The organism is Chitinophaga rhizophila (genome assembly GCF_019492185.1).
Lineage (GTDB): Bacteria > Bacteroidota > Bacteroidia > Chitinophagales > Chitinophagaceae > Chitinophaga > Chitinophaga rhizophila.
Genome location: NZ_JAICCF010000002.1, coordinates 980416 through 1038086, shown reverse-complemented (window position 1 = coordinate 1038086; position 57671 = coordinate 980416). Strand labels below are relative to the sequence as shown.

The 57671-nt window shown below is 45.3% G+C and carries 43 protein-coding genes, 1 tRNA gene and 1 pseudogene (2 of these 45 only partly in view); 26 read left to right on the top strand and 19 right to left on the bottom strand.

Annotated features, from left to right (window positions below; all coding sequences use genetic code 11):
• Positions 1 to 732 carry the 5' portion of an allantoinase AllB gene (gene allB / locus K1Y79_RS13190; RefSeq protein ID WP_220250528.1) on the bottom strand. 615 nt of this gene lie to the left of the window's left edge, so 732 of the gene's 1347 nt are visible here — the first part of the coding sequence; its start codon is at positions 730 to 732; its stop codon lies off the left edge, out of view.
• 77 nt (positions 733 to 809) lie between these two features.
• Here allB and pucL point away from each other — a divergent pair, with 77 nt between their 5' ends.
• Positions 810 to 1655, top strand: a complete 846-nt coding sequence (gene pucL, locus K1Y79_RS13185) for a factor-independent urate hydroxylase (protein ID WP_220250527.1) — start codon at positions 810 to 812, stop codon at positions 1653 to 1655.
• Here pucL and K1Y79_RS13180 read toward each other — a convergent pair.
• The 4 genes from K1Y79_RS13180 to K1Y79_RS13165 form a co-directional block, all read right to left on the bottom strand.
• Positions 1606 to 2619 (bottom strand): XdhC family protein, encoded by a 1014-nt coding sequence (locus K1Y79_RS13180; RefSeq protein ID WP_220250526.1) that lies wholly within the window; start codon positions 2617 to 2619, stop codon positions 1606 to 1608. The two genes, pucL and K1Y79_RS13180, sit on opposite strands and share 50 nt — an antisense overlap.
• On the bottom strand, positions 2582 to 4891 hold the full coding sequence (locus K1Y79_RS13175) for a molybdopterin cofactor-binding domain-containing protein (RefSeq protein ID WP_220250525.1): 2310 nt from the start codon (positions 4889 to 4891) through the stop codon (positions 2582 to 2584). Before K1Y79_RS13175 ends, K1Y79_RS13180 begins: the two co-directional genes overlap by 38 nt.
• A gap of 6 nt (positions 4892 to 4897) precedes the next feature.
• Entirely contained in the window at positions 4898 to 6313 is a 1416-nt protein-coding gene (locus tag K1Y79_RS13170) for an FAD binding domain-containing protein (protein ID WP_317197483.1), read from the bottom strand.
• A 1094-nt stretch (positions 6314 to 7407) separates the two neighbouring features.
• The gene (locus tag K1Y79_RS13165; protein WP_236059588.1) at positions 7408 to 7908 is read right to left on the bottom strand and encodes a GNAT family N-acetyltransferase; all 501 of its coding nucleotides are present in this window, start codon (positions 7906 to 7908) and stop codon (positions 7408 to 7410) included.
• Positions 7909 to 8004: 96 nt separating this feature from the next.
• Here K1Y79_RS13165 and K1Y79_RS13160 point away from each other — a divergent pair, with 96 nt between their 5' ends.
• From K1Y79_RS13160 to K1Y79_RS13150, 3 genes are read left to right on the top strand one after another with little or no spacing between them, the layout of a single operon-like run.
• Complete coding sequence (locus K1Y79_RS13160; protein WP_220250524.1) at positions 8005 to 8574, top strand: RNA polymerase sigma-70 factor; 570 nt, start codon at positions 8005 to 8007, stop codon at positions 8572 to 8574.
• 6 nt (positions 8575 to 8580) lie between these two features.
• Positions 8581 to 9588, top strand: a complete 1008-nt coding sequence (locus tag K1Y79_RS13155) for a FecR domain-containing protein (RefSeq protein ID WP_220250523.1) — start codon at positions 8581 to 8583, stop codon at positions 9586 to 9588.
• Between the two features lie 24 nt (positions 9589 to 9612).
• Positions 9613 to 10989 carry a hypothetical protein gene (locus tag K1Y79_RS13150; RefSeq protein ID WP_220250521.1) on the top strand — a complete coding sequence of 459 codons (1377 nt, stop codon included), beginning with the start codon at positions 9613 to 9615 and terminating at the stop codon, positions 10987 to 10989.
• Between the two features lie 53 nt (positions 10990 to 11042).
• Here K1Y79_RS13150 and K1Y79_RS13145 read toward each other — a convergent pair whose 3' ends face one another.
• Positions 11043 to 11945: a LysR family transcriptional regulator gene (locus tag K1Y79_RS13145; protein ID WP_220250520.1), complete on the bottom strand. Its 903-nt coding sequence runs from the start codon at positions 11943 to 11945 to the stop codon at positions 11043 to 11045.
• A 101-nt stretch (positions 11946 to 12046) separates the two neighbouring features.
• Between K1Y79_RS13145 and K1Y79_RS13140 the strand changes: the two genes are divergently transcribed.
• The 3 genes from K1Y79_RS13140 (at position 12047) to K1Y79_RS13130 (ending at position 14198) form a co-directional block, all read left to right on the top strand.
• A complete protein-coding gene (locus K1Y79_RS13140; RefSeq protein WP_220250519.1) occupies positions 12047 to 12646 on the top strand; it encodes an NAD(P)H-dependent oxidoreductase in 600 nt (199 codons plus the stop codon).
• 12 nt (positions 12647 to 12658) lie between these two features.
• Positions 12659 to 13660 carry an aldo/keto reductase gene (locus K1Y79_RS13135; RefSeq protein WP_220250518.1) on the top strand — a complete coding sequence of 334 codons (1002 nt, stop codon included), beginning with the start codon at positions 12659 to 12661 and terminating at the stop codon, positions 13658 to 13660.
• A 130-nt stretch (positions 13661 to 13790) separates the two neighbouring features.
• Positions 13791 to 14198 carry a DUF6157 family protein gene (locus K1Y79_RS13130; protein ID WP_220250517.1) on the top strand — a complete coding sequence of 136 codons (408 nt, stop codon included), beginning with the start codon at positions 13791 to 13793 and terminating at the stop codon, positions 14196 to 14198.
• A gap of 177 nt (positions 14199 to 14375) precedes the next feature.
• Here the strand turns inward: K1Y79_RS13130 and K1Y79_RS13125 are convergent, their stop codons facing one another.
• The 6 genes from K1Y79_RS13125 to K1Y79_RS13105 form a co-directional block, all read right to left on the bottom strand.
• Positions 14376 to 14699 carry a hypothetical protein gene (locus K1Y79_RS13125; RefSeq protein ID WP_220250516.1) on the bottom strand — a complete coding sequence of 108 codons (324 nt, stop codon included), beginning with the start codon at positions 14697 to 14699 and terminating at the stop codon, positions 14376 to 14378.
• A gap of 180 nt (positions 14700 to 14879) precedes the next feature.
• Positions 14880 to 15344, bottom strand: coding sequence for a VOC family protein (locus K1Y79_RS13120; protein ID WP_220250515.1), 465 nt, complete (start codon positions 15342 to 15344; stop codon positions 14880 to 14882).
• 64 nt (positions 15345 to 15408) lie between these two features.
• On the bottom strand, positions 15409 to 16224 hold the full coding sequence (locus K1Y79_RS13115) for an AraC family transcriptional regulator (RefSeq protein WP_220250514.1): 816 nt from the start codon (positions 16222 to 16224) through the stop codon (positions 15409 to 15411).
• Positions 16225 to 16474: 250 nt separating this feature from the next.
• On the bottom strand, positions 16475 to 17755 hold the full coding sequence (locus K1Y79_RS13110; RefSeq protein WP_220250513.1) for a TCR/Tet family MFS transporter: 1281 nt from the start codon (positions 17753 to 17755) through the stop codon (positions 16475 to 16477).
• A 379-nt stretch (positions 17756 to 18134) separates the two neighbouring features.
• Positions 18135 to 18257, bottom strand: a complete 123-nt coding sequence (locus tag K1Y79_RS29280) for a hypothetical protein (protein ID WP_262903169.1) — start codon at positions 18255 to 18257, stop codon at positions 18135 to 18137.
• A gap of 50 nt (positions 18258 to 18307) precedes the next feature.
• A complete protein-coding gene (locus K1Y79_RS13105; RefSeq protein WP_220250512.1) occupies positions 18308 to 19279 on the bottom strand; it encodes an SAM-dependent methyltransferase in 972 nt (323 codons plus the stop codon).
• Between the two features lie 239 nt (positions 19280 to 19518).
• Between K1Y79_RS13105 and K1Y79_RS13100 the strand changes: the two genes are divergently transcribed.
• A complete protein-coding gene (locus K1Y79_RS13100; protein ID WP_220250511.1) occupies positions 19519 to 21300 on the top strand; it encodes a hypothetical protein in 1782 nt (593 codons plus the stop codon).
• Positions 21301 to 21588: 288 nt separating this feature from the next.
• Here the strand turns inward: K1Y79_RS13100 and K1Y79_RS13095 are convergent, their stop codons facing one another.
• Together K1Y79_RS13095 and K1Y79_RS13090 are read right to left on the bottom strand one after the other, a co-directional pair.
• A complete protein-coding gene (locus tag K1Y79_RS13095; protein ID WP_220250510.1) occupies positions 21589 to 22407 on the bottom strand; it encodes a CPBP family intramembrane glutamic endopeptidase in 819 nt (272 codons plus the stop codon).
• Positions 22408 to 22531: 124 nt separating this feature from the next.
• Positions 22532 to 23107 (bottom strand): Crp/Fnr family transcriptional regulator, encoded by a 576-nt coding sequence (locus K1Y79_RS13090; RefSeq protein ID WP_220250509.1) that lies wholly within the window; start codon positions 23105 to 23107, stop codon positions 22532 to 22534.
• A gap of 501 nt (positions 23108 to 23608) precedes the next feature.
• Between K1Y79_RS13090 and K1Y79_RS29540 the strand changes: the two are divergent.
• Together K1Y79_RS29540 and K1Y79_RS13080 are read left to right on the top strand one after the other, a co-directional pair.
• Positions 23609 to 24169: pseudogene (locus tag K1Y79_RS29540) on the top strand (DUF1016 N-terminal domain-containing protein); the annotation flags it as partial.
• Complete coding sequence (locus tag K1Y79_RS13080) at positions 24158 to 24742, top strand: PDDEXK nuclease domain-containing protein (protein ID WP_394370769.1); 585 nt, start codon at positions 24158 to 24160, stop codon at positions 24740 to 24742. The pseudogene K1Y79_RS29540 and the gene K1Y79_RS13080, both read left to right, overlap by 12 nt.
• 84 nt (positions 24743 to 24826) lie before the next feature.
• Here the strand turns inward: K1Y79_RS13080 and K1Y79_RS13075 are convergent.
• Positions 24827 to 24900: transfer RNA gene (locus K1Y79_RS13075), tRNA-Asp, on the bottom strand.
• A 263-nt stretch (positions 24901 to 25163) separates the two neighbouring features.
• On the opposite strand from K1Y79_RS13075, the gene K1Y79_RS13070 reads away from it, so the two are divergent.
• From K1Y79_RS13070 to K1Y79_RS13040, 7 genes are all read left to right on the top strand, one after another.
• Positions 25164 to 25745: an RNA polymerase sigma factor gene (locus tag K1Y79_RS13070; protein ID WP_220250505.1), complete on the top strand. Its 582-nt coding sequence runs from the start codon at positions 25164 to 25166 to the stop codon at positions 25743 to 25745.
• An 81-nt stretch (positions 25746 to 25826) separates the two neighbouring features.
• Complete coding sequence (locus K1Y79_RS13065; protein WP_220250504.1) at positions 25827 to 27014, top strand: FecR domain-containing protein; 1188 nt, start codon at positions 25827 to 25829, stop codon at positions 27012 to 27014.
• Between the two features lie 287 nt (positions 27015 to 27301).
• Positions 27302 to 30652, top strand: a complete 3351-nt coding sequence (locus K1Y79_RS13060) for a TonB-dependent receptor (RefSeq protein ID WP_220250502.1) — start codon at positions 27302 to 27304, stop codon at positions 30650 to 30652.
• 20 nt (positions 30653 to 30672) lie between these two features.
• Positions 30673 to 32223 carry a RagB/SusD family nutrient uptake outer membrane protein gene (locus K1Y79_RS13055; RefSeq protein WP_220250500.1) on the top strand — a complete coding sequence of 517 codons (1551 nt, stop codon included), beginning with the start codon at positions 30673 to 30675 and terminating at the stop codon, positions 32221 to 32223.
• A 39-nt stretch (positions 32224 to 32262) separates the two neighbouring features.
• Positions 32263 to 33126, top strand: a complete 864-nt coding sequence (locus K1Y79_RS13050; RefSeq protein WP_220250498.1) for a hypothetical protein — start codon at positions 32263 to 32265, stop codon at positions 33124 to 33126.
• A 142-nt stretch (positions 33127 to 33268) separates the two neighbouring features.
• Positions 33269 to 34120, top strand: a complete 852-nt coding sequence (locus K1Y79_RS13045) for a glycoside hydrolase family 16 protein (RefSeq protein ID WP_220250497.1) — start codon at positions 33269 to 33271, stop codon at positions 34118 to 34120.
• Positions 34117 to 35577 carry a glycoside hydrolase family 30 protein gene (locus K1Y79_RS13040; RefSeq protein ID WP_220250495.1) on the top strand — a complete coding sequence of 487 codons (1461 nt, stop codon included), beginning with the start codon at positions 34117 to 34119 and terminating at the stop codon, positions 35575 to 35577. The genes K1Y79_RS13045 and K1Y79_RS13040 overlap by 4 nt, the downstream gene beginning before the upstream one ends.
• A gap of 186 nt (positions 35578 to 35763) precedes the next feature.
• On the opposite strand, the gene K1Y79_RS13035 is transcribed toward K1Y79_RS13040, so the two are convergent.
• The 4 genes from K1Y79_RS13035 to K1Y79_RS13020 form a co-directional block, all read right to left on the bottom strand.
• The gene (locus K1Y79_RS13035) at positions 35764 to 37395 is read right to left on the bottom strand and encodes a RagB/SusD family nutrient uptake outer membrane protein (protein ID WP_220250493.1); all 1632 of its coding nucleotides are present in this window, start codon (positions 37393 to 37395) and stop codon (positions 35764 to 35766) included.
• 26 nt (positions 37396 to 37421) lie between these two features.
• On the bottom strand, positions 37422 to 40718 hold the full coding sequence (locus K1Y79_RS13030) for a SusC/RagA family TonB-linked outer membrane protein (RefSeq protein WP_220250491.1): 3297 nt from the start codon (positions 40716 to 40718) through the stop codon (positions 37422 to 37424).
• Between the two features lie 262 nt (positions 40719 to 40980).
• Positions 40981 to 42165 carry a FecR family protein gene (locus K1Y79_RS13025; RefSeq protein ID WP_220250490.1) on the bottom strand — a complete coding sequence of 395 codons (1185 nt, stop codon included), beginning with the start codon at positions 42163 to 42165 and terminating at the stop codon, positions 40981 to 40983.
• A gap of 723 nt (positions 42166 to 42888) precedes the next feature.
• Positions 42889 to 43530 carry an RNA polymerase sigma factor gene (locus tag K1Y79_RS13020; RefSeq protein ID WP_220250488.1) on the bottom strand — a complete coding sequence of 214 codons (642 nt, stop codon included), beginning with the start codon at positions 43528 to 43530 and terminating at the stop codon, positions 42889 to 42891.
• 591 nt (positions 43531 to 44121) lie between these two features.
• On the opposite strand from K1Y79_RS13020, the gene K1Y79_RS13015 reads away from it, so the two are divergent.
• The 9 genes from K1Y79_RS13015 to K1Y79_RS12975 all read left to right on the top strand — a co-directional run.
• Positions 44122 to 45093 carry a glycoside hydrolase family 43 protein gene (locus K1Y79_RS13015; RefSeq protein WP_220250487.1) on the top strand — a complete coding sequence of 324 codons (972 nt, stop codon included), beginning with the start codon at positions 44122 to 44124 and terminating at the stop codon, positions 45091 to 45093.
• A gap of 852 nt (positions 45094 to 45945) precedes the next feature.
• Complete coding sequence (locus K1Y79_RS13010; protein WP_220250484.1) at positions 45946 to 49056, top strand: SusC/RagA family TonB-linked outer membrane protein; 3111 nt, start codon at positions 45946 to 45948, stop codon at positions 49054 to 49056.
• A gap of 5 nt (positions 49057 to 49061) precedes the next feature.
• Positions 49062 to 50651 (top strand): SusD/RagB family nutrient-binding outer membrane lipoprotein, encoded by a 1590-nt coding sequence (locus K1Y79_RS13005; protein ID WP_220250482.1) that lies wholly within the window; start codon positions 49062 to 49064, stop codon positions 50649 to 50651.
• Positions 50652 to 50739: 88 nt separating this feature from the next.
• The gene (locus tag K1Y79_RS13000) at positions 50740 to 54066 is read left to right on the top strand and encodes a VCBS repeat-containing protein (protein ID WP_220250480.1); all 3327 of its coding nucleotides are present in this window, start codon (positions 50740 to 50742) and stop codon (positions 54064 to 54066) included.
• A gap of 3 nt (positions 54067 to 54069) precedes the next feature.
• Complete coding sequence (locus tag K1Y79_RS12995) at positions 54070 to 55398, top strand: vanadium-dependent haloperoxidase (protein ID WP_220250479.1); 1329 nt, start codon at positions 54070 to 54072, stop codon at positions 55396 to 55398.
• 77 nt (positions 55399 to 55475) lie between these two features.
• Positions 55476 to 56021 carry a hypothetical protein gene (locus K1Y79_RS12990; protein ID WP_220250477.1) on the top strand — a complete coding sequence of 182 codons (546 nt, stop codon included), beginning with the start codon at positions 55476 to 55478 and terminating at the stop codon, positions 56019 to 56021.
• A gap of 51 nt (positions 56022 to 56072) precedes the next feature.
• Positions 56073 to 56663 (top strand): HPP family protein, encoded by a 591-nt coding sequence (locus K1Y79_RS12985; RefSeq protein WP_236059587.1) that lies wholly within the window; start codon positions 56073 to 56075, stop codon positions 56661 to 56663.
• Positions 56650 to 56904, top strand: a complete 255-nt coding sequence (locus tag K1Y79_RS12980) for a hypothetical protein (protein WP_220250476.1) — start codon at positions 56650 to 56652, stop codon at positions 56902 to 56904. The genes K1Y79_RS12985 and K1Y79_RS12980 overlap by 14 nt, the downstream gene beginning before the upstream one ends.
• A gap of 75 nt (positions 56905 to 56979) precedes the next feature.
• Positions 56980 to 57671 carry the 5' portion of a hypothetical protein gene (locus tag K1Y79_RS12975; protein ID WP_220250474.1) on the top strand. Its footprint extends 70 nt past the window's final position, so the window shows 692 of its 762 coding nt (coding positions 1-692); the start codon lies at positions 56980 to 56982; its stop codon lies beyond the right edge, outside the window.

Here is a 57671-nt window from a genome sequence, read left to right as displayed (position 1 = left end):
GATCTGGTCTGCTGCTGCGGCGGCAGAGAGATGAACAATATGTACCCGGCACTGATATAGCTCACTCAGGTGAATCAGCAGCGCTATAGCTGCCTGCTCCCATAACGGCGGACGTGAAGCCATGTATTGCCGGTAAGAACGCTTATTATCCTGCCCAGGCTGTTGTATCTCCGGTGTAAGCTCGCAATGTACAAGTAATGGCAGCTGATGACGGGCAATAACAGGCATGGCCATTTCCAGGTCAGCCGCTGTGACGTTGGGAAATTCCTCAATGCCTGAATGTGTCAGAAATGCCTTAAAACCCAGTACGCCCTTTTGCACTAGTCCCTCTATCTCATGACTATTACCCGGCACAATACCGCCCCAGTATCCACAGTTGCAATGCAATTGCGCCGCCGCTGCCTGCAGCTTCTCTTCAAAGGCTTTCACGGTAGTAGTGACCGGAGATGCATTTAATGGCATATCTACCAGCGTAGTAATGCCGCCTGCTACCGCTGCCCTGGTAGCTGTTGCAAATCCTTCCCAGTCTGCTCTGCCGGGTTCGTTAATATGTACATGCGGATCTATAATACCAGGCATCAATACCCTGTCTCCAATATCGGTAACAGCTATGCTGCCGTCGGGAACACTATCAGTGACTGAAAAGATGACGCCATCTCTCACCACAACAACACCGGGCTGCAAGCCACCGGGTGTGAGTATATTATTTCCTTTTATAACGAGGTCAGACATATATGGGGCTTCTAAGTAAAAATAGGCAATTAATTCTTTATATTAGGGTATGTTACCACCAAATAAAATGCCTCAAAATGAAAATCAGATTAGGAGAAAATAGCTATGGTAAGAACGCGGTACAGCTGTCAAAAATTATACGTCATCCCGCTTACCACGAGTTCAGACAAATAACTGTTAATGTATCACTCAAAGGCGACTTTGAAGAAGCCCACACAAATGGTGATAATAGTAAAATATTACCCACAGATACACAGAAGAATACGGTATATGCGCTGGCAAAAGACCACTTCAAAACCTCTATAGAAGATTTTGCCCTTTACCTTGCCAACCACTTCCTCAGTACGCAGGAACAGGTAACTACAGCAACTGTTGAGATCCTGGAACACCCATTCCAACGCATGCTGCTGGATGGTAACGAACATCCTCATGCCTATATCAGCGGGGGATCGGAAAAACGCACTACTATTGTGACCAAAGACGCGGTCAATGTCAGCATCACGTCAGGTATTGCCGACCTGCTGATCCTCAAGACAACAGATTCTGCTTTTGAAAAATATATCAAAGACAGATACACTACTCTCAAAGAGACCAACGACAGGATCCTTGCCACTAAATGTATAGCCAGATGGACATTTGACAAGCTACCGGCTGACTATACCGCCCAATACAACAGTATCCGGGATGTGCTGCTGCGCACCTTCGCAGGGCACAAAAGCTTTTCAGTGCAACAAACCCTCTTCGCTATGGGACAGGCAGTGCTGGAAACGCATGCGGGCGTCAGGGAAATATACCTGGAGATGCCTAATAAGCACCACATCCCGTTCAACCTGGAGCAGTTTAATATCCAGCATGAAAACGAAATATTCATCGCTACTGATGAGCCTTATGGTCTGATCGCCGCGACAATAACGAGGGAGTAGGCTGATGCCTTACCTGCACCAGCTGCGCTGCAATACTAACTGCTATCTCTTCCGGCGTCTGACTGCCGATCTCTATACCAACGGGTGCATACAGCCGACTCAGTAATGAATCATGAATGCCTTCTTCCTGATAGGCTTCAAACATCTTATCTATTTTAGCTGCACTGCCCAGTACTCCGCAATACCTGAATGATTTGCGGAGTAAAGCCCGCAGGGCAATATCATCTGTGCGGTACCCCATCGTCATGATCACCACGTAATGATGCTCTCCCGAAGGGATCATTATTTCCAGTTGACTGTAATCTCTCACAATTGTCTTTTCATGGGCCGCAGTATTCTGTTGAAGCGTATGTAATTGTGGTCTGTCTTCAAAAATATGCACATAGAAATCAAGTTTGCGCGCCACCTCTGACAGGGCGAGTGAGCAATGCCCGCCGCCAACAATATACAGGTATTCCTGGTATCCGATCTTCTCTTTGTAGTACCAGTCCAGTTCTGACTGCAAATGGTATTCACAGTCAGGCCTGCCTTTTATGTCTGGTGTAAATTGCAGTCCCATAGGAGACAATTCCAGTATACCCTGTTGATGCTGCGAAAGGCAGGCAATGATCTTATTCACCGGCGTAATACTGTCGGGCGTCAGCTTATACAGTAATATAGCCTGATCTCCAGAGCAGATCATACCGCTTTGCTGCCTGGCAGCGGCTTTGTCATGATATTGCTGATGAATGGAATACGAGGTTGCGAAATGCCCCAGTTGTTCCCTGGCCATCTCGACAAACTTATGTTCCATGATACCTCCGCCGATAGATCCTGCTATTTCTCCGGCTTGATTGACTGCCATAAAAAAACCTCTTCTGCCAGGGCTGCTGCCGTGGCTATCCAGTACATAGAGGAGCATGACAGGTACATTCTGCCGCAGGCTCTTACTGATCAATTCCCAGGTGACTAACTGTTTCTGCATGTGGATGATTCGTTTCCGGATTGGTTGTAGAATATAAAGCCATCAATACCTTCTCTGGTGTCATAGGAGTAACGAAAGGAATATCAGCATTCGGGTGGAATGCGCGTACAGCATTCTGTAAAGCAAACCAGGCACCTATACCATACATAAGCGGAGGCTCGCCCACAGCCTTTGATCGGAAGACTGCCAGGTTATCACGGTCAGTCTGTAAGGCTTCAATCGCTATCGTTGCAGGCGCTGCATAGATGTCAGGTACCTTGTAGGTAGATAATGCATTCGAGCGGAGCTTACCGTCCCTGTCATACAGCACTTCCTCCATGGTCATCCAGCCAATACCCTGCACAATGCCGCCTTCTATCTGGCCACGATCAATATCTGTATTCATACTATTGCCAAAATCATGTACCACCTTCACCGCGTCAATGGTATATGTTCCTCGGATACAATCTACTGTTGCTTCAAGCATGGCAGTGCCATACACATGATACGCGAAAGGATGCCCCTTTTCATTCACTGCGTCGTAGTGTATCTGCGGAGTAGCATAATGCCCGTGTTCAGACAGGCAGATGCGTTTCGCAAACGCGGTTGTTACCAGCTGATACCAATCCCAGGCAGACGGCAGCCCGTTAACAAGTACATGTCCGTTTACCAGTGTGATATCTGCAGGTGTAACCGCAAATGTTACCGCTGCCAGTTGCTTCAATCGTTCAACTATGGCAGTACAGGCAATGAGCGTAGCTTTGCCATTCAGATCAGCAGTAGCGCTGGCCGCAGAGGGAGATGTGTTAGCGATAGTATTGGTGCTTGTATGATGAAGTCTGACCTTATCCGCAGGAATAGAAAATACCTGTGCAGCTACCTGCAATATCTTTGTGTTTACGCCTTGTCCCATTTCAACAGCACCCGTACTGATACCCACGCTGCCATCTGAATACACATGTACCAGCGACCGCGCATTATTCATCAGGGTATTGGTAAATGATATGCCAAAGCACACCGGCATCAGTGCTATCCCCTTTTTGAACAGGCTGTTATTTTCATTGAACTGCTTCACCTTACGCTGTTGTTCTGTAATGTCAAACCGTTCTTCCAGTTTCTCCCAGCAAAGTGGCGCTTCGCTTTCAGCAATCTGTCCGTATGGAAATGGTTGTCCGCTGCGAATCAGGTTCCTGCGTTGTATCAGTGCCGCATCTACCTGTAATACGTGTGCTGCTTTGGCGATGGCCGCCTCTATTACAAACATGCCCTGTGGACCGCCAAAGCCTCTGAAGGCAGTATTAGGAGGCAGGTTTGTACGGCAACTCCAGCCTGTTGCAGTAACATGTGGGATGTAGTAGGAGTTAGTACAGTGAAATAAGGTTCTTGCCAGTACCGCTGGCGAAAGATCTGCGGAAGCGCCTGCATTCTGAAAGAAGGATGCTTCATAAGCGAGTATCTTCAGGTCTTTGTCCAGACCAATTTTAAAGTCGGCCGCATAGGGGTGACGTTTGCCGGTCATAGCCATATCTTCCATCCTGTGTAAAGCGTACTTGACAGGCTTGTTCAGCCGCCATGCCGCCAGTGCACACAGCGCAGCCCAGGTGTTAGCCTGATCTTCCTTGCCGCCAAAGCCGCCGCCCAACCTCGTTACAATCACCTCAAACCGGTGCATGGGCTGCCCGATAATTCCGGATACTGCACGCTGTACAGCGGTTGGTCCCTGGGTAGATGAATAGATGCGCAGACTGTTATTTTCCTGTGGGATGGCGTAAGCGCCCTGCGTTTCAATGTACAGGTGCTCCTGTCCGTTAATGTCTGCATTGCCCGTAATGACGTACGCACACTGTTCCCATGCGCTGTCTGTATTGCCCAGCCGAAAGGTGCGTGGAGGGACAATCAGTTCACCTTTTGCCTGCGCTTCACGCGGATCAGTGATGACAGGTAAGGACGTTATTTTCACCCGGATCTTTTTAACCGCAGCTCTTGCTGCTTCTCGTGACCGGGCAACTACAAATGCGATAGGCATACCACAGAAATGGACGTGCGTATCTGCCAGCAAAGGTTCATCTTTGATAATGCCACCTATCTCATTATGACCGGGAATGTCTGCCGCAGTAAAGATGCGCACTACCTCCGGAAGCTGCAGGGCGTCATCCAGTATCAACTCGCTGATCACGCCATGTGCACACGGCGAACCGAAGGCTGCACCGTACAATGTACCGTTTATTACCGGCACATCATCCAGATACACAGAGGTACCGCTTACATGAGTGATGGAATCGATATTTTTCATACTGGATTATAATAACAGTTCCACCTGCAAGGAGGGGAACAGGGTAATAAAATGTGCTTTTATCAGTTGTTGCAGCAGTAGTCGTTTATATTCCGCAGTACCACGGGCATCACTGATAGGCGTGATTTCGAGTTGCGCAACGGCACATGCCTGTTTGATCATAGCGGTACCTGGTGCCTGACCTTTTAGAAATGCAGCAGTTTCTGTAAGTAACATCGGTACCGGACCAACTCCACCAGCGGCAATACGCACATTGCCTATCAGATTGCCTGCCATTGTGATACTGATTGCACTGTTAACGCTTGCTATATCCAGATGCTGGCGTTTGCTGACTTTCTCAAAATGGAACCCCGTATCAGGACCGGGCAGTTCAAACCAGCATCGGGTAATGTATTCTTCCGGCCGTTTACGCAGTTTCTTATAACCAGTGTACAATTCGCGGAGCGGCAATGTCCGGGTTGATTGTCCGTCACTTAGTTCAAGCGTGGTATCAAGCGCCAGAAAAAAGATGGTCATATCTCCGATGGGAGAGGCGTTCACGAAATTGCCTGCAATGGTCGCCATATTCCTGATGGGAGTGGAAGAGACGAGTTGCAGATAATTATCCAGTGCCGGAAAGTGTTTTCGCATGATGGCTGATTCCAGCAGATCACTGACGGTAACCGACGCACCGAGTATACAACGGCCTTCTTCCTGTGTAATGCCTTTCAGTAGCTCCTGGCCGAGCAAGAAACGTATAGGATGTTCCTGTATGGCCTCCGGTTGTTGTACATACAGGTCGGTGCCTCCTGCTACAAAACGGGGTTTACTCTCTGCCGGTGGATTCAGTTCGCCGTTAAGGGTCATAATAAGGCATTTAAGCCTGTCTTTTATCCCCGAGAAGTAGTTGGGTAGCATTTGACGTTCTACGGCAAATAAGGCCGGTTCCTGCTCGTTTTTGTCAGTGAGCAGGGTAGCCACTTGCGCCGCCGCCTTTTCGATGGATTTATAGCCGGTGCAGCGGCAGATGTTTCCATCAATAGCTGCGATGGCCCCTTCAGTGCTGGCCGGTGTCCGGTCCAGGCAATATCCGGCCAGCGACATCACGAGTCCGGGTGTGCAGAATCCACATTGCGTCGCACAGTTATCGACCATTGCCTGCTGCACCGGATTCAATGCCGGCAGCATATTGATTCCTTCTATCGTTACAATATGTTTCCCATGTGCATTGCCCAGGGGCATGAGGCAGGAAGTCATAGTCCGGTATACCAGTACGTCCTGTTTCAGTTCTCCTGTTAATACCGTACAAGCGCCACAATCTCCTTCATTACATCCAGTTTTGGTACCCATCAGGTGCTGCTGATACCTGATAAAATCAAGTAACGGCATACCCGGAGACAGCGAGGTAGCAATATTGTTGTTATTCAGGATAAATTTCAGCACGGGCAACAAGGGGTATTTACTGGAAGTTAACGAAAAAAATCTGGATTTTAAAATTAAGAATCCCGTGTGACGGAGGTTTGTATTCTATTGAATATCAAGATGTTTTCGCAGTACTTGCTGGGTTTTTGCACTTAAGTAATCATAGCAGAGATATCTTCCTGATAAATTGCCTGTTTGTTGTTGACGCCTAATGTGCTGGTTATTTTTGTTTGTTGCGTTAATGTTATTATGGTTGCGGTTGTAGTAAGCCTGTACATACTTTTAAGTGATGGTCAGACTGAAGTGATGTGCGCGAAAGTGATTGACCGTGAGTGAGTTGGTTATGGTAAATGTCTAAAATGTGATCACTTATGATGGTGGGTGCGGGATCGGAAGGTGTAGAGTTTACGAAGCGACGGCCAAGAGCAGAAGAGGGAAAGATGAATCTGCGGATAAGGTGGTAAAGAGAAACGGTCAGGCGATGGAGAAGGGTATAACAAGGGTAGAACAAGCGACGGCGAAGCGACGAACAAGAGCAGAAGAGGGAAAGATGAATCTGCGGATAATGCGGTAAAAAGAAATAGTCAGGCGATGGAGAAGGGTATACCAAGGGTAGAACAAGCGACGGCGAAGCGACGAACAAAAGTAGAAGAGGGAAAGATGGATCTGCGGATAATTCGGTAAAAAGAAACGGTCAGGCGATGGAGAAGGGTATAACAAGGGTAGAACAAGCGACGGCGAAGTGACGAACAAGAGTAGAAGAGGGAAAGATGAATCTGCGGATAAGGTGGTAAAAAGAAATAGTCAGGCGATGGAGAAGGGTATAACAAGGGTAGAACAAGCGACGGCCAAGCGACGAACAAGAGCAAAAGAGGGAAAGATGAATCTGCGGATAAGGTGTTAAAAAGAAATGGTCAGGCGATGGAGAAGGGTAGAACAAGCGACGGCCAAGCGACGACCAAGCGACGGCCAAGAGGTGGACTTGATCACTCACCTTAATTATGCAAGTTATATTGAATGTGCCGTTGCCCCGGCCGTATACATTGATTCACCAACAAATATATGCGGCCAGGCACCGGAGATAATATGGACAAAACCAGATGGACGGTTGTTTATCAGAGTGGTTTCAGCATCCACACGGTACAGGCAAAATGCCCGGAATTACCCAATGGCTTATCCAGGTAACGGAAACCTGCCTTTTCATAGATACTGATCGCCTTTGTAAAATCAGGAAATGATTCCAAATATAACTCTTTATACCCGAGTTCGCGCGCACCCTCAAAAGTTCTCTCCATCAATGTTTTACCTATCCCTTTGCCTCTTGCAGCACTGCTAAGATAATACTTCACTAGTTCAGCGCAGGCAGGCGGCAACCCTGCTGTAGGGAAGAGCCCGCATCCGCCCAATATCACACCGTCCTCTTCTGCGATGTAATAGGCGCTTCCTGGCTGTTGGAAAAGCTCATACAAGTGGTCTGTCTCCGGGTCAGCGTAAACAGTGCCTGTCTTCGGTATCGTCTCAAATTCATCAAACGTAGCGCGGATGATAGCGGCTAAAGCGGCATTATCTGCCGGCGTAATAGTTCTGATTGTTACTGGCATGGTATATCTGCTCATGAATGATTGAACAGATGGCAAAAATAGGACTTAAAAATATTTTTAGGTAAATAGTAAGGGTTTAACGTCGCTGGCGTGTCTAATATATAACCGGTCATGCAAAAGTTGTACACATTGAATAAACTGATCAACCCCTCTGGTGAGAAGGACGTTTATAAGCAGTGCTTTCAGGATAATTTTGAACGCCTGCACCGCTATGCCTTTACACTTTTACAGGATAACGAGGAAGCCAGGGATGTGGTACAGCAGGCATTTGTAAAGTTATGGCAGAAAAGGGAAGAGGTCAGTCTGGAGGTGGCAGGTAGGGCTTATTTGTATACAACTGTCCAGCGGGACTGCCTGAATATCTTCCGGAACAAAAAAGTGAAACGTAGTTATGCGAATGCTGTGTTGGCTACTCATAAGGAAGACTACGTCGAAGAACGCGCTGAAAACAGGGAAATTAACAACCGGATACATGCAGCAATAGACGCATTACCTCCCAGATGCAGAGAAGTGTTTTGTAAAAGTCGCTTTGAGGAAAAGAAATATGCAGAGATAGCAGAAGAACTTAACATATCAGTTAAAACAGTAGAAGTACAGATGGGAAAAGCCTTGAAAATAATGAGAGAGCAACTTGCTGACCTCATTACAATTACTGTAATCATTATTGCATACTTCAAATAGCGCTGCATGAGTATACATCAGAACATTGAAATAGATATTACAATGCTAACCAGGTACCTTGCCGGTGAAGCGACGCCGGAAGAAGCTATGGCAGTAGATGACTGGCTGGCGGATGATACAAACAGTAAAGAGTTTGCACGTTTGCAGCAGGCATGGCAACTGTTGCCGGGTAATCGGGTACATCATGCGCCTTCCCCCGATGTAGTATGGAAAGACTTATCCGGGGCATTAGAAGAAGATAGTAAACCTGTTAACGGACGTAGCCTCCTGATCAGGTATGCTATGGCTGCGGTCATCTCAGGTGTATTGCTCACCGCCGGTCTGTTCGCCTACGTTCATATTACCACGGAAAAAGATCCTGTATGGCAACAAGCGCTTACAGACGGCACGTCCTCAGGTGTACGCAAGGGGCAGTTGGCAGATAGTTCTGCTGTTGTTATCAACAGGAATAGTAGTCTTCAGTACGCTGCTGACTATGGTCAGCACGACCGGAAAGTGTTGTTGCAGGGGGAAGGATACTTTGATGTGATTGCTGACAAGGGCAAACCGTTCATTGTGCAGGCAGGTATGTTGAAGATAATGGTACTGGGTACATCGTTCAATGTGAAGGAAGATAGCCTCAGTAACAGGACTATTGTAACCGTAGCAACAGGTAAAGTGAAGTTGTATACGGCCGAAAGAGAACTGGTTGTCAGCGCCGGACAAACAGGCGTATACGACCAGGTGACGGGTACGCTGACTGGTATATCAACGCTTGACCAGAATAGTTTTAGTTATGTTACGCGGGACTTTTTCTTCCAGGATATGCCTTTGCCCGAGATCTGCCGGCATCTTGAAAATGCATTTGCTGTAAAGATCATATTGGATAATGCTCAGTTATCACAATGTAGCATGTCCGCCCACTTTAAAGACAGGGATGTTACCTATATCATGGATATCATTGCAGCCACACTGGATGTTACCTATACGATGCAGGATAATACCATTCACATTAACGGAAACGGCTGTAATTAGCCACTTAACCTATAATTCTGTACTATGTTTAAAAAGGCAATTTATTTTCCATTCCTGATAGGAATGGCACAGCTGCCTGTTGTCACAAAAGCTCAGCTGAATAAAGAGAAAGGAGCGAAACACATTGTTGTTAACGCAACCTCCATCCGTGTAGCAGATCTGCTTGGCCTGCTATCCAGGGAAACAGATCTTGAATTTTCATTTAACTCTAAGAAGCTGAGCCCATCCCGGGTTATAACTGTTACACGTCATGACCAGACACTGTCTGCCTGGCTGATGGAATTGGAAAAGACTACCGGTATACATGTCCGGGTGAAAGACGATCATATCATATTGCAGGATACACCCCCGGCAGCACATGCAACCGCTACGAGGAATACTACGGCCAAGACTACCGCAGTAGCAAACAATGCTCCTGCAAAGAAAAATAGTATTGCTCCTGATAAATCGGGTCAGGGTACTTCAGTAATGACAGCTGTTCCAAAACAGGAGCGTGTTACTCCAGCGCCGGTAATAAATAGGCAAGCAGCTGCCGCAGCACAGACAACTAAGTCGCAACTTAATGGAGACAAGCATATTGCAGATACGCAGCTACAACGGGAAGAACAGGTGCGTAACACTGCTGCGGATCACGCTGCTATTGCGAGTGGCAGCAACTCAACACCTACGGGGCATTCCGTTGTTGCTGAGGATGCTGTGACTGCATCTGTACCAAGTGCTTACCTTTCCGGTACAGCGCAGGATGTACCTGCCAGGGAGGAAATCAGGTTATTGCCTGCGCACGAGTTAGCCACTCCTGACAGGCAGATAGACCTTACAAACAGCAAGTCTGTTAACGAGGTAAAAGCTATTGTTACAGCTGACACAGTGAAGCCTGGTAATGATAACACGGGCGTAACAGCGCGTCCATTACGTGCGCTGACGAAGATGGAGTTCGGTTTGCTAGGCGCAGGTATTGCATACGAGCTACCGGTCGGACAGAAGTTTGTGATTGAATTTGCTTCAGGTATCGGGGGAGGCTATGATGTGTGGAATGGCGGTGTGAGCTATGAATTGAGTCCGCTGAGTCCCAGTATCTACCTGTCAGTCAATCCCCGGTACTACTACAACCGTGATAAGCGTGCAAGGAAAAACCGGACAGACTTTCTGAATGCCGGTAACTACTGGGGCGTACGCTTTAAGTATACAAGTCCTTCTATCGGCGATTATGGCGCAGCAAGAGATGCCCTACTAATGAATGTACATTGGGGTATGCAGCGGTCTATTGGTGGCAAGTGGATACTGAATGGTCATGCAGGGTTAGGACTCGGTTGGGATCTGCCCTCATTTGAAGATCCGCAGATCTATCCGGCATTAGAGTTTAAGATTTCTTACGTGCTGAATAAGAAACGTAATTTGTAACAGCGGAGCAACGGCCTGCATGATATACACCATGCAGGCCGTTGAGTTGTATACTATACCGGTAACATTACTTTCCTGAAGAGTGTTTTAATCAGGCTGATTTCTTCCGCGTAGCGCGTCTTTTTTCTGGTGCCAAAGTATAGGGTGTTTTTGAGTTTGGTTTTTCCTTCCCATAATAATTTGACTTCTCCGGCTTCAATTTCTTTCCTGCATAGAAAGTCAGGAATGACAGCCACACCCTTTCCGCTTCTTAAGCAGCGCACGATGGAGTTAAGATTTGGGACAATGTAATTAGGCCGGAAGTCAGGATGATGGTTAAAGTTCAACTTCCAGAAGCGGAACAGATGCTCCATATCTCCGGTAGTACCATACCATTTTTCCTGTTTCAGCCAGTTCTCCAGCGCATTCAGGTCTTTGCCTTTCGCAAGTTTATTGAATGCCTTGGTGTCCACTTCATTACCCGCAACAAGTACAATTGTTTCAGAAGAAAATGCCTCATGTTCTATGTTGCCGGAAGCACCCTTTTGCGGAGTGATAATAAGATCCAGTATGCCTTTGTCGAGGTTGTCCAGCATATCAGGGTAATCTCCGAAGCGGATGATCACATTAAAGGGAAGCGTAGAGATGTATTGTTCCAGAGTTATCTGAAATGTTTCAAAGCACATACCTACACTGATGGTAGGCGTATGTATTTCTGTGCTTTTCTGAAAATTCTTCTCAGCATCTTCCAGTTTGTTTAATGGCTCAATGATGAAATTGTAAAAGACCTTTCCTTTCTCTGTCGGTACCATTTTTCTGCCTGTTCTTTCAAATAGTTTGTACCCAACATAGTTCTCTAATGAACTTAAGTGCAGGCTGACGCCTGGTTGTGAAATAAACAGGCTCTCGGCAGCTCCGGTCAGCGTACCTGTCTTATAAATCGCTTTAAATGTTCTGTACCATTCCAGGTTAACCATAGTATCAGGTATTATATTTCTGATACAAAGGTATGATTTAACTTGTTTTAATAATACTGTGTGTCGCGGTACTTTTGTATCGTCAAAAGAAAAACAAGTATATGACAAAGGTATTTATCATCAATGGTGGACAACAGTTCGGCCATTCCGGCGGCAGATTTAATGAGACTGTATCAGCAGCTACTTCGGCATTTTTCAGTAACAAGCCGGAGTTTGAGGTGAAGACCACCAATATTAATGACGCATACGATCCGAAAGAGGAAGTAGAGAAGTATACGTGGGCGGACGTTATTATTTATCATACGCCCATCTGGTGGTTTCAGCTGCCACATGGCTTCAAAGCATATATAGACAAAGTCTTCACCGAAGGCCATGGTAAAGGAATATATCACAGTGATGGCCGCTCATCTGCCAACCCGGCAATTAATTATGGAACAGGTGGCATGCTGCATGGCAGGAAGTATATGGTGACCACTTCGTGGAATGCCCCTAAAGAGGCATTCACACTACCAGGAGAGTTCTTTCAGCAAACTAGTGTGGATGAGGGTATATTATTCGGTTTTCATCGCATGAATGCTTTCATCGGCCTAAAACCATTACCTGGTATGCATTTCCATGATATTGAAAAGAATGCGGACATTCCAAGAGACCTGGCTGCATACCATGCACATCTTGCGGATGTATTTTCTAACCAGAATTAAGATGAATATAAGATGGAATACAGGAAATTAGGTAAGTCTGAATTGCAATTATCAGCTATCACATATGGGGCATTTGCCATAGGTGGAAATATGTGGGGAGGTAATGAGGAACAGGATTCAATTGCAGCTGTACATGCTGCCATTGACCATGGAATGACTTCTATTGATACAGCTCCCTTTTATGGTTTTGGTAGGAGTGAAGAACTGATAGGTGCAGCAATCAAAGGAAAAGATAGAAGTAAGATACAGCTGCTTACAAAGTTCGGCCTTGTATGGGACGGAAGTAACCAGGGTAAAGGTGAGTACTTCTTTGATGCAAATGACGGTGGCAGGAATATACCCGTGTATAAATATGCATCTAAAGCTAATATCATCAAGGAATTGGAACAAAGCCTGTCAAGGCTGGGTACAGATTATGTAGATCTGTTACAGCTGCACTGGCCGGATGCAACAACCCCTATCGACGAAACAATGGAAGCATTGGATACGCTGATCAGTCAGGGAAAGATCAGAGCGGCCGGCGTAAGTAACTATGATCTTGCACAGATGAAAACTGCTGGTAAGCGTATACAGCTGGCTTCCAATCAACTATCCTATAGTATGCTGAACAGAGGTATAGAGGAAGATATTATACCTTATGCGCTGGAGCATCATATTGGAATTATAGCTTATAGTCCGCTGGAAAGGGGCCTCCTTACAGGCAAGTATTTTAAAGATGCTGCCTTGAAAGCCGACGACCACCGGAATGGTTACTTCGGACAGTTTTCAGCGGATAAGGTCGAGGCTTTCCTGGATCGCATTACCCCATTAGCGGAAAGTAAAAATGCCTCTCTGGGACAGCTTGTGCTGAGATGGACCACACTGCAACCGGGCATTACAGTTGTACTTGCCGGTGCTAGAAATGCAGCGCAGGTAATTCAGAACGCCCGTTCAATGGACATAGAACTATCTGAGCAGGATATCAGATTCATACATACAGCCCTGGAAGAAGTATACAATGGAATGAATGCATAGTATAGATGAGGTAGAAAAAACTAATATATTATTTATGCTAATAGTTTCTGATCCTGGTAACAAAAGTTACCAGGATTTTTTATATTTTACGTATAGTAATATCAAAGGGACCTGTTAAACTGTTTATGAAATGAAGACCACCAATTACTATAATACCTTTATTGAAGTGGCTGATGACTGCCCCGTTACCAAAGCGGAAATACCCCCGGTCAGAGGAGAGAAAACCATTGCCAACATCGAGTTTGAACTGTTAATCGATAACCCATATGAGTTTACCTCTGACGATGTTCTTTTCCATGTACACGCAGCAAAGCGTCAGCTGAAGAGTAAAGAGTTTGAATTGGAGAGAGAGAAGTTTTTCTCCAAGGGACAAGCGTGTTTTCGTTCTTCTCCGCTAACCAAACGTTACGGCTGGGGGGCGCATTTTGATGGCGACGGGATGATGGCTATCTATGCAGTTGAATCAGACGAATATCAGCAGTTTACAAAGGACAAAGGTTTGAAACAGGTAAAGGCCATGCGCTCTAAAAAGGCCTGAGCAGTAATATAGCTTTTTTTGCAATAGATAGAGGCGGCCCCTGGAAGAGCAGCTTCCTGTTGTTGCCGGTATGGGGTTGAACAGTGAGCACTTATAATTTAATAAACTTGAACTTCTTTATTTCGCCTCCCGGACTTATTTCCACCAGCATAAATTATACACCCCGTGGCAATCGGCTTATTGGAATGTTAATCGTTGTTTGTCCGGCAGGTATATTATACTGTTGAATGGAATATTATTCGCAGAAATAAACAAACCTCCGTTTACCCCTCCGGCTCCAAGGCCCTTGGGCAGATGGCTCTTTTTAGGGTCATCCGGGTGAAAGAAGCTATTACCAATATGCACGCCGTCATGCTCATTACTCAAATAAATAGTATCTATGCTTTTGCCGCCCTCCTTGGTGAAATATACCTCCGCAAACTGGGTCCGGGTATCCGGGTCTATGTAGGCGGTATTAATAACTACCCGGTTGGCAAGTGCCTCATAAACATTGTAGGTCATAACAAATGTTTTCATGCACTGGTCTGGTGTAACAAAATGCCGTAAAACAGCCTTGTTGTCCATATTAACTACATACAGTCCATTATCTCCCATTTCGTTTGCCGCAACTACTATCGAGAATGAGGTTGCGGCAAACAATGCTTCTCAATAGGCAAGAAAAAAGGGGCCGTAGCCCCATTGTTATTTTTCAGTATTCTGGTAGTGCACGATATCTATACCAACACCATTGGGATCCTGGATTGCAAAATGCCTGTCTCCCCATGGCTCATTCCGAATCTCTATCTGAATCGGAATATTCTTCTTCCTGATAGCTTCATAGATGCTATCAACATCGTCTACTTCAATAGTGAGGTACATACCTTGTCCTGGGAAAGCCTTATGAAACAGCGGCTGTTGTGAAGGATGATCTGGCAACAGGAAACTGAGTTCAGTACTTTTGTCCGGTGTATGGAGCAACAGATAAAACTCATTTTCAAAGGTTACTCCAAAGCCCAGTACTTCTGTATAAAAGGCTTTGCTTTCAGCTATTTTGCTGGTGATAATGCCTGCATTCAGTTTCATACTATGTTTCATTTTATTGGTTTTTTGTGCGTATATGCCTGATGTCAGTAACAGGGCAGTGAATAATGTGAGTATGTGTTTCATAATATCCGATTTACTACTGTAAAATTCGGCAATCAGTTGCTGGATACATTGTAAAAATCGGACATTATCTCCCGAACGCTTTAGAAGGCGTAACACCATACAGATTCCTGAACTCCTTGATGAAATGCGCCTGATCATAATATCCACTGTCAAAAAACAGTTTGTTCTGCCGGAGGCTTTGGGCGGAAGGCTTTGCCTTTAATATATGTTGGAAGCGTACCACTTTACTGAATGTCTTCGGTGTATCACCAATATAAAATTCAAACAACCTCCGTAGTTGCCGTGTACTGATACCAGTATTCAGATCCTTTTCAATATCGACTACGCCACAATGTTGAAGAATCAACGCAATAGCCTCGTATAACCTGGGATCATCATCTATCTCAGCCTGAGCGACAATCTGTATAAAATACTTGTCAAATATGGCAGCAATATCCGCAGGTAGTAAAGTACTATCCAAATGCGCTGTAATGAACGCAGAAGTTTGTGGTAATACTGTACCGAGATGTTCAAATCGGTTACTGAGTGTCGCTGCATCCACTTTAAACAACTGGGGAAACATAGTAGGCAGAAACCGCACGCCCACATAATTGAAGTTATTCTCTAACATAAACTCGGTATACTTCTTACAGAAGCCCATGATATAATTCTCTTTCGGGTTATCAAGCTCAAAGAAGATATCAATACAGCCATCTGCTACCACCCGGTAGTTAAACTGAGCGGAGAGAGGGGCTATGGTTTTTAATTGCCAATAGCAGTATATAAAAGGCTGCAAACTGATATGAGGAAGAAATTCCTGGTAGGTGACATGGTCAGCCGATTGCCTGATGGTCGGTTGAATAGGGGTGTAAAGGCGACGTATATGGGTGAATGGTTCCAATGATTCATATTTGTGTAAAAGTAACTTTTGATCAGGAACGGCTAATAGAAAGACAACAGCTTATCTATGGCCTTTCCAAAGTAAAGATAATTTATGAAAAGTCATTCCTTGCAAAAGGGATACGTAAACCTTGACGGCGGATTAGTGGATAATTACTATATAGGCAGAAGACTTCATTATAAGAATCAATATAAACAAGAAAGGATGGAATAATTGTTCCATCCTCCTTTATCAGTAGCGTTATCCTTTATCAATGCATAGGTGCATCTTTATAATCTCCTGCGCCGGCAATCACATTTCTTAACATAGGATTCACCTTTTTCTCTCTCGATAAAACCTTATTCGTAATGATTACACTTGCTAACATACATACCGCTCCAATGAGGAAGTGAATGCCCGGAAAGTGAAAGGGAGCCTTATCTGTTGTAAAATAAGAGAAGGTGCCGTTCATAATAAGCGGACCGATGATAGTAGTAAGACTCATCAGGCTGGTCAGCGCACCCTGTAGTTCTCCCTGTTGATTAGGAGGAACATGACCTGATATGACTGACTGCAAAGAAGGTCCGCAGATACCCCCGAGGCAATAAGGAATCAGGAAAGCAAACATCATCCAGCTCTCTGTTGCAAAGGCAAACAACACAAGACCCAGCGTATATAGTGATAATCCCAAGTAGATACTCTTTTCATTACCAATCTTAGGAATCACTACCCTGGTCAGACCAGCCTGAACTGCCCCCACCAGTACGCCCACTATTGCCAGAGAGATGCCTACCATCTTCTCAGACCACTGGAAGCGATAAATGGTGAAAAAGTTCCAGTTGCCCTGCACTGATTGCGCTCCCAGGTAGATCAGGAAGAAGGCCACTGCCAGTCCGCCGATTTCCGGATGCCTGGTCAGGAACTTCAATGACCCCATAGGATTGGCGCGCGCCCACTCAAAAGGGCGACGGTTTTCCTTCTTCAGAGATTCTGGCAGCAGGAAGAAGCCGTAAAGGCAGTTCAGCAAACATAGGGCTGCGGCAGCATAAAAGGGTGCCCTGATACCCCATGTAGCCAGTAATGCACCAAGAGCAGGCCCCAGTACGAAGCCTAAACCAAAGGCAGCACCGATCATCCCGAAGTTTTTAGCCCTGGCTGTCTCGTCTTCACTCACGTCAGCAATGTATGCTGTCGCTGTTGTGAAACTAGCGCCGGTGACGCCGGCAATGACACGACCGACAAACAGCCAGCCATATGTAGGCGCAAGCGCAAGTATGATATAGTCTATCCCAAAGCCCAGTAAGGAAAACAATAGTACAGGACGGCGCCCGTACTGATCACTGAGATTGCCTATTACAGGAGCAAATATGAACTGTGTCATCGCAAATACAGACAGCAGCAGCGCACCGTAAGTGCTGGCCTGATTGACAGGAATGCCTTTAAGTTGGGCAATCAGATCAGCCATCACAGGAATGATCAATCCCCATCCCATCACATCGATAAGCAGGGTAACGAAAATAAAGCCAATGGCAGACTTCTTGGTTGTTTGCATATGTGTAATTGAAATTGAAACGTATCGAATTGAGCTTTGCTATCACACAGACCGCTCTTTCACGCTGATACCATTGACATAGTTTCCGGGGAATACTCGATGAAAGATAGTTGTTGCTCCTGATGTTATGGTTCCCGGTAATGCAAACTTAATGAGAAATGTTTAGTTTCAGGGGAGGCAGACCAGCCAAATTGAAGGGTTATTTGCGTCATGGCAAGTTGATGCCGCCAGTTATTTCCAAACTCTTCCCCGGCAAACCTATATTCAAAAACTCCATTAAAGCCTAGGGAACGTCGCTACCGTAGCGTTTTAAAGAATAACCAACGATATGATTCATTGCTGGCCGTTAACGCAAAGAAATATTATAGGAGATATTCGCCTACTGACTGTCTTCAGGTATGTAAGGATCTATTGAGCCATTGGCAGGAAACCCTGTCGAAGGTGTTGATTGTTTGTTGGTATAATATACAGCATAAGTGATGCCTGCTTTCTCCTCAGCCATTCTTATTTATGGCTTTCTTATCAGTAAAAGGAATCGCCTATTTGTACCTGTTATCCATCAATCCTGGTGATCTTGAATCCCGTAGTTCCTTTAACACTATACCGGCAATTCAGGTGCATGATTCCAGCTATTAGCGGAATCCGTACCCGCTCAGGTAAGTTAAGCGAACTGTCATTCAATAATAAACTATTACCAGCATTTACATGTACTTCTGTGGTGAAATAAAGCTGCTCATCCGCAGACAGATCTACTGTTACCTGTTGATCTTCAAACACCCAGTCTTTGTGTGATGAGCGATCAATAATCTGACGCATCATCGACTTGTTAAAACGCATTAATTCCGCTACCGGCGTAGGCGCTTTCTTACTTCTATCCCACCTTGCAAGCGATACCATAATTTCCTCTGGTAAAAATATCGTTTCCTCCGGCAACTGACTCGCCAGGTTCAGCATGATAGCTACCTGTGGTTCTGCTTTCAGTGCTTTATCCATCGTTTCACTGATCACAATATCTATGGTTGTTGACGGTACCTCCCAGGTGGCCGCATCACATTGATAGATATCTCTTACATATGCATGAACGTCCAGCACGTCAATTACCTGTTTCAGCAGATCTATGCTTTGTGCATTAATTTCAAGAAAGGTAAACTGAACCTCCTCAGGTTTACAGGCCATTATAACGGGAAGGGCTAATGCAGCAAACGGACCTGTACCTGCATATAAGACATGCACCGTACGGTTCGTACGTTTCTTAATAGCGGACACTGCCTGGTGAAGGCCTCTCGAGAAACGTTGCGTTCTGAATACTTCCCGCATGCACCTGGCTGCCCAGAACGTTCCTATAGCGTTTCCGTGCGCTGTTTTAATATGTGTTCTTGCATCAGCTTCATCCATTGCAAAATGTCCGGATAACAGATCTGCATACCCCATAACAGCAGGCGCAAGCCGGTCATGGAAGTCCTCCGGTGCGAGTATATCTGTGCTGTATTGCTGCAAATGCTGTCTGAGTGCTTCTTTTGTCATAAGTATGAGCAGGATTTTCTACTACCAAAGTAGCCAATTTATACAGGTTATTCACAGTAAGTATTAATAGTTTATGCACATGGTTGCTGTAACTGGCTGATGCCGGTCCGCTTTCCATCCGGAAATATCCTGTTGAAAGTGTGCTGGTGCTTGCGTACTAGTAGCGTTGTGAAATTCCTATAATATCTTAACATAAAATACTATATAATTGCGCCTGTTTAATTATTTAACCTATACACATGAAATCTTTTTATCTCTACCTGTTAGCTTTTTTCATTGCCCTCCCCGGTATGGCTCAACGTAAATCCAGCGTGAAGTGGGGGCAGGACTTCAAACTTAAAAAAGGATCTATCGATCTAAAAGTTATTGATAGTGACAAATCGGGTATTTATCTGCAAGAAGAGCACCTGGCCATGAAATCCTACTACGTCTTTGGTGCCAGCTTCCGCTCGTCAGGAACGCTGGTGAAGATGAATGCTAATCTGTCAGAAATATACCGGCACAGCTATAATAAAGACCTCCGTGGTAAAGAGTTTGAACAGTTCTTCCCCTGCGCAGGCGACCTGTTTATCATCGCCTCTGCCTACCACAAAGGTGATAAAATGCTTGAGCTGTTTGCTGCGAAAGTAGATAAGGCTACCGGAGAATTATCTGTCAGATGGAAACAAATCGCATCATTCCAGCAAGAGCGGAAAAATGATAAAGTAAGATTCAAACTTGCTTACAATGCGGACAGTACAAAAATGATGCTTGTAAGTAGCATCCAGGGAAAAGAAAGGAACGAGTACAAGATACAGGAGTTCGATAGCAAACTGAAAGCCTCTAAGCCTATCGTTATCTCCAACGAGTTTGAGGCTAAAAAGTATGAGTTAGAAGACGTCTTATATACCGTCAACAATAAAGTGGTGCTGGTTGGCCGTGTATATGAGTACGAAGAAGGTAAAAAAAAGAAGGATAAATTTCTTGATTTTAGCCACTACAATATCCGTGTGTATGATGCCACAGGTAAGCAGCAGACAGAGATTAACACTTCTGTTAATGGCCGGTGGTTAAGCAGCACAAAAGTCTTACAGGAGAAAAATGAGGATCTGGTGCTTGCTGCTTTCTACAGTAATGAAAAGAAAGCGCGCAGGGTAGATGGATTACTGGTACAGCGTATAGATATTAACACCGGTAAAGTCATTTCTACGAATGATAAAGCAATCAATGCTGCGATGTTATCTGATGGGAATAATGAAGATGACGATGATAAAGAGGATGATAAACAAGACAAAGGTGACAAGGTAGCCCGTAAAGGTGGTAAGGCCAAAACAGAAAAGAATGGAAAAGCAGCAAAGGAAGGAACAAAGGAAAGCAAGGAAGAGGCAGAGGGCTTTTCCAGGTATATGAAGTTCCGCAATATCTTCTATACTTCAGATGGTGGCCTGATGATTCTTGCTGAAGCCTTCCATTCTTATATTTATACTACCTCCTATTACTCGCCCGGGGTAAATGGGGCACCAGGCACAATGAAAACCACTACTTACCAGGTCTTTCAGTCAGACGATTTGCTGATGTGTAAAATAGCCGCTTCAGGTAACATAGATTGGATGCATGTCCTGCCTAAGTCTCAAACGGAACATTATGCAGCTGGTTCAAGTTCCGGCAGGGGAACCGGTCTTAGTTTGACTACCAGTTACTTCTCACTCCTGAACTATCCATATTACTCCGGCTTTGGCGCTCTGCATTCCGGGCATAACCTGAGTATCGTTCTCAATGACAATCCGAAGAATATGGATATCACTGCCGCCGGACAAAAGTTCAAAAGCGTAAGAGCATTTGGCAGGTCTGAGTGCTTCCTTGTTAGTGTAGACGATGTAACGGGTAAGATAACTCGTAAGGTGCTTTTCAACAACAGGGATATACCTACCGCAATGCCTGGTAAGGGAGTAGTAATTGGTAATGATCTGTACCTGGTCGGACGGTCCGATAGGGCATTTGGTAAAACCAGGATTGCTGCCGGTAAGATTTCTGTGAAATGATAAAACGGTCTGATTATTACCGGAAGTGATTTATCTTATTGTATTTCAATTATCTATACTGATAGTCAATGGCAGATCAATCAATGTAACTAATATCTTCTGCCAGTTAGTCACCAAGCTAAGGGACGAACAAGGGTAGTACTAGCGACGAACTAGCGACGGCCAAGCGACGGCCAAGTAAGTATGATTGTATACTGTCATCCTGGCATAACGGAAAGAGGCTGCATATTTAGTGCAGCCTCTTTCTATTATGCATTGAAATAGAAATAGTTAATCCGTTTATGTTGATTAATGTGCAGTGCCGGATAGCAGGTAGAGTGAACCGATGATGATCACATCCTGTATAAAATGTATTATCCAGGCCCAGAATATTCCTTGTGTTTCGTACAATGACTTGGCCAGTACCAGTCCTAAAACCCCAGCCATTGTTGCTCCGATAATGCCGCTAGGCATTCCCGCTATATGAGGAAGTCCGAAGACTATTCCAGATATAATATAAATGGTCATTGGTGAAAGAAGATTTGTTAACGGCGAGACAATACCCACTCTGTAAATCATCTCCTCTGAGAATGAATTGGTTAGTGAAAATAATATTATCCAGAATATACCGCCTTGCAATTGTTTCCAGTCAACACTGGCATGCTTTAACTGGAAATACATAAATACGCCGGTAACTATGCTGATGATAACTGTTAATGAGAGGCCTGTTTTCACCCAGCTGTCTCCAGCTTTGATGCCGAACAGTTTCATTGCTGCTGAGGGGGCAGCAAGGTGTCCTACTCTGAATACCTGTGTAAAGCGCTCTTTATTTAAAAAGTAGCTGGTTATCAATGATAAAGAAGTGATGCCTAACAGGAGGACCTGGTAGTTTATCTGAAAATCTGCATACGCATTGCCCAGCACATGGAATGGCAAGGATGCTTTAACATAGGTAATGGCCAGGAAGATCAATGCTGTATAGAGTACCGCAAGTGCAATTGGCAGCCCTATCTGGAGTCCTGCGGCCAATTTGTGTTCCTGATGTATGCGCCGTATTTTTAACAGCCGACGGGTAATGGACAGTTTATAGAACATCGTATTCCAGTTAATTTGTACGGAGTTCTGCATGGTTAATATTCCTGCTCAGCAGGAAATGGTTAGCGCACATCCCCGTTTAATAGGGTGAATATATTCCGTACAAAAGTATCTGGTATATGGTCTTCAAAACTTATCCTAGGGTAAGAAAAGGCAGCTACATGATTTTTCTTCTTATCCGGCTAAAGCTTTCCGGGGTGATACCCAGGTAGGATGCGATATATTTATTAGGCGTCCGCTGTATAATATCTGGTTGTTGTTCCAGCATCTCAATATATCGTTGTTCGGCCGTTTTGGACAGCAGGTTTAACTGCTGCATTTGTTTCTGGATAAACAGGTTGTCTGAGGCCGTCTGACAGATGACGCTGCCAATGGGTGTTTTTGCCAGTTCTCTGAAGTTATCCCGGTCTATTCTGAAGAGTGTGCAGGGCTCGAAGCAGATCACTTCCAGGTCTGTTTCCCGGTTGCTCACAAAAGAAAGATAGTCACCAAAGAAGTCGCCATCATAGCAAAGGTCTATGCACAGATAATTGTTGTTCTGGTAGAGCATAATACCGCCTGATCCTTTCAGGATAAAGTAAAAGTACCGTTCTCTTTCCCCATGCTTTTTGATTATCTCATTTTTCCTGGTTTGTATCGCTTCGCCGTGTTGTGCAAATGTCTCCCACACATGCAAAGGTACGTCCAGGTAAGCGTCAAAAGTTGCTTTAAAGATGGCTGCCAGGTTGTTCATGATCGATAAGTGATGATAATGTTTTCACTTGTTTTAATACAAGGATTGGTAAGTTCTCGATATAGGTGTTCCATTCAGGTGATGCAACTTACGTATAAATTTAAATTCCAGTAAATGAGTCAGGGAATGTTATTGTGGTGGGGGAGGTGGAAGTCTTCTGGTTTTATTGGGGATGATTTGATCTGCCGGTATACAGCCGACCGTCTGCAGTCAGTAATTATGTGTATAAAAAAAGCCTTCAGATTATGTCTGAAAGCTTTTTTCCTGCGGACCAGACGGGAACAACTTTTGAACCAGCTTGACAGTGTTTTATCTCAGATGCTGACCTTTATTAAAGAAAACGTTTCATTTTCCTGTAAAGTGAGAGAGAAAACATTAGTACCTATTCTACGTTTATCTAAGTGATATTGAGTTTGTTATGCAGGATATTTTGATCCAATGAATCTGAAATTGGTTTATTTTAGCAAACCAATAAGTTAACCATAAGATGTTAATTCCAGTATGAGAAATGCCACAGAAATTAATATTGAAACACTTGTTAACAGTATTAAAGAGACTAATCAATATTTCCTCAATAAAGTACAAAAGCAGGTAAATACTGCTTTAACATTGCGTAATTGGATAATAGGCTTTTATATAGTTGAGTACGAACAACAGGGAAATGATAGGGCGGTCTATGGTCAAAGACTTTATAAAGAGATTGCTGCAAATCTGAAAAATAGAGGTATTACTTCTCTCAGGGAAAGGCACCTCTACATTTGTAAAGACTTTTATAAGGCATATGCCGACATTTTGCGGACACCGTCCGCAAAATAGTATTTGTCTGATTCACATGGTGTTAAGATTTTACGCTTATTGTCCGCAAAGTCGATAGCAACTCAATCTGAAGCATCAGGAATAGAAAATAGATCGTCCTCAAATCTGTTATTAGAAAGACTTAGCTTTTCTCATTTCATTGAACTGCTTAAATTGGATACTACGTTAAAACGTGAATTTTATGAAGTGGAAATAATTAGGAATAGCTGGAGTGTACGCGATTTGCAACGGGCAATGAACAGTATGCTGTATGAGAGGACAGGATTAAGTACTAATAAACATGCTGTATTAAATAGTGATGTCAAACAAGCGGATTTAAAAGCTGAGAATATATTTCGCAACGCTTACATGCTTGAATTTTTAGGTTTGGAAGAAAAAGATATATATACTGAATCGGACCTTGAACATGGGATCATTACTCATCTGCAAACTTTTCTTTTGGAATTGGGTCGGGGATTTTGTTTTGAAGCCAGACAAAGACGTATAACTTTTGATAATACACATTATCGTATAGATCTGGTATTTTATCATCGTATATTAAAGTGTCATGTACTTTTAGATTTAAAAATTGGCGAATTTACACACGCAGATGCCGGCCAAATGAATGTTTATCTGAACTATTACAAAGAGAATGAAATGCATGAAGGGGATAATCCGCCGGTAGGCATCATACTATGTGCAAGTAAGAACGAGAATTTGGTTAGGTATGCAACCTCCGGTTTGCCACAGCAAGTTTTTGTATCTAAGTATCTTATTAATCTGCCTAGTGAAGATGAACTGGCACAGATAATAGAAGAAGAGCGAAGGAGATTGGGTTAGTCTAATACCTGGCAAAGTACCACTATAAAAAAAGTGGGTATAATTAAGCGCTTCTGCTTGATTATACCCACTTTTACTTAGTTGCGGACCAGACGGGACTCGAACCCGCGACCTCCGCCGTGACAGGGCGGCATTCTAACCAACTGAACTACTGATCCAACACTGTGTGTTCCCGTTCGTCGGGGGTGCAAATATATGATTAATTATTTCAATTGTGCAAATAAATTATGCAGAAATATTTACAACTCTAAGAAATTAGCGCCAAACAAGATAAATCGGGGCAGTTAGCAGGTGTACAGAGTACGCTTCCAGCGCTGGTATCTGCCGTTTTTCTCCCAATTTGTACATTTCTTACTTTTCTTTAGTTTTACAGCTCTTAGGGGGTTGTCCTACTAATAATGTTCTATTTGATATGGATCGTATGCCATCCGAGGAGGAAGTGTTGCTAAGAATGAAGCAGGGAGATGAGTCTGCGTTCACGATAGTTTACCGGCACTACCATGCCTCGCTCTACGTTTATCTGCTGCGTTTTTGCAGGATCCCTTCTTTGGCAGAGGATCTGGTTCATGATGTATTCCTGAAAGTATGGGAGATCAGAGACCGTATTAACCCCGAATTGTCCTTTTCAGGCTACCTGTACCGTATAGCCCGTAATCATGTTATTAAGACTATAGAAAAGCTGGCTACTGATAAAAAGCTCAGGGACCAGTTATTAAGCCAGCTGGATGATATCTCTCATGCCCAACCAGAGCACCAGGTCAGAGCTAAGGAGTATGACCGGTTATTTCATGAGGCGCTGGTCAGGATGCCGGCACAGCGGCTGAATGTATTCCGGTTATGCCGCCAGGAAGGGAAAAGTTATGACGAAGCAGCCTTTTTACTCGGCATATCGAGGAATGCTGTTAAGAAACATATGGTACTTAGTATGCGTTTTATATACGATTATGTACACCGCCATGGCGATATTCTGTTCGCCGTTTACCTCCTCAGAAAAATATTTTGACTTTTTTTAAGGACAGGGGTACCCTCTTTCCTTATTTCCGGATAATATATACAGGTACCCACGGAAAAGGTGCTATAATTTATGTCGTTATCCACGGACCACCACGAAAAACTATTACAGAAATACCTTGATGGTCAATGTACAAGGGCCGAAATGGAAGAACTGTACGCCTGGCTGCAGTCGTCAGGGGCGCACCGCTCCCTGCTTGCTGCTATGCAACAGGAGTTTGAAAAGACGATGAGTGAGCGCCATGAGATACCTTCTGAAGTGAGTGACAGGATAGAAACAAGGTTACTGCAGGAGATTTCCCGTGAGAAGGTGGTACAGTTCCCTCAACGGAACCGTCTTCGGTGGATAGCAGCAGCTGCTGTATTACTCTTAGCCGGGAGTGCTGCTTACTGGTATATGGATGCGGTCTATCCCCGCAAGACAATTACCTCAGATAACATTTCGCTGGTTGATACCGGAGATATTGCGCCAGGTACTAATAAGGCTATTCTGACGCTGGCAAATGGAGATGTGGTCACGCTGGATAGTGCTGGTAACCAGGTAATCAGTCAGGGCCAGACCACAGTACATCAGAAAAACGGGCAATTGCAATATGCTGTACAGGGGAATAGTGACGGTGTTGTATATAATACACTTACCGTACCCCGTGGCGGACAATTTAATATCATTCTGCCGGACGGCAGCCACGTATGGCTGAATGCTGCTTCCAGTATGAGATACCCTACCGCATTTAATGGCAGTCGCAGAGAGGTGGAGATTCAAGGTCAGGTATACTTTGAGATTACCCCCAATGCCCGCCAGCCATTTTTCGTAAAAGTCAATAATATGGAAGTGCAGGTACTGGGTACCCGCTTCGATGTCATGGCCTATGCCGATGAAAAAAGCATCAATACAACACTGATTGAAGGAATGGTCAATGTGAATTACGGGGAGCGGGAACAACGCCTGAGGCCCGGTCAGCAGGCCATATTAGACCCTGTTACAGGGAATATGGTTGTAAAACCTGCAGATGTGGATCAGGTAATTGCCTGGAAAACAGGTTTTTTCGAGTTTGATAATGCCAGCCTGGCTGACATATTACGCCAGTTGTCCAGGTGGTATGATATAGACGTTAGTTACAACCAGATAGGAAATGAAAGGCTCTTTGGGGGGCGTATAAGCCGGAGCTTACCATTATCTGATATTCTGCATATGCTGGAAGCAAATGGACCTACATTCTTACTGTCGGGGCGAAAACTAACGGTTACATCGGGGAAATAAAGCCTGTGCTGTACAAAATCCACGTAAAAACAGCCAGGGTATTCATTAAGTAAAACGCATTACGTTATGGAAGTAACCGAAAGAAAGTAAAGGAACAGCATGTCTCCATAAAAAACCGGAAGCGCTTGCAACACTTCCGGTGAATTTGTCGGGACATCCTGAAAACCACGTCACGTTATTAACAATTGATCTTCTAAATTCCCAAACACTACAAAAGTATGTATTTAAACTTTAGTGGTAGGACTTTCCGTGCCCGGAGGTTCCTATCAACCAAAATTGTTCCCGTTATGAAACTGACCACCTTTTTGTTGCTAGTGGCCTGTCTGCAGATCAGCGCAAAAGGAGTATCTCAGCAAATATCTCTATCGGAGAAGAAGGTCCCTCTGAAAAAGATACTCCGGCAGGTTGCTCGTCAGGCAGGAATATCTATCGTATATGACGAAACACTGCTGGCTGCGGCGCTCCCTGTTACTATTGATGTGAAAAATGCTTCGGTTGAAGAGGTACTGGACATCTGTCTGGAAAATCAGCCTTTCGACTATGCCATAGATGGCGCGCGAATTATTGTAAAAAGTATACCCGTACGCCGGAAAGTAACCGCAGATACTACCATCACTGTTACCGGCCGCGTAATGGATGATAATGGCGAGCCTGTACCAGGCGTCAGTGTACGTGTAAAAGACGGAACTGCAGGTACTGCTACCGATGCATCCGGTAAATTCACGCTGAAAGCGCCACCCGCAGCTACCCTGGTATTCAGTGCACTCGGGTTCGCACCTTATTCCCAGCCTGTGGGTAATGGTAATCTGACTGTCAGACTGAAAGGCTCTGAAACCGCGCTGACCGAAACTGTCGTAGTAGGTTATGGTGTACAGAAGAAAAGTGTTGTAACAGGCGCTATCTCTTCTGTTAAAGCAGCTGACCTGGAAAACCAGCCTATCACCCGCGTGGAAAGTGCGCTGCAGGGTAGAACCTCAGGCGTTACAATTGCTACCAGCTCTGGTCAGCCAGGCGCTGGCTCTGCTGTACGTGTGAGAGGTCTTACTACCTTCAACAACAATGATCCGCTGTGGGTAGTAGATGGTGTTGTTGTGGATAATGGCGGTATCGGTTATCTGAATCAGTATGACATCGAGTCTATCGAAGTACTGAAAGATGCCGCCTCTCAGGCTATCTATGGTGCCCGTGCTGCTGCCGGTGTAATTCTCGTTACCACCAAAAAAGGTAAAGCAGGTAAACTGAGCGTTAATTACAACGGTTATTATGGTACCTCTGCTCCTGCACGTAAACTGAAGCTGCTTAATGCTACCGAGTATGCTACACTTAGAAACGAAGCTGCTGCAGCTATAGGCGACCCGCTGCCATATGCAGACCCTCGCTCTTATGGCGTGGGTACCGATTGGCAGGAACAGATCTTCAATAACAGCGCTAAACGCCAGAACCACGAGATCAGCGTAAGCGGTGGTAATGACAGATCTACTTTCTATTCCTCTTTTGGATACCTGAAACAGGATGGTATCGTAGCAACTGATATCTCCAAATATGAGCGCGTAAACTTCCGCCTCAACTCTACACATAAACTGTCCCAATGGGTAACATTCGGTCAGAACGTAGGTTATGCATACGATAAGTCAATCGGTCTGGGTAATACCAACAGCGAATTTGGCGGACCACTTGCTTCTGCTATCAACCTGGATCCGATCACACCGGTAGTTATTACTGACCCTGCTGTAGCAGCCGGTTATAACGCCACTACGCCTAAAGATGCCAATGGTAATTACTATGGTATCTCCCAGGCTGTAGCACAGGAGATCATCAACCCGCTTGCTTATATCAAAACCCGCCTGGGCAACTACGGCTGGTCTCATAATATCGTAGGTAACGCCTACCTCGAAGTATCGCCGATCAAAGGACTGAAACTGCGTTCTACCCTGGGTTCAAAAATCTCCTTCTGGGGTAGCGAGTCATTTACTCCGATCGCTTACCTGAACCCATCTACCATATTTTCCCGTACCTCCTTTAACCGTGGCTCTAACTCTGGCTACAACTGGAACCTGGAGAATACCGTATCCTACAACAGGGAGTTCAACAAGCATAACATTACGTTGTTAGCCGGACAAGGTGCATACCTTGACAACCGTACGCGTGCACTGAATGTTACTTACTTCGACCTGCCGGTGGATAACTTTAAAGATGCATCCCTGAACTATAACGTAGCTCAGAACCAGCGGAATGCCGGTGGTAGCGAAAACCCTGATCACAGGATTTCTTCTCTCTTTGCACGTGTGAACTATGCATATGATGAGAAATACCTGGCAGAGGCAATCATCCGCCGTGACGGTTCTTCCCGCTTCGGATCAAACAATAAGTACGGCGTATTCCCTTCCTTCTCCCTGGGATGGGTGGCCTCCCGTGAAGGTTTCTGGGCAGATAACGATGTGGTAAACTTCCTGAAACTGCGTGGTGGTTATGGCGTAGTTGGTAACGATAACATCGGTGACTTCGCCTACCTGGCTACTATCGGCGGCGGCCGTAACTACAGCTTTGGTAATGAAGATACCTACCTGATTGGTTATAGTCCTAATGCACCATCCAACCCGGACCTGAAATGGGAATCTACCAGCCAGACCAACATCGGCTTTGAAGCAACCGTACTAAGAAATATTACCGTGTCTTTTGACTGGTTCAGAAAAGCAACAAAAGATATCCTCCAGTACCCACGTATCCCATTATATGTAGGCGCTATCTCCAATCCTGCGGCTAACGTTGCTGATATGGAAAATACAGGTGTGGAACTGGAACTGGGCTTCCGTAAGAAGTTCGGTGAAGTAGACTTCTCTGTAAATGGTAATGTGTCCTACCTGAAAAACAAGGTTACTAATCTGGGTCAGGGCGTGGCATACTTATCCGGTGGACAAACTATCCAGTCTACCAGTTATCCTATTACCCGTACTGCTATCGGACAACCATTCAGCTCCTTCTATGGCTTCAAGACTAATGGTATCTTCCAAACGCAGCAGGATGTGGATGCTTATGTAAATAAAGAAGGTAAGAAACTCCAGCCAGGCGCTGTTGCAGGTGATTTCCGCTGGGTAGATGTAAATGGCGACGGTCAGATTACTGATGAAGGAGACCGTACTTTCCTGGGTAATCCTACTCCTACCTTAACATATGGTTTTACCCTCAATTCCGGCTACAAAGGCTTTGATGTAGTACTGTTTGTACAGGGCGCTGCAGGTAACAAGATATTCCAGGGATTACGCCGTCTGGATATTCCGGCTGCCAACTGGCAAACGAAAGCACTGGGCCGCTGGACAGGAGCAGGTACTTCAAATGATTATCCACGTTTATCGCTGGAAGACAATAACAAGAACTTCACAAACCCTTCAGACTTCTATCTGGAAGATGGCAGCTATTGCAGAATTAAAACGCTGCAGATCGGATATTCCCTGCCTTCTTCACTTGTAAAGAAAGCGCATATCGAAAGATTCCGTGTGTACCTGGTAAGTGAGAACCTGCTGACGCTGACTAAATATACCGGCTACGATCCTGAGATCGGTGGCGGCGTGTTTAGCATCGATAGAGGTATCTATCCTCAGGCCCGCTCTTTCATGGTAGGTGTTAATGCAACTTTCTAATTATCTAAAGCTGATTACAAATGAAAACAAGACAAATTCCATATATCATCGCAATGACCCTGGGTTTACAATTAGCCAGCGGTTGCAGCGATAGTTTCCTTGAAGTTAAACCGAAGGGTACTGACCTTGAAACCAACTATTACCGTAATGCAACAGAAGCATTCAACGGCCTCATAGCCATCTATGACGTGGTAGGCTGGCAAGGTGGTAACTACGTTACGAAAATAGGCGCTATGAATGCCGGCTCTGATGATCATCTGGCAGGTGGCGGTGGCCCCAATGACGTATCTGCTTACCAGGTATTCTCAAAATACACCCTTTCCCCTGCACAGGGCCCTCAGGAAGAACTGTGGAGAAAAGGTTATGCGGGTATATTCCGTGCTAACACCCTGCTGGGTAAACTGCCAGGTATTCCTATGGATGAAAACCTGAAGAAACGTTTTGAAGCAGAAAGCAGATTCCTCCGTGCCTACTTCTATTTTGACCTGGTGCGTATGTTTAAGAACATCCCTTTGCTGACACAGGCTGTTTCTACATCAGAAATGTATGATGTGGTACAGGCACCGCCGGCAGAAGTATATAACCTGATTATAGAAGATCTGAAAGCTGCTATTGCTGAACCTAGCTTCCCTGACCAGGTACCAGCGAAAGGAGAAGGTGGCCGTGCTACCAGAGGAGCTGCGCATGCATTACTGGGTAAAGTATACCTCTACCAGGAAAGATGGGCGGAAGCTGCAACAGAATTTGCTGAAGTAAATGGTGCTACTCCAGGACAAACCAGCGCTAAATACGGTTATAAACTCCTGGAGCGTTATGAAGACCTCTGGAACTTCTACAGCAACAAATTCAATTCTGAATCAATTTTTGAAATAGCTTATAGCTCTTTCTCCGGCGGTAACTGGGATTGTATCTCCTGTACAGAAGGTAACGTACTCAATATCATGGTGGGTCCGAGAGGATATAATAAACTGAAACCAGGCGCGCCTGATATGGCCTCCGGCTGGAGCTTCCTGGTAGTTACCAAGAGCCTGTTTGATGCCATTCACTTTGACCCTCGGTATAAATCAACCGTGCTCAACATGGACAGCCTGAAGGCTAACGGTATTGCTGATTACTCCAAAGGCTATGATGACACCGGCTATTTCCTGTACAAATTCGCTGCTAAAACTACAGACGAAACTGATGGTCCGGGTAATAAGGAACTCAACTACCCGCAGAACATGTATGAAATCCGTCTGGCTGACACTTACCTGATGGAAGCAGAAGCGCTGCTGAAAGCTGGTCAGGGCGGTGGTGCCGGTACCCGTGCCTATGCTTTACTGAATGCTGTACGTGCCCGTGTGGGACTTACACCTGTTACTGCAACAGATGATAATATCTTCAGAGAAAGGCGTGTTGAGCTGGCAGGCGAAGGTCACCGCTGGTTTGACCTGGTACGTACCGGTAGAGCAGTAGCTGCTTTAGGTAACCGTGGCTTTACTGCCGGCAAACATGAGATCCTGCCGATTCCATTATTAGAGATGGAAAATACCAAGATCGAGCAGAGCAAAGAATGGGGCGGTACCAAATAGAGGGAATAACAGCATTCACGACTTAACAAACAGCACACAATGAATTTCCATTATAGTAATAATATTCGCACAATAGCACTGGCCACCCTCGTGGCCGGCGCTATGGCATCCTGTACACCTGAATCTTCCGATAAAGACCTTGCACCTTTACCTGTTGCCAGCTTCACCGCTGAGCCACTGGCAGGTAACGCCAACAAGATTGTTGTATCCAGTACAACACCAGGTGGATTTATCTTTGAATACAAAGACGACAATGGCAACACCAGCACCCGCGAAACCGATACGCTCAGCTACTTTGAGGCGGGTGAGTATACTATACAGTTCACCGTATTTACCAGTGGCGGTTATGCCAAAGCTGTGCAAAAAGTAACCATTGCGCAGACTGCCAAAACACAGGATATCCTTAAAGGTGGAGATCTGGGCGCTGGTAGTGAACAACACTGGACTGTACTCAATACCAGCGGCACACAGACAGATATCAGGATTGAAAACGGTGCTATGCATTTTAATAATACCGGTAATGCCAACTCCAATGGAGCTATCTATCAGAAGGTAGCTGTAAAACAAGGAAAGTCTTACGTTTTCTCTGGAAAAGTAAGTGGTAAAGGCGCAAACAATTCCTGGTTTGAAGTTTACATAGACAAAGCTGTACCTACGCAAGGCAGCGACTATGGCGGTAATAAATTTGTTTCTTTGAATACCTGGGCCGGCTGTGGTAAAGTGCCTTTCTCCGGCGATCTCGCATTCATCGGTTGTGATGGTGCCGGCACTGGCAAGAAAGGTGTGATGTCATTCAGCCAGTCCGGAGATATCTACATAGTGATAAAAGCTGGTAGCTCCAGTGGGTCGCTGGGCGACGGTGGTATTGTGCTTGATGACATAAAGTTCCTGGAAGAAATCTAATACCCAATCAGGAATCAGGAATTGCCAATTAAGCGTTAAATTAAGCTGCACCAAATGCCTGTCACAGCTTCTAATGCTCTATCAGGATAATAACTGACTAGTTCCTGATTCCTGATCTTTAACTATTCTAATCCGCATGATTATGAAACAACTGATATACCTGCCTTTACTGCTTACTTTCCTGTCCTGTTCCGGGAAAGGTGAAGGTGGTGGAAGTACGCCTGATACCGTGGCCCCACAGGGTCCTGTGGATAAAGGATGGAAATTTGAATCAACACCGGTATGGGCAGACGAGTTTGACTATACAGGCTTGCCTGACACTGCAAAGTGGGACTATGATCTTGGCGGTAGCGGATGGGGCAATAATGAATTGCAATACTATACCAATGATATTAAGAATGCCTCCGTGGCAGATGGTAAGCTGACTATCACGGCAAGAAAGGAAGTAAAGGAAAACCGTAACTATACCTCCGCCAGAATGGTGAGCAGAGGTAAAGGGGACTTTTTGTACGGACGTTTTGAGATCAAGGCGAAACTGCCTGCTGGTAAAGGTACCTGGCCCGCACTCTGGATGCTGCCTACAGAATGGGCGTATGGCGGCTGGCCTAAATCTGGTGAGATAGACATTATGGAGCATGTAGGTTATGATCCGGATGTTGTGCATATTACGGCGCACACAGAGGCTTACTACTTCAAAATAAATACGCAGAAGAGCGCTACCAAGAAAGTATCCAACGCAACGACGGCCTACCATGTATATCGTATGGACTGGACGCCCTATGCACTCCGTGGTTATATTGATGATCAGCTCATTTTCCAGTTTGCAAACGAAGGCAAAGGTTATACTGTATGGCCTTTCGATAAGAAATTCCATCTGCTGATGAATATCGCTGTAGGTGGCGATTGGGGCGGTGCACAAGGAATGGACGATTCTATTTATCCCGTTACCATGGATGTAGATTATGTCCGTGTATATAAAATGATTGAAAAATGATACTACAGTATAAAACAAGAATCAGTCTGATTGCTTTACTGCTCTCAGGTGTGGTCGCGTTTGCTGCATGTAAGAGCAATGGCAATGAAGACCCGGTTACTCCTCCTGTTAATCCTCCCACTGGCGCAGATACTACTGATGTGACTATGTGGCTCACAAAGGGTGATAAATCCGCATTGCTTCAACGCCAGAACGTAAGTCTGCTGTTCAAGGATACGGTGAATGTCAATCCTACCATCAAAGTAGACGCTTCCCAATCTTATCAGTCAATTGACGGATTCGGCTACTGCCTGACAGATGGTAGTGCTATGCTCATCAATTCATTGTCTGCCGAGGCACAGGATGCATTACTGAAAGAACTCTTCCTGACAGATAGTACACATCTTGGTGTCAGTTACCTGCGTGTCAGTATCGGCGCTTCTGATCTGAGTGTTGCACCTTACACTTACAATGATCTTGGTGCCGGAGAGACAGATGTGGATATGACAAAGTTCAGCATCGAGAAAGAACGAAAGGATCTGCTGCCCATCCTGAAGAAAGTAATAGCGCTCTCGCCTGATATCAAGATATTGGGTTCTCCATGGTCTGCGCCCTCCTGGATGAAGACTAACAATGCTTCAAAAGGCGGTAGCCTGAAACCCGAATACTATGCTGCCTATGCCAAATACTTTGTAAAGTATATTCAGGCAATGAAAGCTGAAGGTATTACCATAGATGCTATCACTCCTCAAAACGAACCACTGCACGGCGGTAATAATCCAAGTATGGTGATGCAGGCTGATGAACAGGCTGACTTCGTCAAGAATCACCTCGGGCCTGCTTTCAAAGCTGCTGGATTAACCACCAAGATCATTGTATATGATCATAATGCTGATAAGCCGGAATACCCTGCAGCTATCCTGGGTGATCCTGCGGCATATCCTTATGTGGATGGTTCCGCTTTTCATTTGTATGGCGGCAACATCAATGCACTGACACAATTGCATGATGCTTATCCTGAAAAGAATATCTATTTCACTGAGCAATGGGTAGGTGGTCCCGGCAATTTCGCCAATGACCTGAAATGGCATGTCAGCACACTGATTGTAGGCGCTACCCGGAACTGGAGCCGGAATGTATTGGAATGGAACCTGGCCTCTGACCCGAGTTATGGTCCGCATACAGAAGGCGGCTGTACTACCTGTCTGGGTGCACTCACCATCGGTTCAGGCGTAATACGCAATGTGGCATACTACATCATCGGACATGCCTCCAAATTTGTCCGCCCGGGCGCTGTAAGAATAGCTTCCAACGTAACGAGTGAACTCGATAATGTCGCCTTTAAGACGCCTGATGGTAAAACTGTGCTCATCGTTGTTAACAGCGCTGCTACGCCACAAACGTTTAACATCCAGGCTGGTGGCAAACAAGTAACTACCTCTCTTACCAATGGGGCTGTTGCAACTTATATCTGGTAAGATCATGACATACTATATTCAATCTCAAACAAAGAAGCCAACTCAAATTGAATTGAGTTGGCTTCTGATTCTTCACTCTTTAGTCCAGCCGGTCATTCTTCATTTCATCTGACGGTTCCCGTTAATACCAGACTTGTTCACAATTGTTGACAATCCTAACGTCCAAGCGTTATATATCTAGTTGAATTATTCAGCTACATCCCACCACAGTCTTGTAGCACCGTTATCCGGACCTTTCAGCAGGGTTATTGCCTGTTGTACTTCTGCGGCATTCGTCTGATACTCATTCTGCGTAAATGGCAAACGTCTGATCTGTGTAGTACTGCTGATCACTCCTCCACTGAAGTTATTTACTACAGGGAACAGTTTAGGATAACCGGTACGGCGGTATTCTGTCCATGCTTCCTGGCCTTCAGGGAACATAGCAATCCATTTCTGGGTAATGATACGTTCCATCTTCACGGCCTGTGTTGCTGCATCGTCCCATCTTACGGTTACAGCAGATGGTGAAGGTGCATTGTTTGCACTGTTTTTAGGATCTGTGAATGCTTCTGGTACGCGTGTATTATCAGTAATGTAAGTACCTGCATTTACACCCCACTGTTGCATGGAAACGTTAATGCCCTGCTCGTACAATGTCTGCACACTACCGCCGGCATTCGCCCATCCGCGTAATGCTGCTTCAGCTCTCAGGAAGTATACTTCTGCTGCTGTCATGATCTGTACCGGTGTGGTCAGGGTAAATGATGGCGTAGCACCGCTTACATTCAGGTTAGAATAAGTAACATAGTCGTTTTTAGTAACGCTGCCACCTACAGAACCAATACGGATACCCTGGTAACGTACCGGGAAAGTAGTGTCTGTAGATCTGTCGAAGTACCTGCTCATACGAGGATCCTGGTAACCGTTCATATAGCTAACTATTGAAGCGCCGATACGAATGTCAGCCCAGTTGGTAGCAATGAACACCAGCGGATTGCTGAAGCCTGAACCTGATACCTTCACTCTCATTGCACCATCATTGGTAGTAATAACGCCTCCGTTAGCCGGATCAAGCGCTTTTTCAGCCTGCTCTTTCGCAAGTTCAGGCGCTGCTTTTACAATGTGCATTGCTAAACGCAGACGTAAACTGTTAGCATACTGTAACCATCTGGTAAAGTCACCATCGTATACCAGGTCAAATCTCGAAAAAGCAAATGGCAACGCAGGTGTAACACCATTGATCTGATTACGCAGATTAGCAGTGGCTGTATCCAGCTCAAGGAAGAAGCTCTTGTAAATATCTTCCTGGCTGTCGTAAGCAATAGAGGTCTTGCTTGTACCTACCTTGCTGTAAGGTATCGGGCCATATATGTCTGTAACCCGGCTGATACCTGTTACTTTCACAATCTGCGCCACTGCCCATACTGCCGGGAACTCCTCATTCACATTGGTATTGCGTAACCTGTTTACAGAACCCATGATGTTAAGCATACCTACTTTGAATGGCTCTCCGTTCCAGCCATTCATCAGCGAGTAGGAAAGGTTGTTCTGTCCGCCATTGAATGGGGTAGGGGACATAAAGTAGCCTGAATAGCAATCAGCATTCAGATTCTGTTGTAACTGATAAGAGTTTGGATCTCCTCCACCGGAAAAGTTAATAATAGAGCGCTGAGCAGTCATCAACGCGCCCAGGTCATTATAATCTCCTTTCAGGTCGTCCGGATTGATACCGGTATTATCCTGGTTGTATACTTCAAAGTTCTTTGTACATGCACTGGCACCCAGCAACACAACTGCTGCAATAGCCCACATGCTTTTCTTATAGTAGCGTTTCATTTTTTTCATTTTAGTGGCAACAATGATTAGAAAGTAGCATTCAGTGTCAGACCGTAGTTACGGGTTGCTGGCGGCATAAAGATGTCTACGCCGGACAGACCATTACCTGTTGACATCGTCAGTTCAGGATCGAATGGTGCTTTCTTGGAGAAGAACAGCAGGTTACGTCCTGTCAGCGACAGTTTCAGTGCTTTTACAAAACCAGTATTAGCAACAGGAATAGTGTAACCAAGCGCTACTTCACGCAGACGTACGGTTGTAGCACTATACATGTATTCCTGTGAAGCTGCTTCACGGCCACCTACAGTAGAATACCATTTCTGTGCATCAACAACAGATACAGGATTGCCATTAGGATCAACACCATTTACCGCTACACCGCCTGCATCACGTGCATCGCCGGTAGCTTTTGACACGCCATATTGGTCCATAACTGCCTGGGTGATAGACATTACTTTACCACCAAATTTGCCGTCAATCAGGAAAGACAGGGTGAAGTCTTTGTATTCCAGGTTGTTGTTCCATCCAAGCTGCCACCTGGTGTTGGAGTTACCCAGATACACATAGTCGCCACCTTGCTTGATTGGATTCCCGTTTGCATCGATCATTACACGGCCCTGCTCATCACGTTGTAACACAGTACCGTATATGTCGCCGAAGGAGCCGCCCACTTTGAACCTGGATACATAATTGGATCCTGATGCACCACTCAGTGTAAAGTAAGACTGATCGTCATTCAGTTCCTTGATCCTGTTTTTGTTGGCAGCGAAGTTGAGACCTGTATTCCATTTCAGTTTGGTATCACGTAAAACATCGTAACGTACTACTGCTTCCACACCTTCGTTCTGGATATTACCAGCGTTGATGAAGTAGAAGTCATTTAACGTCGCTTCAGAACCTCTGATTTCAAACGTCTGATTCGTTGTATTTGTCTTATAGTACGTGAAATCTGCACTCAGTCTGTTGTCAAAGAAACGCCATTCAGTACCAAACTCAAGTGAGTTGGTCTTCTCTGGTATCAGATTCGTGAAAGGTGATCTGGTGTTAAGTGAGAAACCACCACCTGCACTGAAAATGTACTGAGCCGGCAATGACTGATAAGGACGTGGTGAATTACCCACCTGTGCATATGAACCACGCACTTTTGCAAAGCTGATAAACGCAGGCAGCTTAGCCACAGAACTCAGAATTACGTTCAGACCTACAGAAGGATAGAAGTAAGAATTTGATGGTGTGAATGCCAGATTAGAAGACCAGTCATTACGCGCGGTCAGATCCAGAAAAGCCCAGTCTTTATAAGAGATGTTAGCACTTCCGAATACAGACTGTACCTGTTCGTGGTTTTCCTGCAGCGTACCTGAGTTAAGTGGATTGAATACCTTAAAGTTCTGGATCACGAATAGGTTAGGTATGTTCAGACCTTCCTGTCCGGAATTGAACCGCTCTCCCTTAGTAATTACATCCCTGATAGCACCACCTACTACGCCTGTAACGCGGAAATTCTCGCCAATCGGAATATTCAGGTTGGCGATGAAGTCTCCATACTGCTGGGTAGTCGTTGTATTGCTGTAGCTGTACACGCCATTCGCAGAAGACAAAGCACTTACTGTACCTGCATATACTTTCTGTTCGTACACATCATTAATCCTGTCGATGTTACCACGACCCTGGATGCTCAGCCATTTATTCACCTCGTATTTCAGGCTTGCATTCAGTAATAAACGGTTACGGTTAAGCGAGTTGGGGTTACGGTTTACAATCCACCATGGGTTCTGCTGAATATCTTCATTGAAAGCCCAGTTCTGCGTCATCAGACGTCTTGCAGGATCATATACCTCAAAGTTATCCTGGAATGGCTGCAGCGCCTTACCACGCGGAAACAGGTAAAGACCTGTCAGCGGATTGAAATACAGACCGCTCAGTGGGGTGTTATCTATTTTCTGGGTGATATAATTAACGTCCGCTTCAGCAGTCAGTTTATCATTCAGGAACTTTCCTGTTTCTTTAAAACTGATGTTATTACGTGACAGCTTATTGTTGGGCTGTATACCATTACCTATTGTATTGGCGTAAGAGAAGTATGTCTGCATTTTCTCTGAACCACCGGAAAGACTAATAGAGTTTGTCAGGTTGTTACCTGTACGGAAGAATGATGACAGGTTATCTGTTGTACCCCCATTGATCTTGCTACCCCAGCTTTGTCCGCTGGTAGAGGTGGACTGGCCATAGGTATTCTGAAACGCTGGTTTGTAGGCCAGTGTATTCACCGTACCGCTGGATGTAAAGTTGATAGTAGTACGTCCTGCCTTGCCACTTTTAGTGGTGATCAGAATTACACCATTCACACCCTGGCTACCATATAACGCGGATGCAGAGGCACCTTTCAGTACTGAGATGCTTTCAATATCATCAGGGTTCATGTTGGATATAGGATCTCCGCCATCATAAGAGGAGCTACCACCAAATGCACTGGATGGCTGATTGGTCGTATTGTTATTAACAGGAATACCGTCAATCACATACAATGCCTGGTTGTTACCCAGACCCGACTTGTTACCACGCAGAATAACCTTCGCAGAACCGCCTACACCGGAAGAGCTGGAAGAGATAGTTAAACCTGCTACTTTACCGTTCAGGGTATTCATCAGGTTCGGATCTTTTGCTTTAGTCAGTTCCACACCGCTAACCTGCTGCGCAGAATAGGTAATTGACTTCTCGGATCTCTTGATACCTAATGCTGTTACTACTACTGTGTTGAGCTGCTTGTTAGACTCCTGTAATACGATCTGCAGGCGGGTTTGTGTGCCTACAGGTACTTCCTTCTTATCGTAGCCAACTAAGTTGAACACCAGCACATCCGTGCTTTCTGCCTGGATAGAGAAATGACCTTTCTCATCGGCTAATACGCCGCGGGTAGTACCTTTTACCTGAATGGCCACATTAGGTAGAGGCTGGCCTGCAGCATCCACCACAGTACCTTCAACTGTAGCCGCAGGTTGTACTGCTGCCACGGGAATATCTTTTTTGATACCCCTGGGACGGATCACGATGATCTTATCGGTGATAGTGTAAGACAGTGGCTTGTCTTTCAGACACTTGTCCAGCACTTCTGCGATAGTCGCAGATTTTAAGTTAATATCTATTGCGCCTGTACCCTTTAACATTTTCTCATCATATACAAACTCGTAACCTGTCTGTTTGCTGATGCTGTTGAAAATGTCATAAAGATTCAGGTGTTTACCTGTAATAGTGACTGATTGTGAATACGACCTGGCGCTCAGATTCAATGAGAATACCAGGGTCAGAATGGCAGTTAATTTCATAACCAACAATAATTTTCTGTGCAAGAATCCTTCCTTCGGAAAGGCCTTGCAGGTCTCGCGTAGTTCCATACTTTTGTGTTCTTGGCTTAATAATCGATTTTCAAACGTTTAGGAAATTGATAGCCTTTTTTCTACCGGGTTCCGATGGCAGTCGGAATCCGGTTTTTGCTACCGGGATTTGACAATACGTTAATTACTTACGTGGTCATAACTGGAAAATTTAATTTTTTACATAATGTGGACGTCCTTCTCTCAGAAGGTATTACCGTTGTCTCCAGGGCTTCACAGTCACGTTGTTCCCGCTCACCTCGAATTGTACCCTTTGAGTAGCTTCCAGGGCAGCCAATAGATTGCCCGCTTCTTCTCGCCGGGAAATGACTCCGGTCAGATCGATTTCAGAAACATCTCCCTGGTAACTAACCTGAATGTCGTACCAGCGCGATAATTGTCGCATGATGGTTCTGATGTTGGTGTTCCTGAAGCGAAACTTACCTTCTTTCCAGGCAAGTGTCTGTTCCATATCCGCAGGGCTGATCTGGAAATGATCATCGTTTGCAGACAGACTGGCCTGATGACCAGGCTTCAGTATACTGGCGTTGTTACCGTGTTTTAACTGCACGGCTCCATCTACCAGTGTTGTTTTAATGGCCTGTTCGTCCTGATAGGCCATGATATTGAAACTTGTACCCAACACATTTACCTGTACCTCATTCACTTTTACATGAAAAGGCTTGTCAGCCTGTTGTGCCACCTCGAAATACGCCTCTCCGGTTATCTCTACATTCCTTTCCTGGCCGGTAAAGGCAGTTGGAAACCGGATGCTGCTCGCTGCATTTAACCATACCCTGCTACCGTCGGCAAGCGTCAGCTGGTATTGTCCGCCATGTGGTGTTACGACTGTATTGTACATTACCTTATCTGCTGCACCACCTCCATTGTAGCTTAACCGGCCGTTGCTGTTGCTGACCTGCGTATTCCCCTGCTGTGCTAATGTGCCACTGCTGGCACTATCCAGCGGTATAACCGTACCGTCTGCCAGTGTCAGCATGGCTTTGTTAGATCCTGGTAGTAGTGGTTGCCGCTTTCCGACAACTACTTGCTCATGCTGAGGTAAAGATCCGGAGAAGTAATACACTCCTGTCGCTACCAGGCCCGCTACCATTGCTGCTGCCAGTGAACTGTATACCAGCCTTCTGCGTTTTATTATCCGCAGACGGCTGTTTTCAATTCTGCCTTCGCTGAAAATACCTTCCAGTATCGCCTTGCCATCCTGTTCCGTCCATCCCATATCCGGTGCCTCACTGTATAATGTCTCCATGATATCAGCTTTGACGGCAGCTGTATACGCGTCATCTTCTACTGCCTGCATTAACTGCAGGTACTCTTCACGGGTAATGTCACGACGTTTATACTTTTCTAGCAATCGCTTTATTTCGGATATTGTCATAAACGATTTATTTGGCACTGGTTGATAGATATAAAGACGATTGCCAAATTGTAAAGGAGTATTCCCCGGAGAAATTTTTTTTCTTATTGATAATCAATTTGGTATGACGGATGGGTAAATTATTCCCCTGATCTTCTATTATTCCTAAGCCCGCTTCCCTATCCATATATCTGCTGCCCCAGGATACCATGCTGCGCTGTTTCGCCCCTATATCGCCAGTCAATCTTTAGTTGTGACACTCCCAGGATCTACACGATGCATCATTCACCTGGAAAAACCTGCCTGCGTTGAAAATGCCGGTTATCTCTCATTGCGGAACTGAAAATCAGGGTTAACTGCGTCAATTATCTGTTGACAGTATGCTGTTTATACAGGCTTAATGTTTCATATCAACCATGCACCAATTCGTCACCAAAAGGGCACCTCAATATCCCCGGGATATCGAAGTGCCCTTTTGGTGACCTTATGAATATGAGATGATATGAAACATCAACCGATATCAGACCGATAACCGGGAAACATCTATTTGCGAGGTTTAGGAACTTTATCCGCCAACGGAGCGACGGTAGGGGGAAGGAATACTTGATGGTAAATTAAAAGGTATAGAAGGAAGATTGTCAGTAAAGTAATCGATGATAGGCTGAGGGGATAGCTGCAAAGAAAGTGAACACCTGGCAGCTGTAACAATCGGGTATGACGATATTTGGGGACGGGGTAAGGCAGTTAAATATGCAGCTGTTGCTTTACAAAGCTTCTCACGGTCTGTACAGCCAGCTGCATTTGTTTTTTGACGGTATGGATGGAGATATTCATCCTGTGGGAAATTTCTTCATTAGTCATCCCCTCCTTCCTGGCAATGTATACTTTCTTTCTTTCGGGCGGAAGAGCAGAAACAGCTTTGTTCAGTAGATGGTCATACTGGCGTTCTTCCAGCCGGTAGTCCGCATCTGCAATGGTAGCAGGTTGCAGCATGACAAAGTTGTCCAGGACTTTCTGCAGGGTTGCCTGCTTCTTAAAACTATCATATATATGATTACGTGTGAGGATGAACAGGTAGCCGGTAAGGTCTTCTACATCAGACATAGCTTCCCTTTTCAGCCATATTTTCAAAAAAACTTCCTGTACGACCTCCCTGGCCGGTATGGTGTCTTTTAAATAAAGCATGGCCGCGCTGAACACTTGCTTACTGTAATGATTAAATACAAGTGTATATGCAGACTCGTCACCCCTGGCAATCTGCTGTAATAATTCCCGCTCCCCTGGTAAGGATGATTGTAACAATTTTCCTATCGTTTGAATGCTGGCAGTAAAATTAGGAACAAAAAACGAAACCGGGAGGACCATAGCGGATGAACGGATTGCCATAATAACGGTTTTCAATTTATAATTTGCGGATATATTAAAGTCTCTGAATATTCGTGCATACTTATACCTCATTGAATATGAGCGGCACAAAGTCGGCTATATCTTTACCGATACGCAGGTTTGTCCTTTATTTTAGCCCCGGACAATTTTTTGCTACTGCCAACGGGTAGTTCGTGATTTTGAAGCATGCAGAAGATAATCTGGCTTTTCTTTCTAATATGTCTCTGCTGATAAGAACCGCCTTTACTGGGGAAACCCCGCACCTTCCGTCCGGTAATTGGAAGGACCAGGAAGAGATCTGACAAGATCAGGAAATCGGAGCATAGGAAGAGAGACCAGGCAGAGAAACCGACGAAAGGGTTCATGAGCGTATTTCCTGTTCAGCCAGGTGCTGTAATGATTCTAAAGTACTTCAGAAAAGACCAATGTCTTGCGTTTCGATTGGAGGGGGTGTGATAAGTTATTGTTGATTAATGCCTTAGGTGAGAGGTTTCCTATAAAGGTAAGTTCGTTTTTATTGGTGCTGGCGGGCAGAGGCATACAACCTCTGGGTGCAGTTATTATATTGTGGTTCAAACAGGAAATTCTATTATGAGAAAGGTCTTAACGTTATTGCTTTTGGCTGCAGGAGCTTCGCTACCCGCCGCAGCGCAGAAAACTTCAGGTAACCCCATTGTGCAGGGCTGGTATGCCGACCCCGAAGCTGTTATATGGGGAAAGGAGTATTGGATTTACCCTACCTATTCCGACAAGTATGAGAAACAGGTGTTTTTTGATGCTTTTTCATCCCGGGATCTGGTAAAATGGAAGAAGCATCCTCACATTCTGGATACATCAGCTGTGAAATGGGCTAATAAAGCCATGTGGGCCCCGGCAATAGTAAAGAAGGACGGGAAGTATTACTTTTTCTTTGCAGCTAATGACATTCAGAGTGACAATGAAGAAGGAGGGATTGGCGTAGCGGTGGCTGATAAACCAGGTGGCCCTTATAAGGACCATATCGGAAAACCGCTGATTGACAAGTTCCACAATAAAGCGCAACCTATTGACCAGTTTGTGTTTCATGACAAGGATGGGCAATACTATATTATATATGGTGGCTGGCGTCATTGTAACATAGCCAAACTCAATAATGATTTTAAAGGGTTCACACCATTTGAGGATGGTACTACCTTTAAAGAAGTTACCCCCGAGGGTTATGTAGAAGGTCCTTTTATGTTCATTCGTGACGGGAAATATTACTTTATGTGGTCAGAAGGCGGCTGGACCGGCCCGGATTATTCTGTAGCTTATGCTATTGCTGATTCACCGGCAGGCCCTTTTAAAAGGATTGGAAAGATATTACAGCAGGATGATAAGATTGCCAGAGGCGCAGGTCACCACTCTGTGATCAATGTACCAGGAACAGACCGTTGGTATATTGTTTACCACAGACGTCCGCTGACAGAAAAGGCGGCAAACAACCGCGTAGTATGTATAGACGAAATGCGCTTTGACGAAAATGGACTGATTGTACCTGTAAGGATTACAAATGAAGGCGTTAAACCAGATAAGCTGAAATAGTTAATCACACTTTAAGGCTATACGACCTGCCTGAAAAGGGGAGAAGGAGTTGTACCGTAGGATAGGTGCAACTCCTTTTTTTTGTCAAAATACTATCAGGAGAAGAAAAAGCGGAAAGGCTTTGGCACAGGAAAGCTAAAACGGTTTACATACAACCAATAACTGTTAAAATAGTATTTGGCAAAGCCTGTAAAAGGTTATAATTATGTACAACGCAATTGTTATTGTACGAAATGTTAAAATTGACTACATTCATTGTGTTAAATAAAAGTGAACAAAGAAAGATAGACGATTGTCTGGAGAGTGAATCAGTTATGAAATCCGGCTTTTAATTAGCCGTCCATGTAGTGAAACGTATCATTTATTAAATTTTCGGAACAAATATTAACAGTGAATTGTATTACTCGTAAGAGTAGTCAGACTTAGAGCAATTAGTGAACATATAACTAGTGAATATTTCATTTCCGTAGCAGATCTACTAAAAGATGCCAAAATCGGATTTGCACGGGAAGTAAGAACAATGAACAATTATTTAATCATCTCAAATTTCTACTAAACTATTGGTCAATTGCCGCCGTGTATTACACATAAAATTCTTCCGAGAAGAATAAGTGTCCAGTATACATTGTTGCAGATGACGTTGTGAGAAACGTAACACGGTTCAAAAAATATATCATGATGGAAGCATAAAAACATTGCTATGAGATAGCATAAGGGGGAAGTATTTTTTAACGACAACCAATTTTAATTATAACGAACAATGAAACGAAACACTGTCGCAAAGCGACCAGACTTTCTATGCCCGCAAGTGTCTGTCACTTGTCTATTCTCTAACCAAAAACTAAATCGATAATGAGACATCTACGTTTGCTGGTTGTTGCAATGCTGCTTTCCACGGTAGCATTCGCGCAAACAAGGCAGTTGCAGGGAACTGTCAAAGACTCGAAATCCGGTGCCCCACTTGGCTCAGTGAGCATAAAGGTGCAGGGTAAAAATATCTTTGCGATCACTGGTGCTGACGGAGCATTCACCCTGAAGAATGCACCTGATGGAGAGATTACATTAGAAACATCACTGATAGGATATACGTCAAAGGGAATTAAAGTTTCTGCCGGACAAACTTCTGTTGATTTCACATTGGAAGAATCTTCTTCTCAGTTAGGTGAAGTAACTGTAACGGCATTGGGTATCTCCAAAGAATCCAAGAAACTGGGTTACGCTGTTACCAAAGTAGACGGCGCTTCTCTTACCCAGGCGCGTGAGACCAACGTGGCTTACTCTCTGGGTGGCCGTGTAGCTGGTTTGAGCGTAAGTGGTACAAACGGTGGCCCGGGTTCTTCTGCCCGTGTATTGTTAAGAGGTATGGCCAGCTTTGGCGCAAGTAGTCCACTGTATGTAATCAATGGTGTACCGATGGATAACTCACAGCGTGGTGCTGCCGGTGAGTGGGGTGGTTCCGATAATGGTGATGGTATATCCAACATCAACCCCGACGATATTGAAAGCATGACGGTACTGAAAGGTGCGTCTGCATCTGCATTGTATGGTACACGTGCTACAAATGGTGTAATCCTGATTACTACCAAGAGTGGTAAGAAAGGTTCCATGCAGGTAGAATATAACATGAACTACACGATGGATAAAGCCATCGACTTCACCGAATTTCAGTATGAATATGGCCAGGGCCAGAATGGTGCAAAACCTGTCAGCGCGACTGATGCATTGGCAAGCACCCGTTTAAGCTGGGGTTCCAGACTGGATGGTTCAATGACGCCACAGTTTGATGGTAAATCTTACGCTTATTCTGCTGTAAGAGATAACATCAGCCGTTTCTACAGAACAGGTCCAACTTTCACTAATACGATCGCTATATCCAGTGGTGGTGAAAAAGGAACGTTCCGCGTATCTGCTTCTTCTATGGATAACCAGTCCATTTTAAGAAACAGCGGTCTGAAACGTAAGACCTTCAACCTGAACCTGGATCAGAACCTGACCAGTAAATTTAAAGTTAGTGCTCTGGTGAATTATATCGATGATCGTTCACAGAACCGTCCGCAGCTGAGTGATGGTCCGCTGAATGCTAACAACGGTATCTTCCTGGCTACAAACATTGATGAAGATATACTGAAGCCTGGTTTTAATCCTGACAACAATGGTCGTGAGATCGTATGGACAGATGATAACTATGTGACTAACCCATGGTTTGTCGTAAATCAATATGTTAATAACATCGACAGAAGACGTTGGATCTCTGCCTTGACACTCCGTTATGACTTCTCTGAAAGCCTGTATGCACAGGCCCGTATCGGGTATGACAACATCAATGACAGGAAGTTCAGAGTAACTCCATGGGGTACTGCTTATTCCACCAGCACACTGTCAAATGGTACGTTGGTGAGTGGTGACCTGGATCTGCGTAACGAACAGTCTACAGAGCTGAACGCAGATGGATTGGTAGGTTACAAAAAGAACCTGACAGAAGATTTCCAGGTTGACCTGGCAGTGGGTGGTAACTACCGCAAGAGAACTTTTGAGATGATGGGTGTAGCTGGTAACCAGTTCATTGTACCATACGTGTATTCTTTCAGTAACGTAACCAACTTTGGCAGGAACTATGACTATGAGTCAAGAGAATCACAGTCTGCTTATTACACGGCTGACTTCTCTTATAAAGGCTTCCTGACAATAGGAACGACCGGCCGTTATGATGTGTATTCTACATTGCCTGCAGGCAACAGAAGCATCTTCGTACCGTCTGTTTCCGGTAGCTTCATCTTCTCAGAACTGCTGAACATACCTAAAATGACTTACGGTAAGTTACGTGCTTCATATGCGAATGCAAGTGGTGAGCCGGTGGATGCATATATCACACAGTCCTATTACAACGTGGGTAGCACTATCGGTGGTATCAGCACCGGAGACTTTTCTTCTACACTGCCAAACCTGTATCTGAAGCCATTTACGCTGAAAGAAGCAGAGGTAGGTCTGGAATTGAAATTCTTCAACAACAGATTAGGCGTTGACCTCGCTTACTTCCATCGTCAGACGAAGAACGAGATCATCCAGGGTACTATCTCTCCGGCAAGTGGTTATGAGAGAGCTTACTTCCCGACCGGATCTACGCAGAACACAGGTTTTGAAGCGGCTATCAATGGTACCATCGTATCTGGCTCTAAGTTTAGCTGGAATGCCTCTGTGAATGGTACATTCATCAAAAACAAGATTCTTGATATCTATGGAGATAACAGCAGCAGCACCGTGCTGACCCTGGGCACCTACCGCCCGCTGAATGCGAATACCGCACTGGTAAAAGGCATGGCGGGTCCACAGATCCTGGCATACGATTTCAAACGTAATGATAAAGGTGAAGTACTGCTGGATAACTCAGGCTTGCCGATCAATGATGGCGTACTCAGACCAATGGGTAGCGTACTGCCTAAGTTCTTTGGCGGTATCAATAACGATTTCTCTTTCAAAGGCTTTAACCTGTCTTTCCTGATAGATGGCAAATTTGGCGCAAACATCCTTTCTGCAACCAAAAACTATGCAGTACTGCGTGGTCTGGATAAAATGACACTGGAAGGAAGAGAAGAAGGCATCGTTGCTGATGGTATCATTGAAAGTACCGGCGCACAGAACACAGAGCGTGTAACTGCACAGGCTTACTACCAGGCGTTTGCTAACAAGATTTCCAAAAACAACGTACTGAGCGCTGATTTCATAAAACTGCGTCAGGTAACCTTTGGTTATACTGTAGGCAGCAAAGTACTGGGTAGAACACCATTTGAATCAATCGGCGTATCTCTGGTTGCACGTAACCTGCTGACCTTCATGAGAAATTCAGACAATATAGACCCTGAAGCCGGATTCTCTTCACTCATCAACTACGCAGGTATCGAGGGTACAAGCTTACCTAGTACCCGTACATATGGTGTGAACGTGAATGTAAAATTTAAAAAATAATGAACATGAAAAAAGGTTTGCTATATATAACCCTTGGGGTGGCGCTGTTCACGTCAGGATGTACCAAAGACTTTGATGAAATCAACACTGACCCGGTGGCAGTAGATGCTGCCAGATACAACGCTAATCTGCTCCTTTCCAAGTCGCAATATCAATACGCGAATAAAGGATATGCGCAGCTGCTGTTTCAGAGTATGTGGCCGCAACTGCTGGCATCTACCTTCAACTATTACAGTAATGGTGATAAGTATGTAGCGTCATCAGGTATTATAGGTTACCAGAACCAGTTGTGGAATGATGATTACAGAGGAGCAAGCTTTGCGTATGAAATGACGCAGCTGGCTAAGGAGAAGGGGCTGACGAACCTGGAGAATGTGGGTGTTATTATGAAGGTACTGATCATGCAGCATATCACTGACTGTTATGGCGATGTGCCTTATTCTCAGGCGCTGTCTGGTAAGACAAATGTGTTCACACCTGAATATGATACACAGGAGTCTATTTATACTTCCATGCTGACAGAACTGGATGCCGCAATTACTAAACTCGATCCAGCAGCCGATAAGCTGACTGCAGATCTGTTCTACGGTGGTGATATTGCAAAATGGAAACGCTTCGGTTATTCCCTGATGTTACGTTCTGCTATGCGCCTGACCAAGGCAAAACCGGAACTGGCCCGTCAGTATGCTGAGAAAGCAGCATCACTGGGTACATTCCAGAGTATTGCAGACAATGCAGTTTGTACCAGTGACAACTCTACCGGCAATGGTAACGGTACCAGCAATGCATTACTGGTGGTGGAAGACTACAGAGAAGTAAAATGGTCTAAAAAGCTGATCGATTACCTGCGTGTGAATAACGATCCACGTCTGGGTGTATCAGCTGAAATACCACCTGCTGGTCTGGCTGCAGGTACTAACAGCTCACTGGCTGGCAACAGGGATAGCAGTGTTCAGAGAGGATTGCCTAACGGATATGACCTGGCAGGTGGCGCTACGGATGTTACCAAGAGATCTGACTACCCGGGTAGTACAGGCGCTGCCGGAGATGTTTATCTGCTGGGAAGATATTCCCGTCCTACGACAGCTATTTACCTTAGCCGCAGTGCACCCATCTTTGTGCTGACATATGCCGAAACTGAGCTGTTACTGGCTGAAGCTGCTGTACGTGGCTGGACTATTCCTGGTACTGCTGCTGAGCATTACAGAAATGGCGTAGTAGCTGCATTACAGAGCCTGGCTACTTTCAGTGCAAGTGCTACTATCAGTGCAGCTGATGCCAACGCATATGCTACTGCTCACCCGCTGGATGTAAGTTCTGCTAATGCTTCTCTGAAAATGATTAATGAACAATATTGGGCTACCAATGGTTTATTATTCAACTTCATCGAAGCGTGGATCAACTGGAGAAGATCTGGTTATCCTGTACTGACTCCGGTGAACTACCAGGGTAATTTCACTGGTGGTACAATACCAAGAAGAATCGCTTATCAGTCTACAGAAGGTTCTACCAATCCTGTTAACTACCAGGAGGCCGTTAAGCGTCTGCAGGGAGGCGATAACTATACTTCCAGAGTATGGTGGGATGCGCAATAATATAACTGTCAAATCTATGCTAATGCGACTCCAAGGGGTCGCATTAGCTTTTATCCCAACCTGCTGCCCTACGTAAAAACATACCTGAATGAGAAGCTATTCCACAACGGCACTCCAATGTAGTGCACTATCAGCAGTTCAATGTTGCCTTATTTTCCTGCTTGCTGGTTTTGTTACTTCCCGTACATCCGCTCAGCAACCATTATTCCAGCAGTTGCCCGCCAAAACTACCGGTATCAAATTCAGTAATAACCTGAATGAAACGGAGAAGTTAAATGTACTTGCATATGAATATTTCTACAATGGTGCCGGCGTAGCAGTTGGCGACATTAATAATGATGGTTTGCAGGACCTGTTCTTTACCGGCAATATGGCACCCAATAAACTATATCTGAATAAAGGCAACCTGGTATTTGCTGATATTACCAGAGATGCTGCCAAAGGCCTGGAAGGAAAGCCGGAAGGCTGGAAAACAGGCGTAACCATGGCCGATGTAAACGGTGACGGACTACTTGATATCTACATTTGTTACTCCGGTAAAAAAAGCGATGCGCTGCGCAGAAACCAGCTATTCATTAACCAGGGTAATGCAAAATTTGCAGAGAAAGCAAATGAGTATGGTCTGGATGATCCGGGTTATAGCACCAATGCAGTATTCTTCGACTATGACAATGATGGTGATCTGGACATGTTCCTGCTCAACCACAATGTGATCAAGATTGATAACATGGAGTTTGCAAGATACCGTAATGAAACGGACTCGCTTGCAGGCAACAAGCTTTATCGTAATGATAAAGGCCACTTCACTGAAGTCAGCAGACAAGCGGGTATCATACAGAATCCTCTGACCTTCGGACTTGGTGTAGCTATCGCAGATATTAACCAGGATGGCTGGCAGGATATCTACGTAACCAACGATTATAATGAACGCGACTACCTCTACATAAATAAGCATGACGGTACTTTTGCAGAAGATGCGACCAACTGTTTTACACACCTGTCACACTTTTCCATGGGTGTGGATATCGCCGACTTTAACAATGACGCCCTGCCGGATGTCATGACACTGGATATGCTGCCAGAAGATAACCAACGTCAAAAGCTGTTACAGCTTCAGGAGAACTATGAGTCTTTTGAACTGATGTTATCCCAGGACCTGTATAAACAATATATGCGCAATATGCTGCAGCTGAACAATGGCGACGGTACCTTCAGTGAGATCGGACAACTGGCAGGCGTATCTAATACAGACTGGAGCTGGTGCCCCCTGATAGCAGACCTGGATAATGACGGCTACAAAGATATCTTCGTTACCAACGGATACCTCCGGGATTATACCAACAAAGACTTCTTACGTTACTGGGGAGACTATAAGGTCAAAAAAGCTATTGACAGAGAACCGGTATTATTAATGGATCTTGTCTCCGCCATGCCGTCCACTGCATTGCAGAACTACGTCTTCCGCAACAATAAAGACCTTACTTTCTCTAATATGCAACAGGCCTGGGGCTTTGACGCAGGTGGTATATCCAGCGGCGCTGTATACGCAGACCTGGACAATGACGGCGACCTGGAACTGGTTATTAACAAAATTAACGAGCCTGCAGCGGTATATAAAAACATGACCCGGGAGCAGCAAAAGCCGGCTGCCTACCTGTCTTTTAAATTGAAGGGACAGGGTATGAACACGGCTGCCATCGGTGCAAAGGTCTATGTGTACAGCAAAGGCATACAGCAATACCAGGAAGTAAACCCCAACAGGGGGTACCTCTCTGCCGTATCTACGCAACTGCTCTTCGGACTAGGGGACAATCCAACAGCAGATTCGGTGAAAATCATCTGGCCTGATAATACTGTACAACGGCTCACTGATGTAAAGGCAGATCAGCTACTGACGGTAGCATACGCACCTAATGCCGGAACGAATGAGCGACAGACTGTTGCCGGTACATGGTTCCGTAATGCAGACAGCCTGTTTACCTACAAGCATACCGAGATGGCGGAGAATGACTTTAAACGCCAGCTGCTGATGATGTTTATGTACTCAAGAACAGGACCGGTATTTGAAAAAGCTGATGTGAATAAGGACGGATTGGAAGATATGTACATTGCGGGCGACAGCGAACAACCTGCCGGCATCTATCTGCAGCAGGCCGGAGGTAGATTTATCAAAGGTACAAGGATCGTTTCAGGTATAGATATGTCTTCCCAGGTGGCTGCCGCAGCTTTCTTTGATGCCAATGGTGATGGTGCGCCGGATCTGTATGTAGCCAAAGGGGGATACAGCCTGTTTGAACCAGGTACTCCCGCCCTGCAGGATGAATTATACCTCAACAATGGCAAAGGCAATTTCATGCTGGCAAAAGGTGCATTACCAGATGTAAGCGCCAGCAGTAAATCATGCGTCAGGCCGTGCGACTTTGATAATGACGGAGATATTGACCTGTTTATCGGAGGACGAGTCGTTCCTGGTAAGTATCCCACCGCACCTGTCTCTTACCTGCTTGTCAACAATGGTAAAGGTCAGTTCACAGCAGCCACAGTTCCTTTTATCAATAGCGGCATGATTACAGATGCACGCTGGACAGATATCGACCAGGACGGCAGAAAGGACCTGGTTTTGTGTGGAGAGTTTATGCCGCTGACCATATACCTGAATAAGGCAGCCGGCTTTACAGATGCAACAGCGCAATACTTCGAGCGTCCTGAAAGTGGTTGCTGGTTTGGTATGACTGTAGCCGATATAGATGGTGATGGCCATGCCGATATCATTGCTGGAAATATGGGCGCTAATACCCAGGTACGCGCTTCTGAAAAGCAACCCGCCGAGTTATACTATGCAGACTTTGATAAAAATGGTTCTATAGATCCATTCCTGAACTTCTATATCGATGGGGTAAGTTATCCATTCGTGAGCAGAGATGAACTGAATGAACAGATATATCCTATGCGGCGCAAATTCTCGTCCTATCGCAATTATTCTAATGCTACCATGAAAGAGATCTTTTCTGCAGAGGAATTGAATCAGGCCGGCAAACTGACCGCTACTGATACCAGGACCCGCTGCCTGCTGTACAGGAATGGAAAGTTTGTACCTGCAGCATTGCCGGTGGAGGCACAGTTTTCAGTAGTATCGAAGATTCTGGTGGCAGACTATGACAAGGACGGTAAGCAGGATTTATTACTCTTAGGCAATCATAGCGACAACCGCCTTAAGCTAGGCAGCTTTGACGCAGGATATGGCTGCTTGCTGAAAGGTGATGGTAAAGGCGGCTTTACGTACATTCCCCAGACAGTATCAGGAATGTGTGTAAAAGGCGATGTTAAGTCCGCAAGCCTGATGGAGCTGAATGGACAACCCTATGTCATGATAGGTGTAAACAACAAAGGTCTAACCCTGTATAAAGTTAACTAAGCTATGAAAAGATGGATCGTCCTGCTGATATTGGTATGCCAGTCAGGATATGCGCAACAACATAAAACTACTTTTACTGACTATATACAGCCGGCCGTATTCTCACTATCCATGGTGATGATGCATGATGTGGTTAATCCGCCTGCCGCCTGCCGCTTCTATGGATATGCAACGATGGCTGCCTATAGTATTGTGGCAGCTCATAATAGAGAGGTGCCGGCAGCTTCCTCCTTCATACGTTCTTACCCGGAAATAGCAGTACATGACAGCGGCAGGGTGTACGATCACCGTATTGCTGCTGTGTACAGTATACTTGAAACAGGTCGGCAGATGCTTCCTTCCGGTTTTATGCTGGAGAAGGATGAGGAGAGACTGGTATTGCTGTTTAAGAAAGACAGGGTACCAGACAGTATTATCCGCAATTCTATTGCCATCGCAGTAGATGTGGCGAAACAGGTGGTACAATGGTCCCGGCCGGACGGTTACGGTAAGCTGAGCACCCGGGTGCGCTATACGCCGGTAAAAGGAGAGGGGTACTGGTACCCTACGCCGCCGGCTTATATTGAAGCGGTGGAACCACACTGGAAGACGATCCGCCCGATGGTGATTGATTCCTGTAACCAGTTTATACCGCTGCCGCCTGTGCCATTCAGTAAGGACTCCGCCAGCGCATTCTTTGCCCTGAATAAGGAAGTCAGAGATGCGGGAGTACATCTTACTATGGAACAGCGGGTTATTGCCTCATTCTGGGATTGTAATCCGTTTGCGGTAAGTACCTACGGCCATATGGCAATTGGTTTTAAAAAGATCACACCCGGGGGGCACTGGATGAACATTACTGGTATTGCTGCCCGGAAGGCACAGCTGGACTTTGATAAGACGGTGCTGGTGCATGCTATAGCAGCAGTAACCATGACAGACGCGTTTATCAGCTGCTGGGATGCAAAATATCAGAGTAACCGCATCCGGCCTGAAACATATATCAACCGGTATATTGATGTACGCTGGAAGCCCTTACTGCAAACGCCTCCTTTCCCGGAATATACCAGCGGACATAGCGTGGTATCCACAGCAGTAGCCACTGTGCTGACGTATATGATGGGAGACAATTTTGCCTATGATGATAACTCAGAGGAGATGTTTGAGATACCTGCCCGGAAATTTACATCCTTCCTGGCAGCTTCCAGAGAAGCCGCCATATCCCGCCTGTACGGGGGAATCCACTACCGGGATGCCATCGACAATGGTGTAATACAGGGGCAGCAGGTAGGAGAGAAGGTAGTAGAAAAGATCAGGGAGGCAGGCATAAAGCCAGTCTATGGTAAAAAGTAAGTTTATGCACAAATAACGGAATATGTATATGGGTTGATATATATTTACAGCTGAATACTATACCTATACCTACAACAATGAAATATCTGTTACTTGCGCTTGCCTGTTGCCTGGCAGGATTCTCCACATTTGCCCAGGAAAATATGATTTATGGCAAAAGACACCTGATTACCGTCGAAACGCCTACAGACTGGGTACAGATGCAACATGCGCAACTTCCCTATATGATTGTTCCGGCAGATACTAAAAGCCAGCCGGCAGCCTATATGTACGTCTTTGGCATGGATTATCCCACTTCTCCCGATGTGGAAGCCTGGATGAAGTCTAATACCGAAGCGCTGGAAAAGGCAGTCAAAGGGGCCACAATTAAGCCGCTGGATGTCACATTGGACAATATCCGTCCTGAAGGATATACCACAGGGCGTTATAAAGCTGTATTGTACATCTATCCGAATGGTAAAAAGGAAGTGCTGTTGGCCATAGAATGTAAGCATACCATTGTTACAATTGTATGTTCAGTCACAGATGGAACTTTGTTCGAGCAATATCTGCCGGCATTTACCGCAGCGGCAGGGTCTTTACAGATATCGGAAGCAGAGATTACCACAGTAGAGGAGAATTAAACGGAATTACGCCGTAACTTTGCGCCTCACTAAAGCGGGAATTTTAGCGAAATGAGAAAAAAGGTAAAGCGCCAGATGCGCAGGGTGCGGTATGTCTTGTACAAAGAGACATTACTTGACTTCAGGGAACATTTTTGGACTTTTCTGGGCGCATTCACCGGAATAGGCCTGATTGGATTTTTACAGAGTAAGTTTCTGGATCCTGCAGACAATATCTTCCTCATCGGCTCTTTCGGAGCTTCTTCTGTACTTATATATGGTATTATTAACAGTCCGCTGGCACAGCCGCGCAACCTTGTCGGCGGACATGTAATCTGCGCCCTTGTCGGAGTGACTGTGCACAAGTTAGTGCCAGGGGAACTCTGGCTGGCCGCAGCACTGTCTGTAGCCTTGTCTATTGTACTGATGCAGATTACCAAAACGCTGCATCCTCCTGGTGGAGCCACGGCGCTTATCGCCAATATCGGTACTGAACGCATTAAAGACCTGGGGTATTTCTATGTTTTAAGTCCGGTGTTGTCTGGTGTACTGATACTGCTACTGGTCGCGCTGATCTTTAACAATATGACCTCTCACCGCAAATATCCGCATCGCCGGCTCTGGCATATTGCCAGAAGAAGGCATGTACATGGCGGACATTAATATGCAACAATCCACTCAGGAATATTGCCGGGCAGCAGGCGATGCCGTCCGGCAATATTCCTATATATCGCTTTATCGTGATAAGCAGCCCCGGTATATACTTGTTCCTTCTATCCCCAGCAGGAAGGATGATCCGCTTTATCAGGCCCCTGATACATCTCCCAATACCCTCTCCGTTCAGTTGCTCAGGAAGAAAGCCATTTTATGGAATGAACAGAATGAATATAGTTTGGTAAAATGACCTGAAATGATCAAGCACCGGATGTAATAAGCCCCTAATTTTAAGCCCCTTAGTAATAACCATTCACAATAAACCATGAAACACACCACAGCCAGTAACCGTTTTCTCCTCTTTTCCATGCTGCTGACCTGTATAGGCTTCGTTAGTTGTTCCAAGGATGACGAACCTGCACCTGCCTATACAATGGAACAACTGTACGCCAATTCTATTGCCGATGCCATGATTGCAGACAGTTCTGAAGTCGTAGACTCCCTATGGCCCATTACTGCTGAAAATACCAGGCTTCAATGGAAGACCATCAACGGACAGTCATACGTACTCATGGCAACATTTATGCGCTTCCCGGATAGCTACCCCGAAGGAGACTCTATCACCAATACCTGGGGAGATGCATGGCTTTTCATTCCTGCACAGATGAAAAGCAGGATCGGGCAAACCTTTAACGCCTCTTCCGATACCACCATGCGTATCTGCCAGCTACTGGGATTACCGCCAAAAAACAGCCGCAGTAATACCCACATCGCAGAAATATGGGTGCCCGCAGCCCGCCTGAACCGGCCGGCAGGTAACCCCTCAATAGTAGCTAATACTACCGGAGCCGCACTTGTCAGCACCGTACCGCCGGCATATGCTACCTGGTTCAATAACTATATCATATATGCCTATTACCATACGCTCACTTCCGCAACGGACTTCCATTATCCATGGACAAGATTAGGTTATACCTATGATTGGGCACCGGGGTCAAAAGAAGTAGGCTTAAGCGA

Bases quoted from the DNA above. Each gene is read 5' to 3' on its own strand.
- K1Y79_RS13070 (WP_220250505.1), top strand. From the start codon at position 25,164: ATGCCATCCGAGGAGGAAGTGTTGCTAAGAATGAAGCAGGGAGATGAG.
- K1Y79_RS13030 (WP_220250491.1), bottom strand. From the start codon at position 40,718: ATGAAATTAACTGCCATTCTGACCCTGGTATTCTCATTGAATCTGAGC.
- K1Y79_RS13150 (WP_220250521.1), top strand. From the start codon at position 9,613: ATGTTTAAAAAGGCAATTTATTTTCCATTCCTGATAGGAATGGCACAG.
- K1Y79_RS29280 (WP_262903169.1), bottom strand. From the start codon at position 18,257: ATGGCTGAGGAGAAAGCAGGCATCACTTATGCTGTATATTATACCAAC.
- K1Y79_RS13165 (WP_236059588.1), bottom strand. From the start codon at position 7,908: ATGAGCAGATATACCATGCCAGTAACAATCAGAACTATTACGCCGGCA.
- K1Y79_RS13155 (WP_220250523.1), top strand. From the start codon at position 8,581: ATGAGTATACATCAGAACATTGAAATAGATATTACAATGCTAACCAGG.
- K1Y79_RS13065 (WP_220250504.1), top strand. From the start codon at position 25,827: ATGTCGTTATCCACGGACCACCACGAAAAACTATTACAGAAATACCTT.
- K1Y79_RS13135 (WP_220250518.1), top strand. From the start codon at position 12,659: ATGGAATACAGGAAATTAGGTAAGTCTGAATTGCAATTATCAGCTATC.
- K1Y79_RS13160 (WP_220250524.1), top strand. From the start codon at position 8,005: ATGCAAAAGTTGTACACATTGAATAAACTGATCAACCCCTCTGGTGAG.
- K1Y79_RS13140 (WP_220250519.1), top strand. From the start codon at position 12,047: ATGACAAAGGTATTTATCATCAATGGTGGACAACAGTTCGGCCATTCC.
- K1Y79_RS13040 (WP_220250495.1), top strand. From the start codon at position 34,117: ATGATACTACAGTATAAAACAAGAATCAGTCTGATTGCTTTACTGCTC.
- K1Y79_RS13035 (WP_220250493.1), bottom strand. From the start codon at position 37,395: ATGAAACGCTACTATAAGAAAAGCATGTGGGCTATTGCAGCAGTTGTG.
- K1Y79_RS13090 (WP_220250509.1), bottom strand. From the start codon at position 23,107: ATGAACAACCTGGCAGCCATCTTTAAAGCAACTTTTGACGCTTACCTG.
- K1Y79_RS12980 (WP_220250476.1), top strand. From the start codon at position 56,650: ATGGCGGACATTAATATGCAACAATCCACTCAGGAATATTGCCGGGCA.
- K1Y79_RS13025 (WP_220250490.1), bottom strand. From the start codon at position 42,165: ATGACAATATCCGAAATAAAGCGATTGCTAGAAAAGTATAAACGTCGT.
- K1Y79_RS13145 (WP_220250520.1), bottom strand. From the start codon at position 11,945: ATGGTTAACCTGGAATGGTACAGAACATTTAAAGCGATTTATAAGACA.
- K1Y79_RS12995 (WP_220250479.1), top strand. From the start codon at position 54,070: ATGAAAAGATGGATCGTCCTGCTGATATTGGTATGCCAGTCAGGATAT.
- K1Y79_RS13010 (WP_220250484.1), top strand. From the start codon at position 45,946: ATGAGACATCTACGTTTGCTGGTTGTTGCAATGCTGCTTTCCACGGTA.
- K1Y79_RS13105 (WP_220250512.1), bottom strand. From the start codon at position 19,279: ATGACAAAAGAAGCACTCAGACAGCATTTGCAGCAATACAGCACAGAT.
- K1Y79_RS12990 (WP_220250477.1), top strand. From the start codon at position 55,476: ATGAAATATCTGTTACTTGCGCTTGCCTGTTGCCTGGCAGGATTCTCC.
- K1Y79_RS13080 (WP_394370769.1), top strand. From the start codon at position 24,158: ATGAACAGTATGCTGTATGAGAGGACAGGATTAAGTACTAATAAACAT.
- K1Y79_RS12985 (WP_236059587.1), top strand. From the start codon at position 56,073: ATGAGAAAAAAGGTAAAGCGCCAGATGCGCAGGGTGCGGTATGTCTTG.
- pucL (WP_220250527.1), top strand. From the start codon at position 810: ATGAAAATCAGATTAGGAGAAAATAGCTATGGTAAGAACGCGGTACAG.
- K1Y79_RS13055 (WP_220250500.1), top strand. From the start codon at position 30,673: ATGAAAACAAGACAAATTCCATATATCATCGCAATGACCCTGGGTTTA.
- K1Y79_RS13005 (WP_220250482.1), top strand. From the start codon at position 49,062: ATGAAAAAAGGTTTGCTATATATAACCCTTGGGGTGGCGCTGTTCACG.
- K1Y79_RS13180 (WP_220250526.1), bottom strand. From the start codon at position 2,619: ATGCAGAAACAGTTAGTCACCTGGGAATTGATCAGTAAGAGCCTGCGG.
- K1Y79_RS13100 (WP_220250511.1), top strand. From the start codon at position 19,519: ATGAAATCTTTTTATCTCTACCTGTTAGCTTTTTTCATTGCCCTCCCC.
- K1Y79_RS13130 (WP_220250517.1), top strand. From the start codon at position 13,791: ATGAAGACCACCAATTACTATAATACCTTTATTGAAGTGGCTGATGAC.
- K1Y79_RS13060 (WP_220250502.1), top strand. From the start codon at position 27,302: ATGAAACTGACCACCTTTTTGTTGCTAGTGGCCTGTCTGCAGATCAGC.
- K1Y79_RS13120 (WP_220250515.1), bottom strand. From the start codon at position 15,344: ATGAAACACATACTCACATTATTCACTGCCCTGTTACTGACATCAGGC.
- K1Y79_RS13095 (WP_220250510.1), bottom strand. From the start codon at position 22,407: ATGCAGAACTCCGTACAAATTAACTGGAATACGATGTTCTATAAACTG.
- K1Y79_RS13110 (WP_220250513.1), bottom strand. From the start codon at position 17,755: ATGCAAACAACCAAGAAGTCTGCCATTGGCTTTATTTTCGTTACCCTG.
- K1Y79_RS13050 (WP_220250498.1), top strand. From the start codon at position 32,263: ATGAATTTCCATTATAGTAATAATATTCGCACAATAGCACTGGCCACC.
- K1Y79_RS13015 (WP_220250487.1), top strand. From the start codon at position 44,122: ATGAGAAAGGTCTTAACGTTATTGCTTTTGGCTGCAGGAGCTTCGCTA.
- K1Y79_RS13175 (WP_220250525.1), bottom strand. From the start codon at position 4,891: ATGAAAAATATCGATTCCATCACTCATGTAAGCGGTACCTCTGTGTAT.
- K1Y79_RS13000 (WP_220250480.1), top strand. From the start codon at position 50,740: ATGAGAAGCTATTCCACAACGGCACTCCAATGTAGTGCACTATCAGCA.
- K1Y79_RS13045 (WP_220250497.1), top strand. From the start codon at position 33,269: ATGAAACAACTGATATACCTGCCTTTACTGCTTACTTTCCTGTCCTGT.
- K1Y79_RS13020 (WP_220250488.1), bottom strand. From the start codon at position 43,530: ATGGCAATCCGTTCATCCGCTATGGTCCTCCCGGTTTCGTTTTTTGTT.
- K1Y79_RS13125 (WP_220250516.1), bottom strand. From the start codon at position 14,699: ATGACCTACAATGTTTATGAGGCACTTGCCAACCGGGTAGTTATTAAT.